52 protein-coding genes and 1 pseudogene (1 of these 53 only partly in view) are annotated in these 55,386 nt (G+C 70.9%); 29 read left to right on the top strand and 24 right to left on the bottom strand.

Annotated features, from left to right (window positions below; translation table 11 throughout):
- Positions 1-52 precede the first annotated feature (52 nt).
- Positions 53-1,498 (bottom strand): xylulokinase, encoded by a 1,446-nt coding sequence (gene xylB, locus AB0E91_RS22325; RefSeq protein ID WP_361784509.1) that lies wholly within the window; start codon positions 1,496-1,498, stop codon positions 53-55.
- A gap of 208 nt (positions 1,499-1,706) precedes the next feature.
- Between xylB and xylA the strand changes: the two genes are divergently transcribed.
- Together xylA and AB0E91_RS22315 are read left to right on the top strand one after the other, a co-directional pair.
- Positions 1,707-2,873 carry a xylose isomerase gene (xylA, locus tag AB0E91_RS22320; protein ID WP_361784507.1) on the top strand — a complete coding sequence of 389 codons (1,167 nt, stop codon included), beginning with the start codon at positions 1,707-1,709 and terminating at the stop codon, positions 2,871-2,873.
- 188 nt (positions 2,874-3,061) lie between these two features.
- A complete protein-coding gene (locus AB0E91_RS22315) occupies positions 3,062-3,244 on the top strand; it encodes a hypothetical protein (RefSeq protein ID WP_018546467.1) in 183 nt (60 codons plus the stop codon).
- Between the two features lie 136 nt (positions 3,245-3,380).
- On the opposite strand, the gene AB0E91_RS22310 is transcribed toward AB0E91_RS22315, so the two are convergent.
- A complete protein-coding gene (locus tag AB0E91_RS22310; protein WP_361784505.1) occupies positions 3,381-4,232 on the bottom strand; it encodes a hypothetical protein in 852 nt (283 codons plus the stop codon).
- Positions 4,233-4,372: 140 nt separating this feature from the next.
- Positions 4,373-4,672 (bottom strand): hypothetical protein, encoded by a 300-nt coding sequence (locus AB0E91_RS22305; RefSeq protein WP_361784502.1) that lies wholly within the window; start codon positions 4,670-4,672, stop codon positions 4,373-4,375.
- 97 nt (positions 4,673-4,769) lie between these two features.
- On the opposite strand from AB0E91_RS22305, the gene AB0E91_RS22300 reads away from it, so the two are divergent.
- On the top strand, positions 4,770-5,675 hold the full coding sequence (locus AB0E91_RS22300) for an oxygenase MpaB family protein (RefSeq protein ID WP_361784620.1): 906 nt from the start codon (positions 4,770-4,772) through the stop codon (positions 5,673-5,675).
- A gap of 79 nt (positions 5,676-5,754) precedes the next feature.
- Here AB0E91_RS22300 and AB0E91_RS22295 read toward each other — a convergent pair whose 3' ends face one another.
- Positions 5,755-6,354 carry a class I SAM-dependent methyltransferase gene (locus tag AB0E91_RS22295; protein ID WP_361784499.1) on the bottom strand — a complete coding sequence of 200 codons (600 nt, stop codon included), beginning with the start codon at positions 6,352-6,354 and terminating at the stop codon, positions 5,755-5,757.
- Between the two features lie 174 nt (positions 6,355-6,528).
- On the opposite strand from AB0E91_RS22295, the gene AB0E91_RS22290 reads away from it, so the two are divergent.
- The 5 genes from AB0E91_RS22290 to AB0E91_RS22270 all read left to right on the top strand — a co-directional run bounded on the left by AB0E91_RS22290 (position 6,529) and on the right by AB0E91_RS22270 (position 11,532).
- Positions 6,529-7,302 carry an MHYT domain-containing protein gene (locus tag AB0E91_RS22290; RefSeq protein ID WP_361784496.1) on the top strand — a complete coding sequence of 258 codons (774 nt, stop codon included), beginning with the start codon at positions 6,529-6,531 and terminating at the stop codon, positions 7,300-7,302.
- Between the two features lie 49 nt (positions 7,303-7,351).
- Positions 7,352-9,871, top strand: coding sequence for a sensor histidine kinase (locus tag AB0E91_RS22285; RefSeq protein WP_361784493.1), 2,520 nt, complete (start codon positions 7,352-7,354; stop codon positions 9,869-9,871).
- Positions 9,868-10,305: a roadblock/LC7 domain-containing protein gene (locus AB0E91_RS22280; protein WP_361784490.1), complete on the top strand. Its 438-nt coding sequence runs from the start codon at positions 9,868-9,870 to the stop codon at positions 10,303-10,305. Before AB0E91_RS22285 ends, AB0E91_RS22280 begins: the two co-directional genes overlap by 4 nt.
- 19 nt (positions 10,306-10,324) lie before the next feature.
- The gene (locus AB0E91_RS22275) at positions 10,325-10,738 is read left to right on the top strand and encodes a DUF742 domain-containing protein (RefSeq protein ID WP_161182446.1); all 414 of its coding nucleotides are present in this window, start codon (positions 10,325-10,327) and stop codon (positions 10,736-10,738) included.
- Positions 10,739-10,929: 191 nt separating this feature from the next.
- Entirely contained in the window at positions 10,930-11,532 is a 603-nt protein-coding gene (locus AB0E91_RS22270) for an ATP/GTP-binding protein (protein ID WP_161182445.1), read from the top strand.
- A gap of 62 nt (positions 11,533-11,594) precedes the next feature.
- On the opposite strand, the pseudogene AB0E91_RS22265 reads toward AB0E91_RS22270, so the two are convergent.
- A pseudogene (locus AB0E91_RS22265) lies at positions 11,595-12,023 on the bottom strand (PPOX class F420-dependent oxidoreductase).
- Between the two features lie 92 nt (positions 12,024-12,115).
- On the opposite strand from AB0E91_RS22265, the gene AB0E91_RS22260 reads away from it, so the two are divergent.
- Both AB0E91_RS22260 and AB0E91_RS22255 read left to right on the top strand, forming a co-directional pair.
- Positions 12,116-12,529, top strand: a complete 414-nt coding sequence (locus AB0E91_RS22260) for a roadblock/LC7 domain-containing protein (RefSeq protein WP_161182443.1) — start codon at positions 12,116-12,118, stop codon at positions 12,527-12,529.
- A gap of 125 nt (positions 12,530-12,654) precedes the next feature.
- Positions 12,655-13,632 carry a DUF6397 family protein gene (locus AB0E91_RS22255; protein ID WP_361784486.1) on the top strand — a complete coding sequence of 326 codons (978 nt, stop codon included), beginning with the start codon at positions 12,655-12,657 and terminating at the stop codon, positions 13,630-13,632.
- Here AB0E91_RS22255 and AB0E91_RS22250 read toward each other — a convergent pair.
- A complete protein-coding gene (locus AB0E91_RS22250) occupies positions 13,619-14,485 on the bottom strand; it encodes an acyl-CoA thioesterase II (RefSeq protein ID WP_018546454.1) in 867 nt (288 codons plus the stop codon). The genes AB0E91_RS22255 and AB0E91_RS22250 overlap by 14 nt on opposite strands.
- 19 nt (positions 14,486-14,504) lie before the next feature.
- Complete coding sequence (locus AB0E91_RS22245) at positions 14,505-17,018, bottom strand: DUF3516 domain-containing protein (protein ID WP_361784483.1); 2,514 nt, start codon at positions 17,016-17,018, stop codon at positions 14,505-14,507.
- A 145-nt stretch (positions 17,019-17,163) separates the two neighbouring features.
- Here AB0E91_RS22245 and AB0E91_RS22240 point away from each other — a divergent pair, with 145 nt between their 5' ends.
- Positions 17,164-17,958 (top strand): metal-dependent hydrolase, encoded by a 795-nt coding sequence (locus AB0E91_RS22240; RefSeq protein ID WP_361784480.1) that lies wholly within the window; start codon positions 17,164-17,166, stop codon positions 17,956-17,958.
- Between the two features lie 14 nt (positions 17,959-17,972).
- Here the strand turns inward: AB0E91_RS22240 and AB0E91_RS22235 are convergent, their stop codons facing one another.
- The 5 genes from AB0E91_RS22235 to AB0E91_RS22215 all read right to left on the bottom strand — a co-directional run bounded on the left by AB0E91_RS22235 (position 17,973) and on the right by AB0E91_RS22215 (position 23,264).
- A complete protein-coding gene (locus tag AB0E91_RS22235) occupies positions 17,973-18,236 on the bottom strand; it encodes a type B 50S ribosomal protein L31 (protein ID WP_361784477.1) in 264 nt (87 codons plus the stop codon).
- 42 nt (positions 18,237-18,278) lie between these two features.
- Complete coding sequence (locus tag AB0E91_RS22230) at positions 18,279-18,749, bottom strand: DUF5709 domain-containing protein (RefSeq protein ID WP_361784474.1); 471 nt, start codon at positions 18,747-18,749, stop codon at positions 18,279-18,281.
- A 258-nt stretch (positions 18,750-19,007) separates the two neighbouring features.
- Positions 19,008-20,789, bottom strand: coding sequence for an ABC transporter ATP-binding protein (locus AB0E91_RS22225; protein ID WP_361784471.1), 1,782 nt, complete (start codon positions 20,787-20,789; stop codon positions 19,008-19,010).
- The gene (locus tag AB0E91_RS22220; RefSeq protein ID WP_361784468.1) at positions 20,786-22,651 is read right to left on the bottom strand and encodes an ABC transporter ATP-binding protein; all 1,866 of its coding nucleotides are present in this window, start codon (positions 22,649-22,651) and stop codon (positions 20,786-20,788) included. Before AB0E91_RS22220 ends, AB0E91_RS22225 begins: the two co-directional genes overlap by 4 nt.
- Before the next feature lie 163 nt (positions 22,652-22,814).
- Positions 22,815-23,264 (bottom strand): MarR family transcriptional regulator, encoded by a 450-nt coding sequence (locus tag AB0E91_RS22215; protein WP_361110558.1) that lies wholly within the window; start codon positions 23,262-23,264, stop codon positions 22,815-22,817.
- A gap of 117 nt (positions 23,265-23,381) precedes the next feature.
- Between AB0E91_RS22215 and AB0E91_RS22210 the strand changes: the two genes are divergently transcribed.
- Together AB0E91_RS22210 and mltG are read left to right on the top strand one after the other, a co-directional pair.
- Positions 23,382-25,184, top strand: a complete 1,803-nt coding sequence (locus AB0E91_RS22210; protein WP_361784464.1) for an ABC transporter ATP-binding protein — start codon at positions 23,382-23,384, stop codon at positions 25,182-25,184.
- Positions 25,185-25,252: 68 nt separating this feature from the next.
- On the top strand, positions 25,253-26,137 hold the full coding sequence (gene mltG, locus AB0E91_RS22205) for an endolytic transglycosylase MltG (RefSeq protein ID WP_361784461.1): 885 nt from the start codon (positions 25,253-25,255) through the stop codon (positions 26,135-26,137).
- A gap of 159 nt (positions 26,138-26,296) precedes the next feature.
- Here the strand turns inward: mltG and AB0E91_RS22200 are convergent, their stop codons facing one another.
- From AB0E91_RS22200 to AB0E91_RS22180, 5 genes are all read right to left on the bottom strand, one after another.
- Positions 26,297-27,457, bottom strand: coding sequence for an LLM class flavin-dependent oxidoreductase (locus AB0E91_RS22200; protein WP_361784459.1), 1,161 nt, complete (start codon positions 27,455-27,457; stop codon positions 26,297-26,299).
- 17 nt (positions 27,458-27,474) lie between these two features.
- Positions 27,475-28,491: an ABC transporter substrate-binding protein gene (locus tag AB0E91_RS22195; protein ID WP_361784456.1), complete on the bottom strand. Its 1,017-nt coding sequence runs from the start codon at positions 28,489-28,491 to the stop codon at positions 27,475-27,477.
- A gap of 129 nt (positions 28,492-28,620) precedes the next feature.
- A complete protein-coding gene (locus tag AB0E91_RS22190) occupies positions 28,621-29,376 on the bottom strand; it encodes an ABC transporter ATP-binding protein (protein ID WP_361784453.1) in 756 nt (251 codons plus the stop codon).
- Entirely contained in the window at positions 29,349-30,224 is an 876-nt protein-coding gene (locus AB0E91_RS22185) for an ABC transporter permease (RefSeq protein ID WP_361784450.1), read from the bottom strand. The genes AB0E91_RS22190 and AB0E91_RS22185 overlap by 28 nt, the downstream gene beginning before the upstream one ends.
- Positions 30,225-30,445: 221 nt before the next feature.
- The gene (locus tag AB0E91_RS22180) at positions 30,446-30,529 is read right to left on the bottom strand and encodes a putative leader peptide (RefSeq protein WP_313884353.1); all 84 of its coding nucleotides are present in this window, start codon (positions 30,527-30,529) and stop codon (positions 30,446-30,448) included.
- Between the two features lie 148 nt (positions 30,530-30,677).
- Between AB0E91_RS22180 and AB0E91_RS22175 the strand changes: the two genes are divergently transcribed.
- The 3 genes from AB0E91_RS22175 (at position 30,678) to AB0E91_RS22165 (ending at position 34,294) form a co-directional block, all read left to right on the top strand.
- Positions 30,678-31,100, top strand: a complete 423-nt coding sequence (locus AB0E91_RS22175; RefSeq protein WP_361784447.1) for a secondary thiamine-phosphate synthase enzyme YjbQ — start codon at positions 30,678-30,680, stop codon at positions 31,098-31,100.
- Positions 31,101-31,464: 364 nt separating this feature from the next.
- The gene (locus AB0E91_RS22170) at positions 31,465-32,919 is read left to right on the top strand and encodes an SMI1/KNR4 family protein (RefSeq protein WP_361784444.1); all 1,455 of its coding nucleotides are present in this window, start codon (positions 31,465-31,467) and stop codon (positions 32,917-32,919) included.
- Between the two features lie 346 nt (positions 32,920-33,265).
- A complete protein-coding gene (locus tag AB0E91_RS22165) occupies positions 33,266-34,294 on the top strand; it encodes a hypothetical protein (RefSeq protein ID WP_361784441.1) in 1,029 nt (342 codons plus the stop codon).
- Here the strand turns inward: AB0E91_RS22165 and AB0E91_RS22160 are convergent.
- A complete protein-coding gene (locus AB0E91_RS22160; RefSeq protein ID WP_361784438.1) occupies positions 34,270-34,539 on the bottom strand; it encodes a hypothetical protein in 270 nt (89 codons plus the stop codon). The genes AB0E91_RS22165 and AB0E91_RS22160 overlap by 25 nt on opposite strands.
- Positions 34,540-35,107: 568 nt before the next feature.
- Between AB0E91_RS22160 and AB0E91_RS22155 the strand changes: the two genes are divergently transcribed.
- From AB0E91_RS22155 to AB0E91_RS22145, 3 genes are read left to right on the top strand one after another with little or no spacing between them, the layout of a single operon-like run.
- A complete protein-coding gene (locus AB0E91_RS22155) occupies positions 35,108-36,073 on the top strand; it encodes a hypothetical protein (RefSeq protein ID WP_361784435.1) in 966 nt (321 codons plus the stop codon).
- Positions 36,037-36,129 carry a hypothetical protein gene (locus AB0E91_RS22150; RefSeq protein ID WP_361784432.1) on the top strand — a complete coding sequence of 31 codons (93 nt, stop codon included), beginning with the start codon at positions 36,037-36,039 and terminating at the stop codon, positions 36,127-36,129. The genes AB0E91_RS22155 and AB0E91_RS22150 overlap by 37 nt, the downstream gene beginning before the upstream one ends.
- Entirely contained in the window at positions 36,126-37,070 is a 945-nt protein-coding gene (locus AB0E91_RS22145; protein ID WP_361784429.1) for a hypothetical protein, read from the top strand. Before AB0E91_RS22150 ends, AB0E91_RS22145 begins: the two co-directional genes overlap by 4 nt.
- A 256-nt stretch (positions 37,071-37,326) precedes the next feature.
- Here AB0E91_RS22145 and AB0E91_RS22140 read toward each other — a convergent pair whose 3' ends face one another.
- Together AB0E91_RS22140 and AB0E91_RS22135 are read right to left on the bottom strand one after the other, a co-directional pair.
- On the bottom strand, positions 37,327-37,809 hold the full coding sequence (locus AB0E91_RS22140; RefSeq protein WP_361784426.1) for a hypothetical protein: 483 nt from the start codon (positions 37,807-37,809) through the stop codon (positions 37,327-37,329).
- 307 nt (positions 37,810-38,116) lie between these two features.
- Positions 38,117-38,974: a UbiA family prenyltransferase gene (locus AB0E91_RS22135; protein ID WP_361784423.1), complete on the bottom strand. Its 858-nt coding sequence runs from the start codon at positions 38,972-38,974 to the stop codon at positions 38,117-38,119.
- Positions 38,975-39,105: 131 nt separating this feature from the next.
- Here AB0E91_RS22135 and AB0E91_RS22130 point away from each other — a divergent pair, with 131 nt between their 5' ends.
- The 5 genes from AB0E91_RS22130 (at position 39,106) to AB0E91_RS22110 (ending at position 44,062) form a co-directional block, all read left to right on the top strand.
- Positions 39,106-40,164, top strand: coding sequence for a 3-oxoacyl-[acyl-carrier-protein] synthase III C-terminal domain-containing protein (locus tag AB0E91_RS22130; protein WP_361784420.1), 1,059 nt, complete (start codon positions 39,106-39,108; stop codon positions 40,162-40,164).
- A gap of 59 nt (positions 40,165-40,223) precedes the next feature.
- On the top strand, positions 40,224-40,748 hold the full coding sequence (locus AB0E91_RS22125) for an isoprenylcysteine carboxyl methyltransferase family protein (protein ID WP_361784417.1): 525 nt from the start codon (positions 40,224-40,226) through the stop codon (positions 40,746-40,748).
- A complete protein-coding gene (locus AB0E91_RS22120; RefSeq protein WP_361784414.1) occupies positions 40,745-41,761 on the top strand; it encodes an FAD-dependent monooxygenase in 1,017 nt (338 codons plus the stop codon). Before AB0E91_RS22125 ends, AB0E91_RS22120 begins: the two co-directional genes overlap by 4 nt.
- Positions 41,762-41,931: 170 nt before the next feature.
- A complete protein-coding gene (locus AB0E91_RS22115; protein ID WP_361784411.1) occupies positions 41,932-43,440 on the top strand; it encodes an FAD-binding oxidoreductase in 1,509 nt (502 codons plus the stop codon).
- A 136-nt stretch (positions 43,441-43,576) separates the two neighbouring features.
- Entirely contained in the window at positions 43,577-44,062 is a 486-nt protein-coding gene (locus tag AB0E91_RS22110; protein WP_361784408.1) for a GNAT family N-acetyltransferase, read from the top strand.
- 124 nt (positions 44,063-44,186) lie between these two features.
- Here the strand turns inward: AB0E91_RS22110 and AB0E91_RS22105 are convergent, their stop codons facing one another.
- The gene (locus AB0E91_RS22105; RefSeq protein WP_361784405.1) at positions 44,187-44,717 is read right to left on the bottom strand and encodes a MarR family transcriptional regulator; all 531 of its coding nucleotides are present in this window, start codon (positions 44,715-44,717) and stop codon (positions 44,187-44,189) included.
- A gap of 58 nt (positions 44,718-44,775) precedes the next feature.
- On the opposite strand from AB0E91_RS22105, the gene AB0E91_RS22100 reads away from it, so the two are divergent.
- Entirely contained in the window at positions 44,776-45,720 is a 945-nt protein-coding gene (locus AB0E91_RS22100) for an amidohydrolase family protein (RefSeq protein WP_361784402.1), read from the top strand.
- 92 nt (positions 45,721-45,812) lie between these two features.
- On the opposite strand, the gene AB0E91_RS22095 is transcribed toward AB0E91_RS22100, so the two are convergent.
- On the bottom strand, positions 45,813-46,754 hold the full coding sequence (locus AB0E91_RS22095; protein ID WP_361784399.1) for an amidohydrolase family protein: 942 nt from the start codon (positions 46,752-46,754) through the stop codon (positions 45,813-45,815).
- 1,136 nt (positions 46,755-47,890) lie between these two features.
- Here AB0E91_RS22095 and AB0E91_RS22090 point away from each other — a divergent pair.
- The 4 genes from AB0E91_RS22090 (at position 47,891) to AB0E91_RS22075 (ending at position 53,267) form a co-directional block, all read left to right on the top strand.
- On the top strand, positions 47,891-49,714 hold the full coding sequence (locus AB0E91_RS22090) for a glycoside hydrolase family 15 protein (RefSeq protein ID WP_361784396.1): 1,824 nt from the start codon (positions 47,891-47,893) through the stop codon (positions 49,712-49,714).
- Between the two features lie 186 nt (positions 49,715-49,900).
- Entirely contained in the window at positions 49,901-50,740 is an 840-nt protein-coding gene (locus AB0E91_RS22085; RefSeq protein ID WP_361784393.1) for an SDR family oxidoreductase, read from the top strand.
- Positions 50,741-50,775: 35 nt separating this feature from the next.
- Positions 50,776-52,230 carry a cytochrome ubiquinol oxidase subunit I gene (locus AB0E91_RS22080; RefSeq protein WP_361784390.1) on the top strand — a complete coding sequence of 485 codons (1,455 nt, stop codon included), beginning with the start codon at positions 50,776-50,778 and terminating at the stop codon, positions 52,228-52,230.
- On the top strand, positions 52,227-53,267 hold the full coding sequence (locus AB0E91_RS22075; RefSeq protein WP_361784387.1) for a cytochrome d ubiquinol oxidase subunit II: 1,041 nt from the start codon (positions 52,227-52,229) through the stop codon (positions 53,265-53,267). Before AB0E91_RS22080 ends, AB0E91_RS22075 begins: the two co-directional genes overlap by 4 nt.
- A gap of 24 nt (positions 53,268-53,291) precedes the next feature.
- Here AB0E91_RS22075 and AB0E91_RS22070 read toward each other — a convergent pair whose 3' ends face one another.
- Both AB0E91_RS22070 and AB0E91_RS22065 read right to left on the bottom strand, forming a co-directional pair.
- Complete coding sequence (locus tag AB0E91_RS22070; RefSeq protein ID WP_361784385.1) at positions 53,292-54,512, bottom strand: cytochrome P450; 1,221 nt, start codon at positions 54,510-54,512, stop codon at positions 53,292-53,294.
- Positions 54,513-54,524: 12 nt separating this feature from the next.
- Positions 54,525-55,386 carry the 3' portion of an FAD/NAD(P)-binding oxidoreductase gene (locus AB0E91_RS22065; RefSeq protein ID WP_361784382.1) on the bottom strand. The gene runs 530 nt beyond the window's last position, so the window shows 862 of its 1,392 coding nt (coding positions 531-1,392); its start codon lies off the right edge, out of view; the stop codon is at positions 54,525-54,527.

The following is a 55,386-nucleotide window of genomic DNA, read 5'->3' as shown; positions in this document are numbered from 1 at the left end:
CGGCGTCCATGATGTGCCGCCGGTACGTGAGTTCGTGGCCGAGCCGCTTTGCTCAGCCGCCTTCCGTACCCCGTTCCAGCAGCGGGGCCGCGTCGGAGAGTACCCCGGAGATCCGGGCGAGGGCGGCCTCGTCCCGCTCCATGGGGTCCAGTACCGGCCCCGCCGCCGTGTTCCAGCGGCGGGCCACCGCCGCCGGGTCCTCGCCGGTCAGCAGGCCCGCCGCCTGGGCGGCGGCGCCGAGCGCGACCAGCTCCCTGGCCTCGGGGATCTGGACCGGGCGGCCCGACAGCCTGCGTACCGTCTGCCGCCAGGCCGTGCCGCGCGCGCCGCCGCCGATCAGCAGCAGGGGAGTGGTGCGGTCGGCGTCCTGGTCGAGCACCAGGTCGAGGGCGCCGAGCAGGGAGTGGACCGCGCCGTCGTAGGCGGCCTGGAGAAGTTGACCGGCGGTCGTGTCGTGGCGCAGTCCGTGCAGCAGGCCGGAGGCGTGCGGCAGGTTCGGCGTGCGCTCACCGTCCAGGTACGGGAGCAGGGTGACCGACGTGTCGGGCTCGACAGCCTCGCGGTCCAGGCCCAGCAGGGCGGCGATCCGGTCCACCGCGAGCGTGCAGTTGAGGGTGCAGGCCAGCGGCAGCCAGTCCCCATGGGCGTCGGCGAAACCGGCGACCGTACCGGTCGGATCGGCGGGCCGGTGCCGGGAGACGGCGTACACGGTGCCCGAGGTGCCGAGGCTGAGCACGGGGGTGCCCGGACGCAGTCCCAGACCGAGTGCGGCGGCGGCGTTGTCGCCCGTGCCCGGCGCGACCAGCGTTCCCCTGGAGAACGGCAGATCATGGCTGTCACGAACGGTTCCGGCCACCTCGCCGGGACGCACCACGCGCGGCAGCAGCGCCGGGTCGAGACCCACGTGAGCCAGGGTCTCCTCGTCGTACGTCTCCGTCCCGGACGCCCACCAGCCGGTGCCGGAGGCATCGCCCCGGTCGGTGGTGCCCTGACCGGTGAGGCGTTCGGTGAGGTAGTCGTGGGGGAGCCGCACTGCCCTGGTGGCGCGGACCGACTCGGGCTCGTGCTCGGCCAGCCACGCCCACTTCGTCACCGTGAACGACGGGCCCGGCACGCTTCCCGTGCGCTCCGCCCAGGCCTTCGGGCCGCTCAGTTCGTCCACGAGACGGCGCGCCTGCGGTGCCGAGCGGACGTCGTTCCACAGCAGCGCGGGGCGTACCGGCTCACCCTGTCCGTCCAGCGTGACCAGGCCGTGCTGCTGGCCGCCGATCGACACGGCCGCCGCCTCGCGCGCCGCGTCGCCGCACTGGTGCAGCGCCTCGCACAGGGCCTCCCACCACTGGCGGGGATCGCTCTCCCGGCCCTCGCCGGAGGACACCGTATGGGGCGCCTGACCACTCGCCACGACCTCCCCGGTGGCCACGTCGACGACCAGCGCCTTCGTGGACTGCGTGGACGTGTCCACGCCGACGACGAGCGGACCCTCGGCTGCTGACATCGGGCTCTCCTCTTCCGCGGCTCTGCGGGGCGGACGGTGAGCGGCCCCGGCACCGGCATGGTTCGCGTAGTCCGTCGAACCCCGCACGGCACCTGTCGAAGGCCCGCCTCACTGTCCAAGACACCTTGTCTCTTCCCAGAGATGTGTTCGCATACTAATTTGTAAACGGCCATGACGAAATAGCCGTGCGCAGCGAAGGAGCCGCGACATGAGTTACCAGCCCACCCCCGAGGACAGGTTCACCTTCGGTCTGTGGACCGTCGGCTGGCAGGGCAAGGACCCCTTCGGCGACGCCACCCGCCGTGCCCTCGACCCGGTCGAGACGGTCCAGCGCCTGGCCGAACTGGGCGCCTACGGGGTCACCTTCCACGACGACGACCTCATTCCGTTCGGCGCCTCGGAGACCGAGCGCGAGTCGCACGTCAAGCGCTTCCGGCAGGCCCTGGACGCCACCGGCATGACCGTGCCGATGGCCACCACCAACCTCTTCACGCACCCGGTCTTCAAGGACGGCGGGTTCACCGCCAACGACCGCGACGTGCGTCGCTACGCCCTGCGCAAGACCATCCGCAACATCGACCTCGCCGTGGAACTCGGCGCCCGGACCTACGTCGCCTGGGGCGGCCGCGAGGGCGCCGAGTCCGGCGGGGCCAAGGACGTGCGCGACGCGCTGGACCGGATGAAGGAGGCGTTCGACCTCCTCGGTGAGTACGTCACCGCGCAGGGGTACGACATCCGCTTCGCCATCGAGCCCAAGCCGAACGAGCCGCGCGGGGACATCCTGCTCCCGACCGTCGGCCACGCCCTCGCGTTCATCGAGCGCCTGGAGCGGCCCGAGCTGTACGGCGTCAACCCCGAGGTCGGGCACGAGCAGATGGCGGGTCTCAATTTCCCGCACGGCATCGCCCAGGCCCTGTGGGCGGGCAAGCTCTTCCACATCGACCTCAACGGCCAGTCGGGCATCAAGTACGACCAGGACCTGCGCTTCGGCGCGGGGGACCTCCGGTCCGCCTTCTGGCTCGTCGATCTGCTGGAGAGCGCCGGTTACGACGGGCCCCGGCACTTCGACTTCAAGCCGCCGCGGACCGAGGACCTCGACGGGGTGTGGGCGTCGGCGGCCGGCTGCATGCGCAACTACCTCATCCTGAAGGACCGCGCCGCCGCCTTCCGGGCCGACCCGGAGGTCCAGGAGGCCCTGCGTGCCTCGCGCCTCGACCAGCTCGCCCAGCCGACGGCGGCGGACGGCCTGGACGCGCTGCTCGCCGACCGCACCGCGTTCGAGGACTTCGACGTCGAGTCCGCCGGTGCGCGGGGCATGGCCTTCGAGCGGCTGGACCAGCTGGCGATGGACCACCTGCTCGGTGCGCGGGGCTGAAGCGCATCCGCTGGGTTGAAGTGCGGGGTGTACCCGGTCTCCCGTCTTCGTAGTCCCTGAGGAGCCCCCGAGATGCGTCTCAGGGGTTCCTCAGGGGCGTCTCAGGGGTGGAGGCCGGAACCGCGGGGCGCGCGAGGCCGTTTCCATTGCAGAGAGCGGCAGTGGCTGCGATGAAGGAGGCGACGCTCATGTCCAGGAACGCGAAGATCGCGGTGGGTGGTCTGGCCGTCGGGCTGATCTTGCTGATATGGCTGCCCTGGTGGGTGGCGCTTCTGGTCATCGTGGGAGTCCCGACCGCCGCCTATCTGGCGCTGGATCCCTCGCAGCGGCGCAGGCTGCGCCGGGTCACGCGGAAGGAGCTGGGCCGCTGACGCGAGCCGGGCCGGTCCTCCCGCCGAGCCGGCCGTGGGCAGACCGCGCGCCGGAGGTCGCGCTCGCTCGGGTGGCGCGGTTCCTCCGGTGCCGTCGGGAGCGCCCGCCGTCGGACCAGGTCGGCCGTACGTCGGATCAGTTGGGTCGTACGGCCATCTTGTCCAGCGCCTCCAGCAGGCCGGGAAGCTCCGGGCCACGGCCCACCGGCAGCACCTCACCGGGATTCTCGTCGAGGAGGACGAAGGCGACGTCGTCGGTGCGGGCCACGATCGACCAGCCGGGTCCATCGGCGCGCAGGGTCCGGGCGTCTCCGGAGGCGAACGTCGAGCGGACCCGGCCGAGCGGCGGCGGCGAGTCGAGATACGCGCGAGCCTCCGCCAGCACCCGCCGGATTCCGGGATGCCCGTCCTTCGGCTTGCGCTCCTCGGCAGGGGGCGCGGCGTCCTCCGCCGCTTCCTTCCCGTCCTCCGGGTCGTCCGGCGTGGCGAAGGCGCTGCCGCGCAGCTGGTTCCGCCATGTCGCCCACTGGAGTGCGATCTCGTCGGCTCCGAGCCGCCGCTGCGCCGGTCCCCAGACCGTCGCGTCGGGCGGGACGAGCGATTCCATGCCCCCGTCCTCCGGCGACGGGTCGTGTGGTGCGGGCACATCGGGTGCCGCGACGGCGACGGCGAGAGGCCAGCCGGGCAGCGCCGCCACGATCGTCCGCTCGTCCGGCGACAGGTCGTACTCCATACCGCAGTCCCAGGACGCGATGGCCACGGCGACCAGCGACACGTCGTCGATCACGGCCGTCCAGCGGGCTCCCTCGCCGTCCTGGCCGAGGACCAGTCCGTACCCGTCGGCGCGGGGCGCCAGTCCCAGCGCCGCACACGCCTCCGGGTAGTCGTCACCCAGCACGCTGGGGAACTGCGCCGGTGTCAGCAGCACCGCCGTGAGTACGAACAACGCGTCGCTGGAGGCGACGGCCTCCTCGTCCGTCCCGGCCATCTCAGCCTCCCCAGTGGTTCGTCCGTGGCGCGCACCCTAGTGGGCGGGGGAGAGGCTTGTCACGACTCCGCGCACCACGCGGAGCTGGGGCCTTCCGCCTGTACGGGGGCGAATCGCCCCCCTGTTCTCAGCGCCCTCTTTCACACCGCCGGCAGGCCGAGGAGATCATGGGCAACCGCACGAGGAGACATGGACCGTTCCCGGGCGAGGGTGACGACCGCACGGCACGCCAACTCGCTGACCCCGAAGGACAGCGCCTCCGGCGACACCCACGCGGACGCCTCGTCGATCCCGTCCTGATCGTCCTCGGCGCGCGCCGTCACATAGGCGGCCGCCGCTTCGAACAAGTTGGGGGTACGCCGTGCCGGGCTCCCCACGGGCTTCACCTGTGAGGAGGTGCTGTGAAACCTGGTCGCGTACCTGCGAATCGCGTCGAACATGCGGACCGCCTTTCCCCTGACCGGGGTAGTCGCCGATCGAGCATCTGCCGTTGTTCACCGTAGAGTTGGAAATTCAACGGCAGAAGGGGACATGTCAGTGAAGCGGTTCGCGCGGCTGCGGGAGATCCGGCGGCTGGACCCGGTGGCCGACGCCCACGAGATCTATCGGCTCAGTGCGGCGTTCGAATTCCCGTGGGACTACACGAGGGCGCTGGAACTGGCTCTGTTCCGCACCTACGCCGTCCCGAGCATCGGACGTCTGCTGGCGGAGACGGCGGAGCTGACCGAACGCACGCAGAAGCGGTACGACGACACCTCACTGCTCCTCGACGCCGTCATGGAGCACGGCTTCGCCGCCGAGCAGGCCCGCACCGCGATCCGCCGTGTCAACCAGATGCACCGCGCCTACGACATCAGCGACGAGGACATGCGCTACGTGCTCTCCACCTTCGTCGTGATGCCCCGACGCTGGATCGACGCCTACGGCTGGCGGCGCCTGTCCCGGCACGAGGTCGTCGCCACCACCGAGTACTACCGCGCCTTCGGCCGCCACCTGGGCATCCCCGGCATTCCGGAGACCTACGAGGAGTTCGAGGCCCTGCTCGACGCCTACGAAGAGACCCACTTCGCCTGGGACGAGCGTTCCCGGCAGGTCTCCGACGCCACCCTCGACCTGATGGCGTCCTGGTACCCGCGCCCCCTCGCGCCCTTGCTGCGCACGACCACGCTCGCGCTGATCGACGAGCCCCTGCTGCGCGCCTTCCGGTACGAGCCGCCCGGCGCGGCGGCAACCGCACTCGTACGCCGCGTCGTGCGGACGCGTGGCCGTCTGGTCCGGCTGCTGCCACCGCGCCGCGCCCCGCACTTCGCCCGTCAGAACTGGGAGGTCAGAAGCTACCCGGACGGCTACCGGACCGCCGACCTGGGCACACGGCCCGTGCCCGGACTGGGCGGCTGCCCGGTTCGGCACACGCACACCCCGGCGGCCGACACACAGGAGTGAACGGAAGCCGGGAAGCGGCCGGTTGAGGCGGGCACGGCCGGACACGCGCCGGTGTCCACGCGCGCGCCCGCAGCCCGTCTCAGGGCTCGCGCACCGCCAGGGCCATGAAGTGGTCGTCCTGGTCGACGTACGACGTCATGCGCCAGCCCGAACCCGCGAGGAGCGGCGTCAGATTGGCCTCGGCGCGCAGGTCGGCCGGGGTGAGCTCCCGTCCCTGGCGTGCCGCCAGCGTCGCCCGGCCGATGGGATGGAACAGCGCGAGCACCCCGCCGGGCCGCACCACACGGGCCAGCTCACGCAGGTTCTCGGCGGGGTCCGGCAAGTGTGCGATCAGCCCCGCCGCGAAGACGGCGTCCAGGGACTCCGCGCGCAGCGGCAGCGCGACGACGTCGGCGAGCAGCAGTGCCGCGTCGCGGTCCCGGCCCGCGTCCACCGCGGCCTGGAGCATCGCCGGGGTCAGGTCGGCCCCGATCACCGTCCCCCCGGGCCCGACGGCGGACCGGAGGAACGGCAGCGCGCGTCCCGTGCCGCAGCCGGCGTCCAGCACGCGGTCGCCCTCGTTCAGCCCGAGATCGGCGACGCCGGCCTGGTAGGCCGGGCCGTCGTCGGGGAACTTGCTGTCCCAGCCGGCCGCCCGGGCGCCGAAGAACTCCTGGACGTGTGTGTGGTCGTCACTCATGTTCCGCATGATCTCTCACCGGACCCGATGACGCCGCCGCGCGCATGATCGAGCACGATACGACTCGTTCGTCGCAACTCTGCGTCATGCTGTGACAGCGTTTGTGTCATGTTGTGACACCTTTCGAAACGCGCCCCCTGCGTACGCCCCTGCCCCGGCTAGCGTCCGTGAGCCATGGGACACATGGACCACGCCGCCTTCGGCTGGCTGACCCCCGCACTGTCGTACGCGATGGCCTGCACAGGTGCCGCGCTCGGCCTGCGCTGCACCGTGCGCGCGCTCACCACCACCGGACGCGCGCGCCGCAACTGGCTCGTCACGGCCGCCTCCGCGATCGGCACCGGCATCTGGACCATGCACTTCGTGGCCATGCTCGGCTTCCGGGTGAGCGGCACCGACATCCGTTACGACGTGCCCCTGACCATTCTCAGCCTCGTCGTCGCCATGGTCGTCGTCTGCGCCGGTGTCTTCGCCGTCGGCTACGGCAAGGACCGCAACCGGGCCCTCCTGATCGGCGGCCTCACCACCGGTCTCGGCGTCGCCGCCATGCACTACCTCGGCATGGCCGCGGTGAGGCTGCACGGGCACGTGAGCTACGACCCCGCCCTGGTCGGCCTCTCGGTGGTGATCGCCGTCGTGGCCGCGACGGCGGCGCTGTGGGCCGGCCTCAACATCAGGTCGCCCCTCGCGGTGACCCTCGCCTCCCTGGTCATGGGCGCGGCCGTCAGCAGCATGCACTACAGCGGGATGTTCGCCGTGAGCGTGCGGGTCGACCCCTCGGGCACGCCACTGCCCGGAGCCACGGCGATGCAGTTCATCTTCCCGCTCGCCGTCGGCCTCGGCTCCTACCTGTTCATCACCTCGGCCTTCGTGGCCCTCTCACCCACGGCCGACGAGCGCGCGGCGTCCGCCACCGCCCAACGGCCCGTCGAGAGGGCCGCCCGCTAGCGGGAACCAGGACCCGGCAGTACCGAACCACGTACCGAGCGAGGAGGCCATGCGCCCACCCCGAAGCACCCCACAGGCCGCTGAGTCGACGCAGGCGCCGACCCCGCGACGCGGCCGCCGCGCGCACGCCGGACCGCCGGCCGACGAGCCCCTGGACGCGCTCCTCGACCTCCCGCCGGACTACGCGCCCCCGCGTGCGGGCCGCTGGCACATGCGCCCGCGCACCGTGCGCGCCAAGGTGGTCTGCCTGCTGATGGTGCCCGTGGTCTCCCTCCTCGCCCTGTGGGCGTACGCCACCGTCACCACCGCCCAGGACGTCACACGGCTGCGCCAGTCCCAGCGCGTGGACGACGAACTGCGCAGCCCCGTGGCAACGGCCGTCGCCGCCCTCCAGAACGAACGGACCGCCGCCGTCCGGTACGCGAACGACCCGGGCAAGGCCCACGCCGACGACCTCCGGAAGCTCGTGTCCCGCACCGACCGGGCGGTGGCCGCGCTGCGCCTCGGCGACGACAGCACCGTCGCCTCCGGCCAGGAACTGCCCGCCGTGGTGGGCAGCCGCCTGACGGCCTTCGTGACGGGCGCGGAACAACTGCGCACCCTGCGGACGGCCGTACTCGACCGCACGACCGGCTGGGACCGGGCGTACGCCCAGTACACGAAGACCATCGGCAGCGCCTTCGCCGTGGACGGTGCCCTCACCGGAATCCAGCGGTCCGACACCGGCTCCGACGCGCGCGTACTCCTGGAGTTCTCCCGCGCCGCCGAGGCACTGGCTCAGGAGAACGCCGTCGTCGCCGGTACCCGGCCGGCCACGGCGCTGAGCGGCGAACGGCTGCGGCTGTTCGAAGCCGCGGTCACCACCCGCCGTGCCCTGACCGACACGGCCGTCGCGGACCTGCCCGGCGCCCAGCGCGCGGCCTGGAACGGTGTCGCGAGCGACAGCGCCTACATGTCGCTCACGGCGAGCGAGAACGACGTTCTCGCCGCGGGCGGCGACGCGAGGACGGTCGACTCGTCGTCCGGGTCGGCCTGGACCGTCGCGTACACGCGCGTGCAGGACGGCATGTCCGCCGTGGCGGCGGACACGAGCCGGGAGGTCGCGGGCCGCACCGACCCGTTCACCGGGGGACTGCTCAGCCCCGCGGGCGCCGCCGTGCTCTTCGGACTCGCCGCGGTCGTCGCCTCACTGGTGATCTCCGTCCGCATCGGACGCGGCCTGGTGGTCGAGCTGGTGAGTCTGCGCAACGACGCTCTGGAGATCGCCCGGCGCAAACTCCCCGCGGCGATGCGGAAACTGCGCGCCGGTGAGGAGATCGACATCCGGGCGGAGGCCCCCGCCGGACCCCCGGCCGAGGACGAGACCGGCCAGGTCGCCGAGGCCCTGACGACCGTGCACCGTGCTGCCCTCCGCGCCGCCATGGAGCGCGCCGAACTGGCCAGCGGCATCTCGGGCGTCTTCGTCAACCTCGCCCGGCGCAGCCAGGTTCTGGTGCACCGCCAGCTCAGCCTGCTCGACAGCATGGAGCGGCGCTCCGACGACCCGGACGAGCTGAGCGACCTCTTCCGTCTGGACCACCTCACCACACGGATGCGGCGCCACGCCGAGAGCCTGATCATCCTCTCCGGAGCGGCACCCGGCCGGGCCTGGCGCATGCCGGTCTCCCTCACCAATGTGGTCCGCGCCGCCGTGTCCGAGGTCGAGGACTACGCGCGCGTGGAGGTCCGCCAGCTCCCGGCCGCCTCCGTCGTCGGCGCGGCCGTCGCCGACCTCACCCATCTGCTCGCCGAACTGGTGGAGAACGCCGCCCAGTTCTCGCCGCCCCACACCCGCGTGCGCGTCTCCGGCGAACCCGTCGGCAACGGCTACGTCCTCGAGGTCGAGGACCGGGGGCTCGGCATGGGCCCCGACGTCCTCGCCGACGCCAACCGGCGCATCGAGCAGTCCGAGGCCCTCGACCTCTTCGACACCGACCGCCTCGGACTCTTCGTGGTCAGCAGACTCGCCTCCCGGCACGGGATCAAGGTGCATCTGCGCACCTCGCCGTACGGCGGTACCACCGCCGTCGTCCTGCTGCCCACCGCCCTCGTGCACAACGGCCCCGAGGAACCGGAAACCGAGGGGCCCCCGGCGCTCCAGGAGCCGCGCCCCGAGTACGCGCGCGTGCCCGAGGCACCGTCCCACCCGCAGGCGGTCACCGCCCCGGCCGACCGCCCCGTGCTGGCCGTCACCGCCCCACCGGCGCCCACTCCGGCGCCCGAACCACCGCTTTCCGGAGTCAGCACCTTGAGGCCGCACCACCCACCGAACGACTCCGAGCCCACGGACGACCTCCCGCGCCGCGTGCGCCAGGCGAACCTCGTCCCCCAGCTCAGGCACCAGCGCCCCGAGGAGGCGGCGCCGGAACCCGAACCCGACGCGGACGACGCGCGCACCCCCGAACTCGTACGGCAGCGCATGGCGGCCTACCGCGACGGTTGGGCGCGCGGCGGCGGCAGGCGGCCCGGCCGCGCCGCCGTTCACGAGGCCCGAACGGGCAGCGACAGCACCGAAGGAGACCCGGCATGATCCAGAACTCCAACAGAACGGGCACGCAGCGGTCCGGCGAACTCGACTGGCTGCTGGACGACCTGGTGACGCGGGTGCACGAGGTGCGCCACGCGGTCGTCCTCTCCAACGACGGCCTGGCCGTCGGTGCCTCCAGCGGCCTCGGCCGGGACGACGCGGAACATCTGGCGGCCGTGGCCTCCGGCTTCAACAGCCTCGCCAAGGGCGCGGGACGGCACTTCGGCGCGGGCGGCGTGCGCCAGACCATGGTGGAGATGGACGACGCGTTCCTCTTCGTGGCGGCCGCCGGCGACGGCTCCTGCCTGGCGGTCCTCACGGCCGTCACCGCCGACATCGGCCTGGTCGCCTACGAGATGGCGCGCCTGGTCAAGCGAGTGGGCGAACACCTCTCCTCGGCTCCGCGCATCGTGGCGCGGCCGCCCGCCGCAGGATGAACCGGAAGGGTCGGCACGGATGACCGAGAACCCGCCAGGCGCCCTGGGGGAGCAGGGCAGCCAGTGGTACGACGGCGAGGCCGGGCCCCTGGTGCGCCCCTACGCCATGACCGGCGGGCGCACCCAACCCGGCCCGACGGGGGTGGCCTTCGACCTGATCGCGCTCGTCACGCTCGACCCCGCCGCACCCGGCATGGACGACGGGACCGCGCTCGGCCCCGAGCACCGGACCCTGATCGAGCTGTGCCGTACCGAGACGCAGTCGGTCGCCGAACTCGCGGCGGACGCGGATCTCCCGGTCGGCGTGGTCCGGGTGCTCCTCGGCGACCTCCTGGAGCTGGGCTGCGTCACCGTCAGCCGCCCGGTTCCCCCGGCCCATCTGCCGGACGAACGGATTCTGCGCGAGGTCATCGAGGGGTTGCGGGCGCTGTAGATGAACGTTCACGACCAGCCTGAGCCTCGTCCCTACGCCGTTCCGTACTCATTCGGCAAGCATTCGGCAGGGAATCAGTCACTTCGAGTGCTTTTCAGTCCGAACGCCCGCAGTGGTACCGGAGTTGTCATGATGCTGACCCCACGCTCCGAGCACGTCGACCGCAGCCGGCCCTCCCGAGAGAAGTGATCATGGCCTCTGAGCACTCCGACGCCGCCGACGACAGCTCCGCCCTGGCGCTGAAGATACTTGTCGCGGGCGGATTCGGCGTCGGCAAGACCACCCTGGTCGGCTCCGTCAGCGAGATCCGGCCGCTGCGAACCGAGGAGATGCTCAGTGAGGCGGGGCGGCTGGTGGACGACACCGGCGGCGTGGACCAGAAGGTCACCACGACCGTGGCCATGGACTTCGGCCGCATCACCATCCGCTCCGGCCTCGCCCTCTACCTCTTCGGAACACCCGGACAGGACCGGTTCTGGTTCCTGTGGGACGAACTGTCGCAGGGCGCCTTGGGCGCTGTGGTCCTCGCCGACACCCGCCGCCTCGAGGACTGCTTCCCGGCGGTCGACTACTTCGAGCACCGGCGCATCCCGTTCGTGGTCGCCGTCAACTGCTTCCCCGGTGCCCGTTCCTACGGCGCCCACGACGTCTCCCGCGCCCTCGACCTGGACTCGGGCACGCCCGTGGTCCTGTGCGACGCGCGGGACCGGGACTCCGGCAAGGAGGTCCTGATCCGTCTCGTCGAGTACGCCGGGCGGATGCACACCGCCCGGCTGCTGGACTCGGTGAGCTGAGACGCCGGTGGGTTGAGGCGCCGCGAGATGCTGGGTTGCGGCGCCCGTGAGGCGAGGGCCTCTCAGTCCGTCATGTCCTTCATCGCGACCACATGGCCGATGGGAACCCGGACCAGCAGTTCGCCCGGAACGCCGTTGCGGGCGCCGAACTCCTCGGCGCGCTCCTCGCCCATCTACCGTGCGGCGATCCGGGTGGCCCAGTGCCGGACCTGGTCCAGATCCTCCGTCAGGCGCGCGTCACCGTTGAGCACCACGAAGGAGTAGGGCGGCCGGTCGTCGTCCACGCACAGGGCGACGCGGCTGTCACGGGCGAGATTTCGCCCCTTCACCGTCTCCTTGCCGGTGTTGAAAACCAGCTCGTCACCGTCGAGCAGGAACCAGATCGGGGCGATATGAGGGCTCCCATCCGCCCTGACCGTCGCCAGCTTGCCGGTTCGGGTGCCGTACGAGACGAACGCCCGCCATTCCTCGTCGGTCATCTTCTGTGCCATACGCCCATCCTGCTTGCCCGGACGCCGGAGGTGGGGAAGGCTGGCCAATAGATCCTCCGGCCAGGGGGAGAGGTCGCACGGGGAGACGGAACATGGGGCATAACCAAGGACTTGGCTGGCTTCTTGACGATCTGACCGAGCGCGTGGACCACGTCCGCCATGCACTGGTCCTGTCGAACGACGGACTGGTCACCGGAGCCAGTACGGGACTGCGGCGGGAGGATGCGGAGCACCTCGCCGCCGTTGCCTCCGGTCTGCACAGCCTTGCCAAGGGATCGGGTCGGCACTTCGGGGCCGGCCGGGTCCGCCAGACGATGATCGAATTCGACGACGCCGTGCTGTTCGTCACCGCCGCGGGCTCGGGCAGCTGCCTGTGCGTGCTCAGCGGGGCGGAGGCGGACATCGGACAGATCGCCTACGAGATGACGGTGCTCGTCAACCGGGTCGGCGAACATCTCCAAGTGGACGTCCGACGACCCGAGCACACTCCCGTGGCAGACCTCTGACCTGGGGTTTGTCGCGTCCGCTGGAGTTATCCACAGGGCTGCCACGCTTCGCACGGAACCGGCTACGGTGTGTGCACGGCTGACGCACAGGGCGTGAGCCACACACTCCACGGGGGAGTCCGACCATGCCGGGAACCACCCTGACCGCACCGAGCCCCACCACCTGCACACCGAGCCGTGCCGCACGAGAACTGGGGCTGAACCGAGCCGAGTTCGAACTCGCCGTGCAGCTCGGCCGCATCCGCACCGTACGTGACGAGGTCGGCAGCGGCCGCCGCGTCGAACGCGCGGAGCTCGACCGCATCCGTGCCGACGACGGCTTCCCGGAGACTCTCCGGGCGCGCGTACGGCTCGTGACCACGACCGGGGCCGCAGCGCTCATGAACATCTCTCCGGGCCGCTTCGCCCGGCTTGCCCGCCTGGGACTGCTGGTACCGGTGCGCTTCTATCTCAACCGCTACCGGGTCGTGGTCTGGCAGTATCTCGCCGAAGAAGTGGAGGAGTTCGCGGCACGCGACATGAACGCCCATCTGCTGGAGGGCCGGACACCCGAGACCCTGAGGAGCCAGGTGGCGGCGGGCGTGGACCTGCGCGCCCGCAACTGGCGCGGCCGCCATCTCGGATTCCTGCTGAGGGATGCGGAAGGCGACCCCTGGGCGCGCGCCGGAGCGCTGGCGGCCCTGCTCCCGCCCGACGAGGTCGAAGCCGCCACCGAGAGTCCCGCCGAGCAGGCACGTCTGAACCGGCTCCGCCCGGTGCCACCCCGCCACGGCGCCCCGGGCACACCGTCCGCGGACATCGCCGAGGAACTGATGACGGCACAGGACCCGGACGAGATCATGTGGCTGCGCGCGGACCTGGAGCAGGCACTGGCGGAAGCCCGGGCGGCCTCCCCCGGGGAGGCGCGAGCCCGCTCGGGCCGACCGAGCCCCGCCTCGATGCCACGGCGGCCCGGCCCGCCGGTCCGTCCGCAGACTCCGGAAGCCGCGCGCGAACGCCGCAGGCTCCTGGCGTGGCTGCGCGGCCGACGCTCCCGGAACACCGTGGTGCCGACCGGCGCCGGACGTTCCGACGGGTCCCGAACCTGCCTCAGAGGGACCTGAACAGGCCTTCCTGGACGACCGACACCAGCAGATTCCCCTGCTGGTCGTAGATACGGCCGCGTGCCAGACCCCGGCCGCCGATCGCGATCGGGGACTCCTGGTCGTACAGGAACCACTCGTCGGCGCGGAACGGCCGGTGGAACCACATGGCGTGGTCCAGCGAGGCCATGTCGAAGTTCCGCTGCCCCCACAGGGGTTCGACCGGGATACGGACCGCGTCCAGGAGGGTCATGTCACTCGCGTAGGTCAGCGCGCAGGTGTGCACCAGCGGATCGTCGCCGAGCGGTCCGACCGCGCGCATCCACACCGCGCTGCGGGGATCGGCGCCGTCGATCTCCTCCGGGTTCCAACGCAGCCGGTCGACATAGCGGATGTCGAACGGCTGGCGGCGGGCCATCCGCTCCAGGGCCTCCGGCAGTGCGCCGAGATGCTTGCGGATCTCCTCGGCGACCGGCGGCAGGGATTCCGGGTCCGGCAGCTCACGGGCCGGCGGCAGCTGATGCTCGAACGGTCCTTCCTCGGGCTTGTGAAAGGAGGCGGTCAGATTGAAGATCGTGCGGCCCTGCTGCACGGCCGTGACGCGCCGGGTGGTGAACGAGCGTCCGTCGCGGACCCGCTCCACCTGGTACACGATCGGCACGCCGGGGCGACCCGGCCGCAGGAAGTACGCGTGCAGCGAATGTACGGGACGGTCGCCGTCGGTGGTGCGTCCGGCGGCGACCAGCGCCTGGCCGGCCACCTGGCCGCCGAAGACCCGCTGGAGGGATTCCTGCGGGCTTCGGCCACGGAAGATGTTGACCTCGATCTGCTCCAGGTCGAGCAGGTCTACCAGGCTCTCGGCCGGGTTCGTCATCGGTGGGTTCTCCTGTTGTTCACAACTGGCCGACATCGGTGACACGGACGACCGCACGGCCCTCCGCGTCGGAGGCGGCGAGGTCGACTTCCGCGCTGATGCCCCAGTCGTGGTCATCATTCGGGTCGTCGAAGATCTGGCGGACGCGCCACAGCTTGTTCTGCGGCTCCTCCTCGATCACCAGCAGCTTGGGGCCGCGGGCGTCGGGTCCGGTCCCGAGGTCGTCGTACTCGTCCCAGTACTTGTCCATGGCCTCGCCCCACGCCTCGGCGTCCCAGCCGGAGTCGGCGTCCATCTCGCCCAGCTCCTCGACCTGGTCCAGGGCGGCCAGCTCCACACGGCGGAAGAGGGCGTTGCGGACCAGCACGCGGAAGGCCCGCGCGTTGGCGGTGACCGGCTTCACCTGGTCGGCCTTCTCCTGGGCCTCCTCGGCGGTCATCTCCGCCGGGTTGGCCAGCTGCTCCCACTCGTCGAGCAGGCTGGAGTCCACCTGGCGGACCATCTCGCCGAGCCACTCGATGAGGTCCTGGAGGTCCTCGGACTTCAGGTCGTCGGGGATGGTGTGGTCGAGGGTCTTGTAGGCACTGGCGAGGTAGCGCAGCACGATGCCCTCGGTGCGGGCGAGTTCGTAGAAGGACACCAACTCGGTGAAGGACATCGCCCGTTCGTACATGTCACGCACGACCGACTTCGGCGACAGCGGGTGGTCGCCGACCCACGGGTGGCTCTTGCGGTAGGTGTTGTACGCGTGGAAGAGCAGCTCTTCCATGGGCTTCGGGTACGTGACGTCCTGGAGGCGCTCCATGCGCTCCTCGTACTCGACGCCGTCCGCCTTCATGGCGGCCACGGCCTCACCGCGCGCCTTGTTCTGCTGGGCGACCAGGATCTGCCGCGGATCGTCCAGCGTGGACTCGACCACGGACAGCATGTCGAGGGCGTAGGACGGCGACTCGGGGTCGAGCAGCTCGAACGCGGCGAGCGCGAACGTGGACAGCGGCTGGTTGAGCGCGAAGTCCTGCTGGAGATCGACCGTGAGACGCACGATGCGGCCCTCGGCGTCCGGCTTGTCGAGCTTCTCGACGATGCCGCCGTCCAGCAGGGAGCGGTAGATCGCGATCGCGCGGCGGATGTGCCGGAGTTGCTGCTTGCGCGGCTCGTGGTTGTCCTCGAGGAGGTGGCGCATCGCCTCGAAGGCGTTGCCGGGCCGGGCGATCACCGAGAGCAGCATCGTGTGCGTCACCCGGAACCGCGAAATCAGCGGCTCGGGTTCGGAGGCGATCAGCTTCTCGAAGGTGTTGTCCGTCCAGCCGACGAAGCCCTCGGGAGCCTTCTTGCGCACCACCTTGCGGCGCTTCTTCGGGTCGTCGCCCGCCTTCGCGAGAGCCTTCTCGTTCTCGATGACGTGCTCGGGAGCCTGCGCGACGACGAGACCGGCGGTGTCGAAGCCCGCCCGCCCGGCCCGGCCCGCGATCTGGTGGAACTCCCGCGCCCGCAGTGTGCGCACCCGGTTGCCGTCGTACTTGGTCAGCGCCGTGAACAGCACCGTGCGGATGGGCACGTTGACACCCACGCCGAGGGTGTCGGTGCCGCAGATGACCTTCAGCAGACCGGCCTGGGCCAGCTTCTCCACCAGGCGCCGGTACTTGGGCAGCATGCCGGCGTGATGCACGCCGATGCCGTGCCGTACGTAACGGGACAGGTTGCGGCCGAACTTGGTGGTGAAGCGGAAGTTGCCGATCAGCTCGGCGATCCGCTCCTTCTCCTCGCGCGTGCACATGTTGATGCTCATCAGCGCCTGCGCCCGCTCCACGGCCTGCGCCTGGGTGAAGTGCACGATGTACACCGGGGCCTGCTTGGTCTCCAGCAGGTCGGTGAGGGTCTCGGTGAGCGGGGTGAGCCGGTACTCGTAGGAGAGCGGCACGGGCCGCGTGGCCGAGCGGACCACCGAAGTGGGGCGGCCGGTGCGACGGGTGAGGTCCTTCTCGAAGAAGGAGACGTCACCGAGGGTGGCCGACATCAGGATGAACTGCGCCTGGGGCAGTTCGAGGAGCGGGATCTGCCAGGCCCAGCCGCGGTCGCCCTCCGAGTAGTAGTGGAACTCGTCCATCACGACCTGGCCGACGTCGGCGTTCTTGCCGTCGCGCAGGGCGATGGACGCCAGGATCTCGGCGGTGCAGCAGATCACGGGCGCGTCGGCGTTCACCGAGGCGTCGCCGGTGAGCATGCCGACGTTCTCGGTGCCGAAGAGCTTGCACAGCTCGAAGAACTTCTCCGAGACCAGGGCCTTGATCGGAGCGGTGTAGAAGGTGACCTCGTCACGGGCCAGCGCGGCGAAGTGCGCGCCCGCGGCGATCATGCTCTTGCCCGAGCCGGTGGGCGTCGAGACGATCACGTTCGCCCCGGAGACCACCTCGATCAGCGCCTCCTCCTGGTGGGGATAGAGCGTGAGACCGCGCTCGTCGGCCCACGACTCGAAGGCTTCGTACAGGGCGTCGGGGTCGGCGGTCGGCGGCAGCTGATCGATGAGGGTCACGCCCCCATCTTGCCTGGCCTCGGCGCCAACCGGGGAATCGGCTGTTGCCCCCATGATCATGGCAGCTACGCTGTGTCGCCGACGGAGCGTCAACGCTCCGGCTCAACTGCACAGTGGTACACGAGGAATGGGGCGGAAAGCGGCCATGATGGGACCAGCACATTCACTGTCGGGAGCCGCTGCCTGGCTCGGTGTGGGGGCCGCCGCCGCGGCCGCCGGCCATCCGATGCCCTGGCCGGTCCTGCTGGTGGGCGCCTTGATCTGCGCGGGTGCCGCGCTCGCCCCGGACCTCGATCACAAGGCGGCCACCATCTCGCGGTCGTTCGGGCCGGTGTCGCGCAGGGTCTGCGAAGTCGTCGACAAGCTGTCGTACGCCGTCTACAAGGCGACCCGGAAGCCGGGCGACCCGCGCCGCTCGGGCGGTCACCGCACGCTCACCCACACCTGGCTGTGGGCGGTCCTGATCGGAGCCGCCTGCTCGGCGGTGGCGGTCACCTGCGGTCGCTGGGGGGTCCTGGTGATCCTCTTCGCGCACATGGTGCTGGCCATCGAGGGTCTGCTGTGGCGGGCGGCCCGTGGCTCCAGCAGCGATGTCCTGGTCTGGCTGCTCGCCGGGACCAGCGCCTGGATTCTGGCGGGCATGCTGGACAAGGACGGAAGCGGCGCCCACTGGCTGTTCGACCAGGCAGGCCAGGACTACCTGTGGCTGGGCCTGCCGATCGTGCTGGGTGCGCTGGTCCACTGCCTCGGGGACGCGCTGACGGTCTCCGGCTGCCCGGTCCTGTGGCCCATTCCGATCGGCCGCAAGCGCTGGTACCCCGTGGGACCGCCGAAGGCGATGCGGTTCCGGGCCGGCAGCTGGGTCGAGGTCAAGGTGTTGATGCCCGTCTTCATGGTGCTCGGCGGCATCGGCTGCGCGGCGGCCCTCAACGTGATCTGACGCGCGGCTTTCCCTCAGGTCGCTTCGCCGGAGTCCGCCCCGCCGTACCGGCGCTCGAAGCGGGCGACGCGGCCCTCGGTGTCCACGGTGCGGGCCTTGCCCGTGTAGAAGGGGTGGCTCTCCGAGGAGATCTCCACGTCGATCACGGGGTAGGTCTCTCCGTCGTCCCACTCGATGGTCTGCTCACTGACCGCGGTCGACCGGGTGAGGAAGGCGTACCCGGCGGCCCGGTCGCGGAAGACCACGGGGCGGTACTCGGGGTGCTTGTCCTGCTGCATGGCGGCTCCTCGCGCGGGGCGGTGAGGCAGGGGGCGTGCGGATCAGCCGGGGAGGGAGTCCTCGTCGACGATGTGCATCGCCGCCTCCTCGGCGCTGGCGGCGGCACCGTCGATGCCGACGTCCGTGGCCACCAGCGCGCTCTCGTCGTCCTCGTGCGCTCCTTCGTCGGGCGCGACCAGCCGCCCGGAGCGAAGGCGGCCGACCTCGTTGTCCAGCAGTTCGCCGTCACCGCCGTCGTAGTCGCCGAGGCCGTCGCCGTCGGGCGCGGCGGAATCGGGCAGTTCCTCGGCGAGCCGCTGGTCCAGGGTCTCCCCGGCCTGACGCTCCGCCGCCGTCACCCCGTCGTGCTCCACCGCCCAGGGGCGCTCCGGCGGGGACCAGCCCCGGTCGAGCGGATCGGCGACGCCGTCGGAGATCAGGGTGTCGTCGGCGTCGAGCGGCCCGGCGTCCTCCGGGATGTCGGAAGGATCGGGCTGGTAGACGTCGTCCCCCCAGCCGTCGGCGCTGTCCACGGGAACCTCCAGGTCGTGAGCGCGCCCGGGCGCCATCGCGTGGCGCGGTGGCCCGTCGGCGCGGGTGTCACACGGCGAGGACCGGACCGTCCCCCGGCGTCCCCCGAACCGGTCTCCCCGTCCAGCCTTCCATCCCTGTTCGGGACCGCGCAACGGCACACCGTCCGGCGCGGGGCCGGGCGGCATGCCGTCGCGGGTGTCGGCGGGCACCGACGGCCGCCCGGTCACCGGGGCGGGCCGAGCCCTGCGGCCGCGACATCAGCCGTGCCAGGACCGCCACAGGGCCGCGTAGGCCCCGTCCGCCGCGACCAGGTCCTCGTGGCTGCCGAGCTCGCTGATGCGGCCGTTCTCCACGACGGCGATCACGTCGGCGTCGTGGGCGGTGTGCAGCCGGTGCGCGATGGCGACCACGGTGCGGCCGTCGAGGACACGGGCCAGCGAGCGTTCCAGATGGCGGGCGGCGCGCGGGTCCAGGAGCGAGGTCGCCTCGTCCAGGACCAGCGTGTGCGGGTCCGCCAGCACCAGCCGGGCCAGCGCGATCTGCTGGGCCTGCGCCGGGGTCAGCGCCAGCCCGCCGGAGCCCACCTCGGTGTCGAGTCCGTCGTCCAGCGCGCGGGCCCAGCCGTCCGCGTCGACCGCGCCGAGCGCCGCCCACAGCGCCGCGTCCTCCGCCCCGGCACGGGCCAGCAGCAGGTTGTCGCGCAGGGAACCGACGAAGACGTGGTGCTCCTGGTTGACGAGGGCGACGTGCGAGCGGACCCGCTCGGCCGGCATCCGGGACAGTTCGGCACCGCCCAGTGTGATGTGTCCGTCGCGGGGCGCGTAGATACCGGCGAGCAGCCTGCCCAGCGTGGACTTGCCCGCGCCGGATGGGCCGACCAGGGCCAGCCGGGTGCCCGGTGCGACCTCCAGGGACACCTGGCGCAGCACGTCGACGCCCTCGCGGTAGCCGAAGTGGACGCGGTCCGCGTGGACGTCGCGGCCGTCGGGGGTGAGTGTGGCCTCGCCGGCCTCCGGCTCGATGTCCCGCACCCCGACCAGGCGGGCCAGGGACACCTGGGCGACCTGCACCTCGTCGTACCAGCGCAGGATCAGGTTCACCGGGTCGACCAGCATCTGGGCGATCAGGGCGCCCGTCGTCAGCTGCCCCACGTCGATCCAGCCCCGCAGGACGAAGAAGCCACCGACCATGAGCACCGAGCCGAGCACGATGATGTGCACGGCGTTGATCACCGGGAAGAGCACCGAGCGCAGCCAGAGCGTGTACCGCTCCCACGCGGTCCACTCCTTGATCCGCCGGTCCGACAGGGCGACCCGGCGGGCGCCCAGGCGGTGCGCCTCGATGGTGTGGCCCGCGTCCACGCTCTCCGCGAGGGCGGCGGCGACGGCGGCGTATCCGGCCGACTCCGAGCGGTAGCCCGAGGGGGCGCGCTTGAAGTACCAGCGGCACCCGACGACCAGTACCGGCACCGCGAGCAGGACGGCGGCCGCCAGTGGGGGAGCCGTCACGACGAGGCCGCCGAGCAGCAGCAGCGCCCAGACGACGCCGATGGCCAACTGGGGTACGGCCTCCCGCATGGCGTTGGCCAGGCGGTCGATGTCGGTGGTGATCCGGGAGAGCAGGTCGCCGGTCCCCGCCCGCTCCAGCACGCCCGGCGGCAGCCCCACCGAGCGGACGAGGAAGTCCTCGCGCAGGTCGGCGAGCATGCGCTCGCCGAGCATCGCGCCCCGCAGCCGCACCTGGCGGACGAACAGGGCCTGCACGGCCAGCGCGATCACGAACAGGCCGACCGTCGGCCCCAGACGCAGGTCGCGGGCGTCGTCCGACACCCGCTCCACGAGGCTGCCGAGCAGATACGGGCCGACCATGGAGGCGATGACGGCGATCGTGTTGACGCCGATGAGGATCAGGAAGGCCCGGCGGTGCCTGTGGAACAACTCGGCGACGTAGGCGCGCACCGTCGAGGCCGCGCCGACGGGGAGGGTGGTCGTGGTCTTCGGGGCCGCCGGGTCGTACGCCGGTGGCGCGACGCCGATCATGCGCTCTCCTCGATCTCTTCGAGCCGGTCGAGTTCGCCCAGCAGGGCGTCGCCGTCGGCCCGTTCCAGCGGGCCGGTCGGATCAGTGGTGCCGTCGCGGGCGCTTCCGTCCTTTTCGTCCTCGGTCTCGCGCGTCACCACGGCCCGGTATCGCGGGTCGGTGGCGATCAGCTCGCGGTGCGGAGCGGTCGCGGCGACGGTGCCCTCGTGGAGGAAGACCACGCTGTCCGCGCGGTCCAGCAGGAGCGGCGAGGAGGTGAACACCACAGTGGTGCGGCCGGAGCGGAGTCCGCGCAGCCCATCGGCGATCCGCGCCTCGGTGTGCGAGTCCACGGCCGAGGTCGGTTCGTCCAGGACCAGTACCTCCGGGTCCGTGACGAGCGACCTGGCCAGGGCCAGCCGCTGGCGCTGGCCGCCCGACAGGGAGCGCCCGCGTTCGGTGATGCGGGTGTCCATGGGGTCCGAGGCGTCGAGTGAGGCCTGGGCCAGGGCGTCCAGGACGTCGTCGCACTGGGCGGCGGCGAGCGCGTCCTCGGCCCGGACGGTGCCGGAGGCGGGCACGTCGAGCAGCTCCCGCAGCGAGCCGGACAGCAGCACCGGGTCCTTGTCCTGGACGAGGACCGCGGTGCGGGCCCGGTCGAGAGGGAGGTCGTTCAGCGCGACACCGCCGAGCAGTACCGACGGCCCCGGTTCGGCGGGATGGCCGCCCAGACGGGCCGCGAGTTCGCCCGCCGCGTCCGGGTCGCCGCACACCACCGCCGTGAACCGGCGGGCGGGGGCGAGAAGCCCGGTGAGGGGGTCGTGCAGGTCGCCTCCCGGCACCTCGCCGGTGTCCGTGCCGCCGGCACCCGTGCCCTCCGCGTCCGTCGGACGCCGGAGGGACAGGACGCGTGCCGCACGCGTCGCGGAGGGGCGGGAGAAGGAGAAGGCCATCGCGATCTCCTCGAAGTGGCGCATCGGATAGTTGAGGATCATGACCGCGCTGTAGACGGTGACCAGTTCACCGACCGTCACCCGGCCCTCGTGGGCCAGCTGGACGCCGTACCAGACCACCGCGATCAGCAGCAGGCCCGGCACCACCACCTGGATCGCGGAGATGAGCGACCACATGCGGGCGCTGCGCACCGCGGCGTGCCGCACCTCCTGCGAGGCGCTGCGGTAGCGGGTGAGGAACAGTTCCTCGCCGCCGATGCCGCGCAGCACGCGCAGCCCGGCGACGGTGTCCGAGGCGAGTTCGGTGGCCCGGCCCGCCTTCTCGCGCTGAATGTCGGCGCGGCGCGTGGCGCGGGGGAGCAGTGGCAGCACCGCGAGAGCCACGAGGGGAAGACCCACGGCAACGACCACACCGAGAGCGGGCTGATAGGCGATGAGGGCGACAGAGACGAGGACGACCGTCAGCGCGGCGGCGGTGAAACGGGAGACGGCCTCCACGAACCAGCCGATCTTCTCCACGTCGCCGGTGGAGACGGCCACGACTTCGCCCGCCGCGACGCGGCGGGTCAGCGCGGATCCCAGATGTGCGGCCTTGCGCGCCAGCAGTTGCTGGAGCCTGGCGGCCGCCGTGATCCAGTTGGTGACGGCGGCCCGGTGCAGGAAGGTGTCGCCGACGGCGACGCACGTGCCGCAGAGGAGCAGTAGGCCGCCCGTCCGGAGGAGCCCGGCGGCCGAGCCCTTCACGGCCGCCTCGACGGCCAGTCCGACGCAGAAGGGCAGGGCGCAGACGGCGGAGAAGTGCAGCATGCCCCAGAGCAACGCCTTGAGCTGGCCGCCCCGTTGGTTCCGGAAGAGCCACCACAGCAGGTGCGGACCCGAGCGTGCGTCGGCCATGCCCGGATCGGAGTACGGAAGGTCTTGGATCTGCATGGCGTCCCAGTGGCTCGTGTCCGGAGGAGGGCAACAGACGGCGGCAAGCCGTGAAAGGGTCGCCTCGCTCGGGGGTGAATTTCAACCGGTTTTCCCGGTCCTCCGTGAGATTCCACGGAGCCGCACCGCCCGCCGTTCCGATACCTGTCGGGACGCCCGCTGTTCAGCAGGGTTTGGGAAGATCCCCGTCCATCAGCGTGTCCAGCAGCAGGCCGAGCAGCTGTCGCTCCTTGTCGGTGAGCGGGGCGAGGATCTCCTCGGCCGCGGAGCGGCGTGCGCCGCGCAGTTCGCGCAGGGTCGCGCGGCCCTCGTCCGTCAACTCGATGCGGGTCACTCTGCGGTTCGCCGGGTCCGGCATCCGGCGTACCTTGCCGCTCGCCTCCAGCCCGTCGACCAGGGTCGTCACCGCGCGGGGCACCACCTCCAGACGCTCGGCCAGATCGGCCATACGCGGGGGCGAGTCGTAGTGAGTGAGGACGCGCAGCAGTCGGGACTGGGCCGGAGTGACGCCCAGATCGCGCTGCTCCAGGTGGCGCTTCTGGATGCGGTGCACCCGGCGGGTGAGCCGCAGCAACTGCTCCGCGAGAGCGCTTTCGGGGTCGGGGGTGTTCATGCCGGGAACAATATCAGGACCCTGTTCATTGTGAATATAGGTAACAATGAGCTATGCTCTTCGAGTCATCGTCGGCCGGTCCGCGTGGCCGGCCCTTTCCCATCCTCGTAGGAGCCCATGAAGCCCGAACGTGAAGTCACCTGGAACCCACCTGCCGATTCAGGGCAGCAGCCCCGGCAGGTGCGTCGCATCCTGAAACTCTTCCGCCCCTATCGCGGGCGGCTGGCGATCGTCGCCCTGCTGGTCGGGGCGGCCTCGCTGGTCTCCGTGGCCACGCCGTTCCTCCTCAGGGAGATCCTCGACGTCGCCATCCCGCAGCGCCGCACCGGGCTGCTGAGCCTCCTCGCGCTCGGCATGATCCTCAGCGCGGTCCTCTCCAGCGTCTTCGGTGTCCTGCAGACCCTGATCTCGACCACCGTCGGCCAGCGCGTCATGCACGATCTGCGCACCGCCGTCTACGGCCGCCTTCAGCGGATGTCGCTCGCCTTCTTCACCCGCACCCGCACCGGCGAAGTGCAGTCCCGCATCGCCAACGACATCGGCGGAATGCAGGCCACGGTCACCTCCACGGCGACCTCGCTGGTGTCCAACGCCACCAGCGTCATCGCCACCGTCGTCGCCATGGTCGCGCTCGACTGGCGCCTCACCGTCGTCTCCCTGGTCCTGCTGCCGGTCTTCGTCTGGATCAGCCGCCGCGTCGGCGAGGAACGCAAGAGAATCACCACCCGGCGACAGAAACAGATGGCCGCGATGGCCGCCACCGTCACCGAATCGCTGTCCGTCAGCGGCATCCTGCTCGGCCGCACCATGGGCCGCTCGGAATCCCTCACGGCAAGCTTCGCGGCGGAGTCCGAGGGCCTGGTCGATCTCGAGGTCAGATCGAGCATGGCCGGACGCTGGCGCATGGCCGTGATCACGATCGTGATGGCCGCGATGCCCGCCGTCATCTACTGGGCCGCCGGTCTGGCGCTCCGGTTCGGCGGACCCGAGGTCTCGCTCGGCACGCTCGTCGCCTTCGTCTCCCTCCAGCAGGGCCTGTTCCGTCCTGCCGTGAGCCTGCTGGCGACCGGCGTCCAGATTCAGACCTCGCTGGCCCTCTTCCAGCGCATCTTCGAGTACCTGGACCTGCCGATCGACATCACCGAACGCGCCCGGCCCGTCCACCTCGACAAGATCAGAGGCGAGGTCCGCTTCGAGAACGTCGAGTTCCGCTACGACGGCAAGGGCGGCGCCGTCCTCGACGGCATCGACCTCATCGTGCCCGCCGGGAGCGGCCTCGCCGTCGTCGGACCCACCGGTGCCGGCAAGTCCACGCTCGGCTATCTGGTCCCTCGGCTGTACGACGTCACCGGCGGCCGCGTCACCCTGGACGGGGTGGATGTCCGTGACCTCGACTTCGACACCCTCGCCCGCGCGGTCGGCGTCGTATCCCAGGAGACGTACCTCTTCCACGCCTCGGTCGCCGACAACCTCCGCTTCGCCAAACCGGACGCCACCGACGAGGAACTGCACGAAGCCGCCCGGGCCGCCCAGATCCACGACCACATCGCGGCACTGCCCGACGGGTACGACACGGTCGTCGGAGAGCGCGGACACCGTTTCTCCGGTGGCGAGAAGCAGCGTCTGGCGATCGCCCGCACCATCCTGCGCAATCCGCCGGTCCTGATCCTCGACGAAGCGACCAGCGCCCTGGACACCCGCACCGAGGCCGCCGTCCAGGAGGCCATCGACGTCCTGTCGGCCGACCGGACGACCATCACGATCGCCCACCGCCTGTCCACGGTCCGCGACGCCGACCAGATCGTCGTCCTCGACTCCGGCCGCATAGCCGAGCGTGGCACGCACGAGGAGCTGCTCGACCAGGACGGACGCTACGCGGCCCTCGTGCGGAGGGATGCCCAGCTGGCCCCCGTCACCTGACGCGCGACGGGAGCATGCGATCAGGCGATATGCGGAGAATGAGGTGATACGCGTATTACCTTGCCCGCATGAACATCAACACTCCGTCACGGAGCACGATGCGACTGACGCGCCGGGGCAGACTCGCCCTCGCCGGGGTCGGCACCGTTCTGGCCGGCACCGCCGTGGCGGTGTCGCTGATCGGCCTCCTCAGCGGGGCGTCGAAAACGGCGACCCTGCTCATCCCCGAGGGCTGGCGTGCGAGCCAGATCTACGACGCCGTCGACAAGGCCCTCGAACTGAAACCGGGCACCACCCGCAAGGCCGCACCCCACGCCGGGCTGAAGCTGTCGAACGACGCCGAGGGCAACCCCGAGGGCTATCTCTTCCCCGCCACCTACCCCCTCCGGAAGGGCACCACGGCGGAATCGCTGTTGCGGATGATGGTCGACACCGCCAACGAGAGGTTCAACGCCGCGCCCGTCGCCGCCGGGGCCCAGCGCAACGCGCTGAACGTCTACCAGGCCGTCACCATCGCGAGCATCGTCCAGGCCGAGGCCGGGAACAAGGCCGACATGGGCAAGGTGGCCCGGGTCGTGTTCAACCGGCTGGAGCGCGGGATGCCGCTCCAGATGGACGCCACCCTCAACTACGCGCTCGACCGCCACGTCCTGCGCACCAGCACCGACGACACCCGCATCGACAGTCCGTACAACTCCTACCAGCGCATGGGGCTGCCGCCCACCCCGATCGGGAACCCCGGCGAGGACGCGATGCGGGCCGTGCTCAGTCCGCCGAGGGGCGACTGGCTGTACTTCGTCACGGTCAAGCCCGGGGACACCCGCTTCACCTCCGACTACATCGAGCACATGCGCAATGTGACCGAGTTCAACGAACAGCGGACGGCCACCGCACACCCGGGCACGCCGAGCGGCAGCCCGCACGGGGCACCGGCGGCGCAGACGCCCCACTGAGGCTGAGCGGACGGTGCGGCGGGCGGGCCGGTTCAGCAGGGCGATGCCCCCGGACCCGCCAGTCGCCAGTCGACCGACTCCGGCCGCCCGCCGCCAGTCGACCGACTCCGGCCGCCCGCCGCCCGTTGACCGACTCCGGCCGCCCGCCGCCCGCAGGTGTCAGCGGCCGCCCGCCACCAGCAGCGGGGCGCCACCGCCGGAGCCCTCGGCCGCCGTACCGTCCAGCAGGCCGCGCGCGGCGAGTTCGGGGATGACGCCCTCGCCGAACCAGTACGCCTCCTCCAGATGGGGATAGCCGGAGAGGACGAAGTGCTCGATGCCGAGGGCGTGGTATTCCTCGATGAGGTCGGCCACCTCCGCGTGGCTGCCGACCAGCGCGGTCCCCGCGCCGCCGCGCACCAGGCCGACACCGGCCCACAGATTCGGGTGGATCTCCAGCTGGTCGCGGGAGCCGCCGTGCAGCTCCAGCATCCGGCGCTGCCCCACCGACTCGCTGCGCCCGAGCGCCGCCTGTGCGGCGGCGACGGTGTCGGCGTCGAGGTCGTCGAGCAGCCGGTTGGCCGTGGCCCACGCCTCGGCGGAGGAGTCCCGGGAGATGGTGTGCAGCCGGACGCCGAAGCGGACGGTGCGGCCCTCGCGTTCGGCCAGCGAGCGAATCCAGTCGATCTTCTCCTTCACCTGGGCGGGAGGCTCCCCCCAGGTCAGATACACATCGGCGTGCCGGGCGGCCACGGGACCGGCGGCCTGCGAGGAGCCGCCGAAGAACACCTCCGGCACCGGGTCGGGCGGGAGCGCGGTGAGGCCGCCGTCCACCTGGTAGTGGGTGCCATGGAAGTCGTACGGCTCACCCCGCCAGACGCCGCGCACGATGGACAGGAATTCGTCCGTGCGCTCGTAGCGGCGGTCGTGGTCGAGGTGGTCGCCGAAGCGGCGTTGTTCGGAGGAGTCGCCGCCGGTCACCACGTTGAGCAGCAGGCGGCCCCGCGTCACCCGCTGATAGGTGGCGGCCATCTGCGCGGCCAGGGTCGGGGAGAGCAGCCCGGGGCGGAAGGCCACCAGGAACTTGAGCCGTTCGGTGTGCTGGGAGAGGGCGGCCGTGATCAGCCACGCGTCCTCGCACCAGGTGCCGGTCGGCGTCAGTACCGCCTCGAAGCCCAGCCGTTCGGCGGCCTTGGCGATCTGCGCCAGGTACTCGATGTCGGGCGGGCGCAGTCCGGGCGTCTTGCGGCCGGCCTGGCCGTTCGGGCCGTAGGCGTGGCGGTCCACCAGAGTCCGGCCGTCGCCGCCCGTGGGCAGGAACCAGTGCAGTCGTACGGTCATCTCGGATTCCTCCTGTGTCAGTTCCGGGCCGGGGCGGTGGTCGACGGGGGCAGATCGCCGTTGAAGCGCGTGTCCACGAAGTCGCCGAAGTCGACCTTCTTCGGGATGAGCCCCAGGGCGGTGAAGGTGTCGGCGATCTGCTGCTCGGAGGCGACGAGGGGCTTGTCGACGGCGACCGAGACGCGGGTGGAGTTGGTACGCCGTACGGAGGCGAGCGCCACCTCGTAGGGCAGTCCGGTGTCCTTCGCCCACACCTTGGCCCACTCCTGCTGGTGGTCGTGGACCCAGACCTGCGCGCGCCGCAGCCGGGCCAGGTAGTCCTTGATGGCGGCCGCCTTCTTCGGGTCGCGCAGCGCGCCGGGCGCGGCCACCTGGAAGGCCAGCCCGTTGGTGACGCCCTCGCCGGTGGTGAGCACCCGCCCCTGCTTGGCCTGGAGTACCTGGGAGGTGTACGGGTCCCAGACCGCCCAGGCGTCGACCTTGCCGGAGTTGAACGCGGCGAGCGCGTCGGCCGGCTGGAGGTACTTGACCTCGACGTCCTTGAGGGTCAGCCCGGCCGCCTTGAGGGAGGCGACCAGCTGGTAGTGCGCGGACGAGCCCTGTGCGACGGCCACCGACCGGCCCTTGAGCTGCTTCGGAGCGGTGAGTTTCGAGCCCTTCGGCACGAGGATGGCGTCGCCGAGCGAGGTGCCGTGCTGGGCGGCCACCACCGCGATCTTGGAACCGGCACCGGCCGCGAAGACGGGTGGCGTGTTGCCGACACCGCCGATGTCGACGGCCTTGGCGTTGACGGCTTCGAGCAGGGGCGGCCCGGAGGTGAAGGTCGACCACTTGATGCGGTACTTCAGGTTCTTCAGCTCTCCGGCGGCCCGCAGGACGGCCTCGGAGCCGCCCTTCTGGTCACCGACGGCGAGGGTGACGGACCCCGAACCGTCGGTGCCGTCCCCCGTCCCGGCGGTCGCGTCGCCACCGCAGGAGGTGACCAGGAGGGAGAGGGGGAGGAGCAGCGCGGCGGGGAGCAGGCGTCGTCGCATGGCGGTTCCGTTCGTGTACGGAGGTGGGTACGAAGGCGTGGGTACGAGGGTGTGGGTACGGGGTGTGCGCGAGGCGTTTTCACGCCGTGGCCGGTCGGGTCCGGTCGGGGCGGCCCGGGACAGTGGCAGTCAGGCGGCTTCGGCGGCCGTGTCGACGCCGAGCCGTTCCAGCAGGCCCGCGCGGATCTCCGCGAACCGGGGGTCGGTGATGTCGCGCGGCCGGTCGAGCGCGACCCGCTGTTCGTGGGCGACGCGGCCGCCGTCCATCACCAGCACGCGGTCGGCGAGCAGGACGGCCTCCTCGACGTCGTGGGTGACGAGCAGCACCGCGCAGCCCCGGCGCCGCCACACCTCGCCGACCAGCCGCTGGGCCTTGATCCTGGTCAGCGCGTCGAGCGCGCCGAAGGGCTCGTCGAGGAGCAGAAGATCGGGTTCGCGCACCAGGGCGCGGGCGAGGGAGGCCCGTTGGGCCTCGCCGCCGGAGAGCGTCTTCGGCCAGGCGTCGGCGCGGTGCCCGAGACCCACCTCCTCCAGGACGCGTTCCGCGAGGGCGCGTTCGGGCCTGCCCGGCAGACCCAGGACGACGTTGCGCCACACCTTCTTCCAGGGCATGAGCCGGGGCGCCTGGAAGGCGACGGCCCGGCGGCGCGGCACGAGGACGGTCCCCTCGATGTCCCGGTCCAGTCCGGCCAGGACGCGCAGCAGCGTCGACTTGCCGCAGCCGCTGCGGCCGAGCAGCGCGACGAACTCGCCGGGCGCGATGTCCAGCGCGAGGTCGACGACGACGGCGCGGCCGTCGAAGGAGCGGGTCAGTCCCTCGACACGTACGACCTGGGAGAGCCCGGTCTTCGCGGGACTCACCGGCCCGTGAATGTCGGTCGCCATTGCAGCAGCAGCCTTTCGAGGGAGCGGACGACGAAATCGGTGAGCAGGCCGAGGAAGGCGTAGACGATGAGGCAGACCACGATCACGTCGGTCCGCAGGAAGTCCCGCGCCTGGACCATCAGGAAGCCGATGCCGGAGTCGGCGTTGACCTGTTCGGCGAAGACCAGGGCGAGCCAGGAGACGCCGAGCGCGTAACGCAGTCCGGTGAGGGCGCCGGGCAGCGCGCCCGGAAGGACGACATGGCGTACCAGCCCCCAGCGGGACAGGCCCAACGACTCGCCCGCCTCGATGAGTTGGGAGTCGACACCGCGTATGCCGGCGTAGACGTTGAGGTAGAGCGGGAAGGTCACGCCGAGCGTGATGATGGCGATCTTCGGGGTCTCGCCGATGCCGAACCAGATGATGAACAAGGGGATGAGACCGACGAACGGCACCGTCCGCAGCATCTGCACCGGGGCGTCCACCAGGTCCTCCCCGATCCGGAACAGCCCCGAGCCCAGGGCGAGTCCGACGCCGATCACGGTGCCGAAGACCAGCCCCGCCGCCACCCGGCCCAGCGAGGTCGCGACGGCCGAGGGCAGCGAACCGTCCCCGACGAGGTCGGCGCCGACCCGCGCGATCCGTCCCGGCGAGGCGAGCACATCGGGCGTCAACACCCCAGTCGAACTGAGGAGTTGCCACAGAAGAAGCAGCAGAAGGGGGCCGGTGGTGCGGCGCAGCCAGCGCGGGACGCGGGCACGGCGGGACGAGTCGGGGACGAGACGTTGGAGGGCGTCGGGCGCGAGCGGAGCGGATATGCCGGACGTATCCGGATCATGGGCGCTGGGTGGGGCATGGCTGATGCTCATGGGTGCTCCACGGAGGTGAGGTGGGGCGCGGGACGCGGTTCCGTGCCGGTCCGGATCAGGCGTCACCGGACCGGACGACGACGCCGGGCACGTGGTCACGAGGGGTACGCGAGCACGGCGTACGGGTACCGCGTGGGCACCGCCTGCGGATGCCGCAGGGGCCGCCCTGGCGAAGCGGGGCGGTGCGGTGCGGCGGTGCGGGAAAAGGAGCGGGAAGGGCGTCAGCGGCCGCGACGACACGCGGCGGAGGCCACCCGCAGCAGGTCGATGTGACCGCGCGTGGTGAGCAGGGCTGAACGCAACATGCCGGTGAAAGTAGCCAGATGGCCGGTCGCGGGTCAATGGTGTCTCGCCTGATGGACCGTACGTACCGGAGAACGGGCACGCCTCGCCCGTGACGGAGTCGGTCGCGTCGGGGCGCGTGAAGTCCCGTGTCCGGGTGAGGATGAGGGAATGTCAGATGCCTTCACCACGCGCGTGCTCAACATCGCCACCGGTTCCCGCGAGCGGGTCGTCGATCTCACCGGCGAGTGCGAGGACTTCCTGCGCGAGGCGGCGCACGGCCGCGACGGACTGCTCAACGTCTTCGTCCCGCACGCGACCTGCGGAATCGCCGTCCTCGAGACCGGAGCCGGCAGCGACGACGACCTCCTCGCCACCCTCCACACCCTGCTCCCCGCCGACGACCGCTGGCAGCACCGCCACGGCAGCCCCGGCCACGGCCGCGACCACGTCCTCCCCGCCCTCGTCCCACCCCACGCGACCCTCCCGGTGATCGACGGCCGACTGGCGCTGGGGACGTGGCAGTCCGTGTGTCTGGTGGACACGAATCGCGACAATGCAAACCGTCAGGTCCGCCTGTCGTTCCTCGGGTAGGGCTACGTCTGCCGACACTGTAGGAGTGATGTCCGGCCGCACCAAGTGAGAGAGACCCAGCTCTGGGCAGGGTTGGGCGGCACCGGTCTTCTCCTGCTCGACCGGGTCGTTCGCCGCCACCGTGCCGCACTGACCGAAGCTCACTCGGTCCGAGAAGCCGTTGAACGCCTTTTGGACGGCAGGGCGCTGACCGCCGTGATGTCAGTGGTGCCTGCCAGGATGGCCGATGTCGTCGACAGAACGGGAGCGGCAGCACATGGTTGAGCAGGCGGCCCGCCGCATGGCCGAACAGATCGTCGCGAACGCGCCGAAGGGTTGGACGCGGGCCGTGCTCTCGGGTCGTGCAGGCCGTGGCGGAAGCGGAATGACGGGGGGCTACACCGTCCCCGGCGCGCGCGCCGCCATGGGACTGCCCGAGATCCACCCCCTGCTGATGCAGCTTGCGGAGTTGATACGCAAGGACCGCGGCTGGGAACCCGTCAGCTGGGAGATGGACTGCCGGCCCTCCGGCGAGTACCAGCTCGTCACGTTCACGGATGCCATCGGTCGCGTGACCGAACAGCATGGCGGGTACGAGGTCGTCCTGGACCGCGACTACCGCCTTCCGCAGCCAGGCCTCCGACAGGAGGCGGGTACCGCCGCCCCGGCCGGGGACCCGGAGCTGGCCGCGACGAGGTTCCGCAACTACCTGGAGCGGCGTGCCGCCATCCTCGGGCACGCCGAGGAACTGCCGCCGCCCGTCACCGTGGCCGCGCTCGACGACGCCGAACGCCGCATCGGCCGTCGGCTGCCGGCCGACCTGCGGGCGCTGTACCTGATCGCCGACGGGGACGGCATCGGGTACCGGCACCGCTACCTTCTCGAGAACAACGGCTGGCTGTCCCTGGAGAGCCTGGTCGCCGAATACACCGATTGGCGCGAGTGGCAGGACCGTCCCTGGTTCGGCTGGGACCTGGAGTGGGACGCCGTCGTCTTCGACACCACCCCCGCCGGTACCGTCCGACGGTGCGGCGGTCACCCCGACTGGATCCGATTCGCCACGGGCGAGGACGGCAACTACCTCGCCGTCGACATGGCCCCGGCCCGGGAAGGGCGGCCGGGCCAGGTCATCGCCACCGGCCGCGACTACGACGACGGCCCCGTGTACGTCGCCGACTCCATCACCTCCCTGCTCCAACAGCACCTGGAACTGCTGGAGCAGTGCTCCTACGAGAAGTGCGACGAACACATCTCCCTACGCCTGCCTGCCTGCGACCTCGGCCCCCAGCAGAACATCGGCGGCCCCATCCCGGACGAGGTCCCGCCCACCCTCCAGGCCATCCACATCAACGACGTCGACGGCATCGTCGACCTGAGCCCGCTCCTCGCCGCGCCCGGTCTCCGCCGTCTGCACCTCAACCGTGCGACCACCGTCGATCTGATGCCGATGCGGGGCCTGCCCGTCGAGTCCCTCCGTGTCGTCCTCGACGGCGGCGACCTCACCCCGCTCGCAGGCCACCCCCACCTTGCGTCACTCGACCTGAGCACCACCGCCCCGGCGGACCTCACTCCGCTGTGTACCGCCCCCAACCTGCACGGCCTCGATCTCTCCCGCGCCGACATCCCCGACCTGGCCGTCCTGGGCGGCCTTCCGAACCTGCGCTACCTCGCCCTCACTCAGCAGCAGTGGGCCGCGCTGATCGACTCCGGCAACGTACCGCCCGCCCTGGCCGCCGCCCGTCTGACCGGAGCCGGCGTCACCTTCGACGACGCCCTCGCCCTGGCCTCGCGACTCTGCCTGGACACCGACGACGCGCTCCGCATTGTCGGCAGCCTCTGAGCGCGCAGGAGGCAGACCGGCGAGCGCCAAGACGACGGTGCCAACCTGTGCGACGCGAACCTCGGGGATGCGACGCGTGGTCGGAGTGGACGCATTGGCCTGATGCCGTGGCCGCGGTGATGCGGCGACGATCCGTGCCCATCAGTACTCCAGCCGTAGATCGTGATCTTCGTGGCTGTTGGGCTGCCTGTTGTTGGTCCCTCGGTGCCGCCTCAACCGGTCGGTAGTTGAGGCGCGGACTCGCTGCGCACCAGCCTGCCCTTGACCTTCCAGCCGCTGGAGGGAACAGAGTCGAGGTGGCGGCCTGCGACATCAGCCGGGCCCATGAATTGGCGGAGGAGTCGCGATGCGGGGCAAGGGCGTGCAGTACGACACGGGGACGTTCCCGAGTGGGGACACGACCCGTAAGACATTCGAGTCTGGCGTTGTGGCACGTGACATGCGCGTCATCGCGCACGACCTGGGCTGCAACACGGTGCGCATCACCGGCGGTGATCCCGAGCGGCTGAGCACGGCGGCCGGGCACGCGGCCGCGGCCGGGTTGGAGGTGTGGTTCTCGCCGTTCCCCTGTGAGATGACGAACGAGGAGATGCTGCCGTACTTCGTCGATTGCGCCGACCGGGCCGAGGCGCTGCGCCGTGCCGGGGCGGAGGTCGTCTTGGTCACTGGTTGCGAGATCAGTCTGTTCGCCGTCGGCTACCTTCCCGGGGAGACCTTCAACGACCGCATGCACACCCTTCGTGCGGCGCCGATGGAGCGGGAAGCGGCGCTCAAGGAGATTCCCGGCAGGGTCAATGCCTTTCTGAAAGAGGTGGTCGAGGCCGTCCGGCCGCGGTTTGGTGGCCAGGTCTCGTACGCGTCCATTCCCATCGAGCACATCGACTGGACGCCGTTCGACATCGTCGGTGTGGATGCGTACCGCAACAGCCGGAACGCGGCCAACTACCGTGATCAGATCCGGCAGTACTTCGCTCACGGAAAGCCGGTCGCGGTCACCGAGGCGGGCTGCTGCGCCTACCGGGGCGCGGCCGACTTCGGTGCCGGTGGATGGACCGTGATCGAGGCGGACGGGCTCGTCCGGGCGGGCACCGTGCGCGACGAAGGCGAGCAGGTCCGGTACATGCGCGATCTCCTTCCGCTGTTCCAGGAGGAGGGCATCGACACCACCTTCTGGTTCAGCTTCGCCGGCTTCGAACTGCCGCACCGGGCCGACCCGCGCACGGATCTGGATCTCGGCTCGTACGGCATCGTGAAGATGCTGGACGGTACGACGCCGGACGGGGAGTCCGTCCGGGCCTATCCCGGTATGCCTTGGGAGCCGAAGGAAGCCTTCTACACTCTCGCCGAGTTCTACTCGGGCGCTGCCCACCGGTAGTACTCCAGTTGTAGACCGCGAGCTTCGTAGTGCGCGGTCTGCCGGGCGGTGTCAGCGGCCAGTTCGGGCTTGGTGGCTGAGGCGGGCTCGCGCGTAGGGTGCCGGGTGGTCGCGATGCCAGAGGAGTTCGCGCGGAGCACCGTCGACCGCGAGGGGGAGGCCGGGGTGGCATGGCTCGCCGAGTTGCCCAGGATCGTGGTGGAGCTGCTGGGACGTTGGGGGCGCGTGCCGGACGGTGAGGTCATGTACGGGGGCGTCGGGGTCATCGCTCCGGTGCTGCGGCGGGCTGAGGAGAGCGCCGTAGGTCAAGACCCGACGCGACATCGTCCGATGCCTCAAACGCTACGCTGCCCGCGAGGCCTTCCGCCTGGTCGGACTCGTCCAGTCATGCCCCCGTCATAGGGGCAGTGCGGGCACAGTGCCGAGCGGCAGGGAGTCAACTCATAGGCCCGTGACGGGCTGCCCGGTAGGTGCTTGGGCGACCGTGCTCAGGTCGTGGGTCGACCGCCTCCCCATTGGCAGCGGGCGGAACTCCGGCGCAGCTACCATCAGGGTTGTCTTAACGGAGATTGGTGGACACGAATGTCGATAATGCGGACCGTCAGGTGCGGTTGAGTTTCCTGGGCTGATGTGGATGGCGCAATTGTGCCGCCCTGGGTCAACCGTCGCAGGGTTGCCCGTGATGCGACGTCCACACCTGCGCGGTCCTCGTCGCGGTCGGACCGTGGAGCTCGATGGGCGGCCAATCGCCGACGCATTGCCTATGCGTGTCCTCGACGGCCCCTGGAATGGGACGGCGAACCCGATAGCGCGATGACGGTCACCGACCCGGCGACGGGCGTGGTCCGCACCTCCGCCGCCCCCGTCCCCTCACCCACCTTCGGCGTCTTCCACCTGGCCCTCGACTCCTGGACCGACCGCAACGGCAACCGCGTCGACATCGAACGCGACGACGACGGCATCCCCTTCGGCATCCGCCACTCCGGCGGCTACTACCTCGCCGTCGACACCCAGGGCCCCCGCATCACCGCCCTGCGCCTCCTGGACGAACCCCCATCCCGCTACCACCGGGACACCACGCCCGACCAGGGCACCCTCGTCATGCGCTACGCCTACGACACCGCCGGCAACCTCACCGAGGTCATCAACTCCAGCGACAAGCCCCTGCGCTTCACCTACGACACCGATGGTCGCGTCACCCGCTGGACCGACCGCAACGGCACCTGTTTCTCCTACATCTACGACGACCGCGGCCGGGTGATCCGCACCGACGGCGTCGACGGCATCCTCTCCGGCACGCTGACCTACGACGACACCACCCGCACGACGACGTACACAGACTCCCAGGGCCACACCTCGGGCCACCGCTACAACGACAACGGGCTGGTGGTGGAGGAGACGGACGCGCTCGGGCACGTCACCCGCACGGAGTGGGACGAACAGGGGGACAAGCCACTGACGGTCACCGACGCTCTCGGCCACATCACCAGGTACGTCTACGACGGCGCAGGAAATCCGGCTGAACTCGTTCTGCCCGACGGGTCGGTGACGCGGGCCGCCTATGACGCCCTCGGCCTGCCGACCGAGGTGGTCGAGCCGGGCGGGGCGGTCTGGCGGCACACGTATGACGATCGGGGCAATCTGCTTGGCACCGTGGACCCGACTGGGCCGAGAGCCGGTACACGAATGGGAGGGAGGGTCGCCCGACCACGATCACAAACGCCCTGGGTCGCACCCGCACAATGGCCTTCAACGCTGCGGGTTTGCCGAATTCCGTGACGGACGAACTCGGTCATGTACGGTCACATACACATACGACGCGTTGGGCAGGGTGAAAGCGCGGACCAACGGTGCCAGGCAGACGCTGCACCTCACACGGGATGCGCTGGGCCGGCTTGTGGAGCAACGCTCAGAGACGGATGGCGTCACGACATTCGCCTATGCCGCGGACGGGCGGCTGGCCCGGGCGGTGAACGCGGACGCCGACGTCGTTCTCACCCGAGATGCCATGGGCTGTGTGCTGAGCGAGACTCTCAACGGCCGCGCCATTACGTACACCTACGATGTCCTTGGCCGGCGGATTCTCCGTGTGACCCCAGTGGGGTCGGCGTCCCACTGGACTTATGACCCCGCGGGCAGGCCGACAGAGATGCGTTCCGACGCAGGAGTGCTGGCCTTCACTCACGATGCGGCAGGGCGCGAGACGCAACGTCAGACAGGCAGTGACGTCACCCTGACCCAGCACTGGGACCCGGTCGATCGCCTCACCGGCCAGTCGCTCACCACAGGTGCGCGCAATCTGTTGCAGCACCGCACATACGCCCATGACGCCGACGGCCATCTGGCCGAGATCCGAGAGCTCACGATGGGCACGCGCCGCTTCGATCTCGACTCCACGGGGCGAGTGACGGGTGTACGAGCCCACGGCTGGAACGAGACCTACGTATACGACAGCGTGGGCAACCTCACCGAAGTAGCCGCAGGCGCCCACGCCGCCGCCGGTGATCGTGACGTCGACGGCATGCGTGTCCGACGGGCGGGTGGCACCACGTACACCTGCGACTCCCAAGGCCGTCGAACCTGCAAGATCCGCAAGCTGTTGAGCGGGCAGACGAAAACATGGGCGTACGCCTGGAACGCGGAGGACCGGCTCGTCGAGGTTGTCATGCCCGAGGAGGGCCGGTGGCGGTATGCCTACGATCCGCTGGGCCGACGCATCGCCAAATCCCGTCGCCTGTCAGATGGTTCAGATGTCGACCGAGCAGACTTCAGGTGAAAAAATCGCTCCTCGCCGAGCGTTTCCTCACAGACGGCAGGATCACGACCTGGGACTACGCGCCGTCAAGGGTGTCCTCGGCGTCTCCGCCCTAGGGGGTGTCTCCCCGATCTTCGCGGGCCCGCGACGCCTGGCACGGCACCTCGCCGCACGGCCGAATCGCCCAAGTACGTCCAGTACGAGGACGACTCGACCGCACACCGAGGCACCGCACCAGACGCCGCGGGCTGATCCACGAAGATCGGGGAGACACCCCCTAGTGCCAGGCGTAGACCCGGACGGGATCGAGGTGGAGTTCATTGGGGCCCAGGCAATCGGCGGCCCAGGTGGCCAGGCGTGAGCCGCAGGCGCAGGCCAGGTTGGGGCCGTGCGCGCCGGTGGGGCCACAGCATCCGGTCCAGTTGTTCCCGCAGGTGAAGGGGGTGAGGCGGGGCAGGACGTCGTCGGGGTGGATGACGACGCTGTCGCGCCGGCCCGCGGAGATGGTGGTCCCGGTGTCGGTCCGCAGCAGTTCGCGGCCCGAGCTGCGGGGGTGTTGGCGGGGTGTGGCGGCAGGGGCGAAGGGCGCGCCCCACGGGTCGGGGTCGATGGCGTAGTGCCCGTGCGGGACGGTGGAGCGGGCCCGCCCGGTCTTCCTGTCCCGGCCGTCGTCCGGGTCGTCGACGTCCGGGACCGTGGGCAGAGCCATCAGGTCGCCGGTGAGCGCGGTCCCGCACTTGGTGCAGTAGAAGATAGTCACGCGTCGGGTTCTACCGGCTGGCGGTCCGGCCCGTCACGCGGGAAATCGCCTGGCTGACGGGAGCGAGTCGGGGGAGCCGCCCGCCGTGCCTCAGCTCAGCGTCCTGCAGGCCGGGAAGCCAGGCGAGCAGCCGCCGCCCCCCGCCGTCACTGCCATCGGCATCGCTGCCGTGCGACCACCGCTCAGGAGATCACGCTGCAAACGCGCCAGCCGTCTCTGCCCGTTGCGGAGCACCACGGCACAGGCCGTGACAACACGTCGCGTACTTCGGTCCCGGGGCGCCGCTACGAATGCGGTTCCGACGGTCTCAGGATGTCCCGGTCCTGAGGCCGCCGCCCAGCAGCAGCGCCACGTCCAGCGCCGCCACGGCGACCGCCGTCGTGAACGCGGCCCGCTCCCTGCGGCGGCCCAGTACCGCCCCGGCCACCGCGATCAGCCCGGCACCCGCCAGCGCGGCCACCTGCCGGGCGCCGGGCGGGCCGGCGGGCCCGAGCGCCAGCAGGGCCGACGCGGTGACGAGGGGCACCGGCAGCAGCAGCCGTACCCGGCCGGGGCCCAGCCGCTGCGGCCAGCCCCGTACGCCGGTCGCCACGTCGCCCCGGATGTCCGGCAGCACATTCCCGAGGTGGGCGCCGACACCCAGCAGCGCACCGGCGGCGAGGACCCACCAGGCGGGCCACGGCCGCTCCGGCAGACCCAGCGTGACGAAGGCAGGGAGCGCGGCGAAGGCCACCGCGTACGGCGCCCAGGACCAGCGGGTCGCCTTGAGCCGCAGGTCGTACGCCCACGCGGCCGCGACGGCGGTCAGATGCACGGCGCCCGCCGACCACCCGCAGGCAAAGGAGAGCGGCACGCACACGGCCAGCGCGGCACAGGCAGCCGTCCACACCTGCCCGGCCTCGATCGCGCCGTCCGCGACGGGCTTGCCCCGGCGGCCCGTGGCGCTGTCCCGGCGCGCGTCGACGGCGTCGTTGCACCAGCCGATGGAGAGCTGCCCGGTGAGCACGGCGCCGGTGGTGAGCAGGCACAAGCCCGGCTCCTGCCCTGCCGTCACGGCAAGCGCCGCCGTCAGCGCGGTGACCGCCACCAAGGGGCCGGGGTGGCACGCCCCGGCCAGGGCGGAGGTCGTACGAACCAGGATCGTCGACTGCTCGGGAGTCACCATCCGGCGATCCTAGGAGCCCCGCCGAGCACGCCACGATCGGGAACGGCCGGACGGGCGATCTCTGGTGCCGGGCCGGCCGCCCCGGGAAGGGCTGCTGAGTCCACCCGGATCGGTCGACGTACGGGAGCGTCATGACGCGGATCGCAGCCGTGCGCGGTGCCCTCGCTCCGTACCGCTTCGCCCAGGCCGAGATCACCGACATGGTGGCCGGCGCCTGTCTGCCGCAGGGCGCCGACCGCCAGGTGCTGGACCGCCTGCACCGCAATGCCGGGGTCCGCGCCCGCCACATGACGCTGCCGCTCGACCGGTACGAGACGCTGGACGGCTTCGGCGCCGCCAATGACCTCTACATCGCCGCCGCCACGGACCTCGGTGCCCGTGTGACCCGGGACGCGTTGCGTGCCGCCCGGCTGTCGGCGGCCGACGTGGACCTGTTGGTCTTCACGTCGGTCACCGGGGTCGCCGTCCCGTCCGTCGACGCGCGGGTGGCGGGCCGGCTCGGGCTGCGGCCGGACGTGCGGCGGGTACCGCTGTTCGGTCTTGGCTGTGCCGGGGGAGCGGCCGGCCTGGCGCGCGTGCACGACTTCCTGCTGGGGCGCCCCGAGCAGGTGGCGGTGCTGCTGTCGGTCGAGCTGTGTTCGCTCACCTTCCAACGCGGGGACGTCTCCACGGCCAACCTGGTCGCCACCGGCCTCTTCGGTGACGGCGCCGCCGCCGTGGTGGCCTGCGGGGCCGACCGCGCGGACGCGTTCACGGGCCCCACGGTCGTGGACGCCCGCAGCCGTCTGTACCCGGACGCGGTCGGTGCGCTGGGCTGGGACATCGGGGACTCCGGCTTCAAGGTCGTCCTCGATCCGGACATCCCGCAGGCGCTCCGTCACCATCTGGCCGACGACGTACGGGAGTTCCTCGGCGACCACGGCCTGAAGCCACAGCACGTGACGGCCTGGGTGTGCCACCCCGGCGGCCCCCGCATCCTGGAGGCCGCCACCGAGGCGCTCGACCTCCCCGCCGAGGAACTCCACTTCAGCTGGCGCCACTTGGCCGAAGTCGGCAACCTCTCCTCGTCCTCCGTGCTCCACGTACTCCGCGACACCCTCACCGAACGCCGCCCGCCGCCCGGCACTCCGGGACTGCTGCTGGCCGTCGGGCCGGGGCTGGCCTGCGAATTGGTGCTGCTGAGCTGGTGAGCACGGGCATGGGCATGGGCATGGGCACGGGCACGGGCACGGGCACGACAGGAGGACACATGATCTGGTACGCGCTGCTGGTGGCCGCCGTCGCGGGTGAGCGGGTCGCCGAACTGGTCGTGGCCCGCCGTAATGAGCAGTGGAGCAGGTCACGCGGGGCGATCGTGGCGGGTGACGGGCACTATCCGGCGATGGTCGCCCTGCACGTGGGTCTCCTGGCGGGCTGTCCGCTCGAAGTGTGGCTCGGCGGGCGGCCGTTCGTGCCCGCGCTCGGCTGGTCGATGCTGGCCGTGCTGGTGGCCGCGCAGGCATTGCGGTGGTGGTGCGTCGGGACGCTCGGACCGCGCTGGAACACCCGCGTGATCGTCGTACCGGGCCTGCCGCTGGTGACCCGGGGGCCGTACCGGCTGCTGCGGCACCCGAACTACGTGGCCGTGGTGGCCGAGGGGATCGCACTGCCCCTGGTGCACACGGCCTGGGTGACCGCCGTCGTCTTCACGATGCTGAACGCCGCCGTGCTGACCGTGCGCATCCGCTGCGAGAACCAGGCGCTCGCCGCCGCCGGCACACCGGTTCCGGCGTGATCGACGTACTGGTGGCCGGTGGTGGTCCGGCCGGGCTGGCGGCGGCCGTGCACGCCACGCTGGCCGGGCTCACCGCGGTGGTGGTCGAGCCGCGCACGGCGCCCGTGGACAAGGCGTGCGGCGAGGGCGTCATGCCCGGCGGTGTCGCCGCCCTCCGGGCGCTGGGCGTGGAGCCGGCGGGCCGGGAACTGCGCGGCATCCGCTACGTGGACGGCCCCCGCCGCGCCGAAGCGCCCTTCCGCGACCGGCCGGGGCTGGGCGTCCGCCGTACGACCCTGCACCACGCCCTGCACGAGCGCGCCCTCGGCCTCGGCGTACGGATCGTCCCCGGCAAGGTCGGCGAAGTGCGCCAGACGCGGGACGGCGTCACCGCCGCCGGGATCGCGGCGCGTTGGCTGATCGCCGCCGACGGCCTGCACTCGCTCGTCCGCCGCCGCCTCGGCCTGGAGCTGCCCCACAGCACGTGGGGCGGCCGGTACGGACTGCGCCGCCACTACCACGTCGCCCCGTGGACGGACTTCGTGGAGGTCCACTGGTCCGGCCAGGGCGAGGCATACGTGACCCCGGTCGCCGACGGTCTGGTGGGGGTCGCGGTACTGAGCCGCGTCCGCCGCGGGTACGACGAGCATCTGGCCGGTTTCCCGGCACTCACCGCCGCGCTGCACGGGGCCCCCGCCACGGAGGTGCGAGGTGCGGGGCCGCTGCGCCAGCGGGTGCGGCGCAGGGTCGAGGGCCGGGTACTGCTCGTCGGGGACGCGGCGGGCTATGTGGACGCGCTCACCGGTGAGGGCATCGCACTCGCCCTGGCGACGGCCGAGGCCGCCGTACGGTGTGTCGCGGCCGGGCGGCCGGAGCGGTACGAGCGGGAGTGGGCCCGGGCCACGCGCCGCCACCGACTGCTGACCGGGGCGTTGCTGGCCGCAAGCGGCCATCCGGTCGGCGCCCGGCTCATCGTGCCCGTGGCGTCCCGGTTGCCGCCGGTCTTCGCGGCGGCGGTGCACGCGCTCCGTTGACGGACTTCGTCCGGCGGCGCTGAGGTGCGAGGCCGGGGGCAGGCGTCGTGGCTGTGGTTGCGAGCGTGTCGAGACGGTCCACCGTCTTTGCCGTTGTTACTGTGCGCTTCGCTCGAATAAGTCCATAAAGCACCGATTCGCGCCTGCTGGTGGTCGAGAGGACACGGACCATGAACGAATTTTCTCGTCGCGGACTGCTCAAGGCGACGGCGGTCGCCGGTGCCGGCGCGGTTGTCGTGCCCGGCGTCGCGGCCGCCGCGGCCCCCGACGCGAGCGCGGCGACCGAGGAAGCCGTGAGCGGGGCACACGGGGCGAAGTGCCCGCCGGCCAAGCTGACCGGCCGAATCGTCCGCCCCGACGACCCCGGGTACACGGACGCGCGCCTCGGCTGGGACCAGCTCTTCTCCCACTATCCGCTGGTGATCGTCTTCGCTCAGAACACCCAGGACGTGGTCAACGCCCTGACGTGGGCGCGGCAGAACGACGTCGCGCTGCGCATCCGGAGCGGCCGCCACAGCCTCGAGGGCTGGTCGAACGTCGACAGCGGCCTCGTGATCGACATCAGCGAGCTGAAGTCGGTCCACATCGACAGAGCCGCTCGCGTCGCGACGGTCGGCTCCGGACTCAATCAGGTGGAAGCGGTGACCACACTCGCGAAGCAGAACTTCGCGGTGACGACAGGGACCGAAGGCAGCGTGGGCCTGTCCGGAGCCACGCTCGGCGGCGGGTTCGGCTTCCTCACGCGCTGGCTCGGCATGGCCTGCGACAGCCTGATCGGAGCCGAGATCGTCGTCGCGGAAGGCGACGAGTGCGGCAAGGTGATCAAGACCGATCCGAACCACGACGCGGACCTGCTCTGGGCGCTGCGCGGAGCGGGCAACGGCAACTTCGGCATCGTCACCTCCCTCACCTACAAGCTGGCCCCGTTGAAGAGCGTCACGTACCTCCAGGCCACGTGGGACGGAACCGGCGACCTGAGCAGGATCTTCAAGGCCTACCAGCGCACCGCGCCGTACACCGACGACCGCCTCGGCACCCAGCTCGAAATCCACCGGAACCAGATCCTGCTGTTCGCGGTCCTCGCCGAAGGAACACCCGCGGAGGCGAAACGGCTGCTGGCCCCGATCCTGTCGATCGACAGCCCTCAGGTCTCGACGCAGGTGGGGAACTGGGGCGACGTGTACGCGGGATTCCAGATCCCGATCGAGGACGAACCCGCGAACTGGAAGTTCTACTCGCAGTTCACCAGGAAGCCGTTCCCGACCAAGGCGATCGACGTGATCTCCTCGTTCATCAGGGACGCCCCCACGGACGACAGCAACTTCTTCGTCCAGGCGTTCGGCGGGGCGGTCAAGAGGAGCCCCCGCGGCGGTACGGCGTTCCCGCACCGCGACGCGCTCTTCTACTCCGAGCCCGGCGTCGGCTGGGGCAAGCGCAGTGACCAGCCGGGCATCTGCGACCCGCTCACCCCTCAGGCGCAGGCATGGATCGCCGAATTCAGCCAGGAGCTGCGTCCTTACGTGGACGGCGCCTACGTCAACGTGCCGAACATCGGAATGCAGGACTGGGAGACCGCCTACTGGCGATCCAACGTCGACCGACTGCGCAAGATCAAGGCGAAGTACGACCCGCGCAACGTCTTCCAGTACGACCAGAGCATCCCGCCCGCCTCCCGCTGACCGAGCACGGCCCGAGCCCCCTCCCGGCCGGTGAGGGGGCTCAGTCACGCCCCCAGCAGCATCGACGCCTCGATCGGAACCGTCGGGCCGACCCGCCGCAGGAAGGCACCTCCCCCCAGTGCGAAATACTCTCCAGATGAGCTCACGCACTTCCCCGATCAGCCAGATCGCGATACGGCGGGCCGTCGCGCGGGATGCCAAACGGCTCACGCGGCTCGTGCGTGGCTCGGGCGCCTACGAGGGTAAGTACGCAGCCATGGTCGCGGGCTACCGGGTCGGTCCCGATTACATCGAGGCCCATCGCGTCTTCGTAGCCGTCGACGCCGACGAACACGGGGGCCGGGTCCTCGGGTTCTACTCGCTCGTCCTCGCTCCGCCGGAGCTCGACCTGCTGTTCGTCGCCGACGAAGCGCAAGGACGGGGTATAGGACGGCTGCTCGTCGCGCACATGCGGTCCGAGGCCCGTGCCGCCGGGCTCGACCGCGTCAAGGTCGTGTCGCATCCTCCCGCCGAGAACTTCTACCACCGTGTCGGTGCGGTACGGATCGGGACCGCGCTCGCGAACCCGCCCGCCGTGCTGTGGGACCGTCCCGAGTTCGAGTTCCGCATTCCTTCGGAATGACGCGGTGTGCCGGTTCGCGGGGCACCGGCTTCGCCCGCATGGTGGCCGGCCCGCGGGAGCTGCTGGACGCCGCGCGCTCCGTGTATGCCGTCGCCTCTGCCTCTGGGGGTGGAATCAGGGTGCGTCACTCCCGTGTGCTCTCTCCCTCGCCGGCCTGGGGAACCGTGTCGCCGATGACGGCGGCGAGGCGTTGGAGCTGAGCGGCGAGTTCGTGGCGTTCGCGGGCGGTGAAGTGTGACAGCGCCTCGGACTGGCGGGCCCGTAGCTCCGCCTGCATCGCCGCGAGGCGGTCGGCGCCGTCGCCGGTGAGGCGGATGAGGACCTGGCGCTCGTCGTGCGGGGAACGCTGTCGCGTGACCACGCCCGCTGCTTCGAGCTGCTTGAGCATGCGGGTGGCGGTCGGGACGCTGACCTCGGCGGTGGCGGCGAGTTTGCCGACCGGGAGGCCGTCGCCCTTGGTGTCGGCGGAGAGGGGTTCCAGCAGGGTCAGCTGCGCCATGGACAGCCCGGCCCCCGCGTGCCGCATGGTTGCCGCCCGCGAGCGGCGCATCGCATAAAACAGCCGGTCAGCGGCCTGTGCCAGCTCCCGCACGCCCGCCTCGTCACCGGTCGGGCCCTGGAGATCGTCCTCGTCGTGCTTGCTCAGCTCTCGCATGACTGTTAGCTTACTAAATGAAGTCGTTAGCAAGCTAAGCTTTAGGAGGCTTTGAGTCATGGACTTCCCCGCACGCATCGACGTCCACCACCACATCGTCCCGCCCGTCTGGGCCGAGACCCTGGCCGCGCGCGGCCTGACCTCCGGCGGCTGGGCCATCCCCGCCTGGAGCCCGAAGAGCGCGATCGCGATGATGGACGAGCAGGGCATCGCCACCGGCGTCATGTCCGTCACCTCGCCCGGCGTCCACCTCGGCGACGACGCCGACGCCCGCGACCTGGCCCGCGCCGTCAACGAGTACGGCGCCGAGGTCGTCAAGGACAACCCCGACCGCTTCGGCCACTTCGCGAGCATCCCGCTGCCCGACGTCGACGCCGCTGTCGCGGAGGCCGCGTACGCGCTCGACGTCCTCGGCGCCGACGGCGTGGTCCTGATGTCCAACGCCCATGGCAAGTACCTCGGCGACCCGGACTTCGAGCCGCTGTGGGCCGAGCTGGACCGCCGCTCGGCGAACGTCTTCGTCCACCCCGCGCAGCCCCCGATGACGCTGCTGCCCGGCACCCCCGCCCCGCTCGCGGACTACGTCTTCGACACCACCCGCACCGCCCTGAACATGGTGCTCAACGGCGTCATGGACCGCTACCGCAACGTCCGCGTGATCCTCTCCCACGGCGGCGGCTTCCTGCCCTACGCCGCCTACCGCTTCTCCGGCCTGACCTCCACCGTCGTGGACCGGGAGCGCAAGGCCGACGACATCCTGCGCGACCTGAAGCGGTTCTACTTCGACACCGCCCTGTCCGCCAGCCCCTCCGCCCTCCCCGCCCTGCTCGCCTTCGCCGAGCCCGGCCACGTCCTCTACGGCAGCGACTGGCCCTTCGCCCCGCAGGAAGCCGGCTCCTACTACAACCACTTCCTGGAGACCTACCCCGACTTCACCCCGGGCCAGGCCGCGGCCGTCAACCGCGGCAACGCCGAGGCGCTCTTCCCCCGCCTCGCCCGCTGACCCCGCCCGTTCACACACGCTCCGCGTCAGCGCCATGCCGCGATGCCCCGCACCGACAGTGCGGGGCATCGGCACGTCGTGCGTCGGACCTCTCAGGTGAGGCGCGCGAAGATCTTCTTGGCGTTGCCGTGGTTGAAGGCCGTCATCTGCTCGTCCGTGAGGCCGCTGTGCGTGTCCAGGAGATGGTTGAACGCTGCCGCTACGGGCGCGGGCGCGTAGGGGAAGTCGCTGCCGAAGAGGATGCGTTCGTGGTCCGCGAAGGCCAGGAAGCTGGGGAAGGCGTCCGGCCCGGAGGACAGGGCGGTGTCCCAGTAGAACAGCTTGAACTTCGCCAACAGCTCCTCGATGGTGGGCCCGTCGGGGTGGAGGGCCGGCTGCAGCTCGCAGAACCTCATCACCGCGTAGGGGACGAACCCGCCCGCGTGCGCGAGGATGATCTTCGCGTCGGGGTTGCGGTCCAGTACCCCGGCGAAGACCATCTGCACGGCGTTCCGGGTGGTGTCGAAGGGATAGTCCACGAGCGGGCCCGGCACGTCCGGCAGGAGCGGGATGAGGGGGTGGCCGGGATGGACGAACACGACGGCCGACCGCCGGTTCAGTGCCTCCCAGAGTGGCGTGTACTTCGGGTCGCCCAGGTAGACGCCCTCGTAGTTGCTCAGGAGTACGACGCCGTCGGCGCCCAGCTCGTCCAGCGCGTACTCGGCCTCCGCCACGGCGCCCTCGACGTCCGGCAGCGGGACGGTGGCGAAGTTGCCGAACCGGTCCGGATGCCGGGCGACCAGCTCCGCGACGTACTCGTTGACCCTGCGCGCCATGTCCCGGCGCTTCTGACCCTCCCAGCCGACCACGCTCGGCGCGGTCAGTGACAGGACGCTGGTGGCGATCCGCTGCTCGTCCATGTACGCCAGGTGCGCCTCCGGACTCCACCCCGGGGTGGCCCAGCCCGACGGGTCGCCTCCGTGACTCGGCAGCGCCTCGCCCCAGAACGGGGGCACCACGTGCGTGTGCACATCGATACGATCCGCGTTCGCCATCCGGTGTCTCCCTCTTCCGCCCCCTTCGACAGATCATCTGGAACGTAGCCCGCTGACATCACGCCCGCCATCCGGCCCGCTCGGGACGCCCCGAGGGGCCCACGGGTCCAGGGTGTCTGCCACACCGGCCGTGCGGAACGCCGGTCGGATTCGGTGACGCGGTCGACACCGTTCTGGCCGCCGGTCCGCAGCGTGGTGACCGAGGAAACCCATGTCCCTCCGGGATCACGCGCGTTGGGGGAGCCGACGAGGACCAACCTCCTCCAGACCGCCTGGCCGCAAGAGGTGGTGTCCCTCCACGAACGTGCGCTGTCCATGGGCCAGGACGCGGTGGATCGCGGAGCGCGCTCCGTGAAGGGCGATCCCGGAATGGGGATCGACGTCGATGTCCGTGATGACGCACAGTTCGAGGTGCTCTTTGCCTTGGCGCCGTACACCATCCATGCCGAAGGCATGTTGGCCGCCTGGTCGGCGCTCGGGGATCGTGGCGGCGAGGCCGTCGGCCGAAGTCGGACACCGCCTGCGAGGCGAGGAACCCCGCCCCCTGGGATGTGTCCGGTGCCCGACGGCCCCGTGCGGTCGCCCCGGCTCACCCGAACGGCCCGACTCGCCGGGTACACCGCCCGGCGATACGTTGGTGGACGGGCCGGATGACGGCCGGGTGGATGCCTCTGTCGGCCCGGCGGAATCGGACAAGGCTCCAAGGGCGGTGGGCGGCGTGACCGAAGCGCAGCACTACGACGTCATGGTGATCGGCACAGGTGCGGGTGCGGGTGGTGGCGGCATCGCCCGACGGGCGGCGCGTCGGAGTTCCGGATCGGCGGGAACGGCGACCGTTTTCCGCCCGGGGCCGGGTACCGGGTCGACGGCGACACCGAGTTCCGGCGGTCACCCCGCCGGTTCCGCCCCGGACGCCCACTGAAAGGTCCACCACCTGGACAACCTCCGCGCCGTCGACACGAGCTCCGTCCCGAGGATTCCCGGCCGACGACGGCCCAACGGCGCCCCAGCGGCGGCCCGCCGTGGGCACCCGGCACCGTACGTCACCCGAACGATCACCAGGCACTCGTCGATGCCGTACGCACGGGCGGGGTACGGCGCGGCGGTGTCGGCAGAGGACCGGCAAGGAGACCGTCATGGACCGTTACCCGCCCATCGCCGACCACGGGCTCATCGGGGATCTGCAGACCGCGGCGCTGGTGTCGTCGCACGGTGTGATCGACTGGTTCGCGGCACCCCGCTTCGACTCGCCCAGCGTCTTCGCCGCCCTGCTCGACCACGACGGCGGCGGCTACTTCCTGCTCGCGCCGGAGCGCCCCGAAGGGACCTGGAGACAGCTCTACTACCCGGACACCGCCGTCCTGGTGACCCGCTTCATGTCACCGGACGGGGTCGGCGAGATCGTCGACTACATGCCGGTGCAGCCCGGCCCGACGGCGTCCGACCGGCACCAACTGGTCCGTGTCGCCCGCACGGTTCGCGGCACTGTGCGATTCGAGCTCGCGTGCCGGCCGCGGTTCGACTACGGGCGGGCCGGTCACCGGCTCGATCTGACGCCCGAGGGAGCGGCATTCCACGCCCCGGGGGCCACCGCGTATCTGCAGGGCGACTTCCCGCTCGAACAGGACGGGCACGACGTCCGGGGTGCTCTCACGCTGAAGGCCGGTGAGGCGGCCGCCGTGGTGTTCACCATGTGCCCGCCGGACGCGGCGCCGCCCCCGCCGCCCACCACCGAGGGAATCACCGAAGAGATCTGGGAGAACATCAACTACTGGCAGTTGTGGGTGCGTACCTCGCGCTACCGCGGCCGCTGGACGGACATGGTGTACCGGTCCGCCATCACCCTCAAGCTCCTGACCTACGCTCCCTCCGGCGCACCGGTCGCCGCGGCCACCATGGGGCTGCCCGAGCAGATCGGCGGTGAGCGCAACTGGGACTACCGCTACACCTGGGTGCGGGACGGCTCCCTGTCGATCCGGGCCCTGCTCGATCTCGGCTTCGCGGACGAGGCGACCCGGTTCATCCACTGGCTCGGCGACCGCCTCCAGGCCCATGAGGGAATGGACGGCGAACCCCTGCAGATCATGTACCGGGTCGACGGTGATCCCCACCTCACGGAGGAGATTCTGGAGCACTTCGAGGGGTACCGCGGCTCCTACCCCGTCCGGGCCGGCAACGCCGCCGCGGACCAACTGCAGCTCGACATCTACGGCGAGGCCCTCTACGGCCTGGCCGAGGGCCGTGAGGTCGGGGAACACGCGGGCTATCACGGGTGGAAGAGCCTGGCGGCCACACTGGACTGGCTCGCCGACTCCTGGGACCGGCCCGACGAGGGGATATGGGAGACCCGGGGCGGGCGCAGGGACTTCACCTACAGCCGGGTGATGTGCTGGACCGCCTTCGACCGCGGTCTGAAGCTGGCGGCCGAGTTCAGCAGGCCTGCCGACACCGCGCGCTGGACCCGCGCCAGGGACGAGATCCTGGAACAGGTCATGCAGCGGGGCTGGAGCGAGAAGGAACAGGCCCTCGTGCAGTACTACGGAGGCGACGTCATGGACGCGTCCCTCCTGCTCGCCCCCCGGGTCGGATTCCTCTCCCCCCGGAGCCCCGCGTGGCTCACCACCCTGGACGCGATGGACCGCGTCCTCGTCTCCGACAGCCTGGTCTACCGCTACGACCCCCAGGCGTCCCCCGACGGACTGCAGGGGTCCGAGGGGACGTTCAGCCTCTGCACGTTCCTGTACGTCGACGCCCTCGCCCGTGCCGGGCGGCTGGCCGAGGCCCGCTACGCCTTCGAGAAGATGCAGACGTACGCGAACCACGTCGGCCTCTTCGCCGAGGAGATAGGTCCGAGCGGAGAACAGCTCGGGAACTTCCCGCAGGCGTTCACCCACCTGTCCCTCATCATGGCCGCCACGACACTCAACGACGCGCTCGACCGGTTCTGGCAGCGCGTCTGACAGCAGATCCGCGAGGACGGTCCCGGTCCCGGCCGGCGCACCTCTGGGCGGGTGAACATCCGCGGGACGCGGCGCGACACGAGCCCCCTCGCGGTGCGGTTCCGCGTCCACGGTGTTCTGTTGGTGCCCGAGCCTTCGGGTCACGGCCCCGCTGATCCGGGTCACGGAGTGGAGGAGACAGACATCGTGAGTGCGACCGAGGGCGCGGCACAGAACGTCATCCCCGGCCATCTGCTGAAGGGGCAGAAGGCGCTCGTCACCGGCGCCAACTCCGGGATCGGCCGGGCCACGGCCATCGCCCTGGGCCGTGCCGGAGCCGATGTGGTCGTGAACTACGTGGCCGGGCGCGAGGACGCCGAGCAGGTGGTCGAGGAGATCACCGCCCACGGAGTACGGGCGGCGGCCTACGAGGCGGATGTGTCCGACGAGGACCAGGTCGTCGCGATGATGGACCGGATGGTCCGGGAGTTCGGCACGATCGACATCCTGGTCGCCAACGCCGGACTCCAACGCGACGCCCCGTTCACCGAGATGACCGTCGCCCAGTGGCAGAAAGTGCTGGACGTCAACCTCACCGGGCAGTTCCTGTGCGCGCGCGAGGCGACGAGGGAGTTTCTCCGGCGCGGCGTCGTGCCCGAGGTCTCACGCGCCGCCGGAAAGATCATCTGCATGAGCTCGGTGCACCAGATCATCCCGTGGGCCGGCCATGTGAACTACGCCTCCTCCAAGGGAGGCGTCCAGATGATGATGCAGACCCTCGCCCAGGAACTCGCCCCTCAGAAGATCCGGGTCAACGCGGTGGCCCCCGGGGCCATCAGAACCCCCATCAACCGCGACGCCTGGGAGACCCCGGAAGCCCGTGAGGACCTTCTGCGGCTGATCCCCTACGACCGTATCGGCGACCCCGAGGACATCGGTTACGCGGTCGTCGGCCTTGCCTCGGATCTCATGGACTACGTCGTGGGCACCACCCTCTACGTGGACGGCGGGATGACCCTCTTCCCCGGCTTCGCCACCGGCGGTTGACACGCCCGTTCCCCGCCCGTCCAGCGAGAGGGCCCATGCACTTCACGGTCATGCTGTCGGCGGACGTGCCGGCACAGCTGCTCCCGGCCAGATCCCAGATGGCCTTCACCCTCGCCTCCCACATCATCCTGGTGCCGCTGGGCGTGGCGCTGCCGCTGATCACACTGATCATGCACGGCTACGGTCTGCGCCGCGGCGACGGGACCGCCCTGCTGCTGGCGCGACGCTGGTCGGCGGTGATGGCGGTCCAGTTCGCCATCGGCGTCGTCACCGGCACCGTGCTCTCCTTCGAGTTCGGGCTGCTGTGGCCCGGCATGATGGGCCGGTGGGGCGATGTCTTCGGCATCGGTTTCGGCGTCGAGGCATGGGCCTTCTTCCTGGAAGCCATCCTCATCGCCATCTACCTCTACGGCTGGCGACGGCTTCCCGCCCGCACCCACTTCCTGCTCGGGCTGCCCCTGCCCCTCGCGGCCCTGCTCGGCGCCTTCGGCATCCTGGCCGCCAACTCGTGGATGAACACCCCGCGGGGTTTCACCCTCGACCCCGACGGCAACCCCGTCGACGTGAAGATCTGGAAGGCGGTCTTCACCCCCATGTTCGGTCCGCAGTACTGGCATTTCGTCGTCGCGATGCTGGTGACGGCGGGCTACGTCGTGGCCGGGGTGTACGCCGTCGGATGGCTGCGCGGGCGCCGGGACCGCTACCACCGCCTCGGTTTCACGATCCCCTTCACGCTGGCCGCCGTGTGCACACCGGTGCAGTTCGTCCTCGGTGACTCGATCGCCCGGCAGGTCTTCCACAAGCAGCCGGTGAAGTTCGCGGCCATGGAGATCGTCTGGAAGACCGACACCCACGTCCCGGAGTATCTGTTCGGCCGACTGCAGCCGGACGGGACCGTCAAGGGCGGCATCAGGATTCCCCAACTCGACTCCATCCTCGCCGGTTTCCGCCCGGACACCAAGGTCACCGGCCTCACGTCCGTACCGGCCGCCGACCGGCCGACGCCCGCCGAGGCCACCATCACCCACTTCGCGTTCGACGCCATGGCCGTCCTCGGCTCGCTGCTGCTCCTGCTCGCGATCTGGTACGCCCTCGTGTGGCTGCGGCACCGTCGGCTGCCGGCCTCCCCGTGGTTCTACCGCGGCGCCGCGTGCGCGGGGGTGGCCTCCGTCGCCGCCGTCGAATGCGGCTGGATCACCACCGAGGTGGGACGCCAGCCGTGGATCGTGTACCAGAACATGCGTGTCGCGGAAGCGGTGACATCGACGCGTTCCACCAGCTTGTGGATCATGTTCGGGGTGGTGGTCGCGGTGTACGTCCTCGTCTTCGGGTCGCTCCTGGTGGTGCTGCTGAAAATGCGCGCACGCTGGCGGACCGCCGACGAGAACGGCGGTCCACAGGCTCCGGAGACGGACACGCCGTACGGTCCGCGCCCCATGGCCGGTTCCGGAGGCGACGAGAACGCTTCGTCGACGGGGGGCCGGAGGTGATCGCCGGAGTCATCGCGGTCGTCCTGCTGCTCGCGGTCGCCGCGTACGCCTGCGGTGGCGGCACCGACTACGGTGCCGGTTTCTGGGACCTGACCGCGGGCGGAGCGGAACGCGGCGAGCGCTCGCGGCGGCTGATCGACCACGCGATGGCCCCGGTCTGGGAAGTCAACAACGTCTGGCTGATCTTCGTGCTGGTCATCATGTGGACGGGCTTTCCCGTCTTCTTCCAGCGCGTCTTCACGGCGATGTGGCTGCCCCTGGCGCTCGCCGCCGTCGGCACGGTGCTCCGCGGGGCCGGCTTCGCCCTGCGCAAGCCCCTGACCCGACTGGCGGGCCGACGTCTGTACGGTGCGATGTTCGCGGTCTCGTCGCTGCTGACGCCGTTCTTCCTGGGCGCCGCGGCCGGGGGAGTGGCCTCGGGCCGGGTGACCGCGCGGGTGACGGCGTCGACGGACGCCTGGGCCAACCCCACCTCGCTGCTGTTCGGTTTCCTCGCCGTGGCGCTCACCGCGCTGCTCGGCGCAGTGTTCCTGGCCGCGGACGCCCGGCGCTTCGCCGTGCCGGACCTCGATGGCCACTTCCGGCGGCGGGCGCTCGCGGCACTGGCGGCCGTCGTCGTCCTCGCCGTGATCACACTGGTCGTCACACACGGGGACGCACCCCATGTGTGGCACGGGCTCACCCACGGCGTGGGGCTCGTCTTCGTGATCGTGTCGGCGCTGGCCACGCTCGCCACCGCATGGTCGCTGACACGCCCCTCCGGAGCGTGGTCCCGGGGCGCGGCGGTCACCGCGGTCGCCTCGGCGGTCATCGCCTGGGGCATGGCCCAGCGCCCCTACCTGATTCCGGTCTCCCTCACCGTCGCCGAGGGGGCCGGGGCTCACACCACGCTGCGCTGGCTCGGTCTCGTCACCCTCGTCGCGGTCGTGCTGGTCCTCCCCGCGGTGGTCCTGCTGTACTGGCTGGACACCCAGGGCGAGTTGGAGGGCCTGACGGACGCCGAACTGCGGCCCGGCCGCCCGGGTGACGAGGTGTGACCTCGTCGGGGCAGCGGACTGCTGTCAGGCGGCGTCCTGCTCGACGTACAGATGGACCGGGCCACGAAGTACGGGGCTGCGCCGGTACGGTGGCGGGTCGGCGACCAGCCGGGGCCGATCCAGCCGGCGTACCAGCTCGGCCAGCGCGATCTGGGTCTCCCGCCGGGCCAGCGGGCCGCCGAAGCACAGATGGATGCCGCTGCCGAAGCCGAGGTGCTGGTTGTTCGGCCGATCGGGATCGAAGTGGTCGGGGTCCTGGAAGCGGTTCGGATCCCGGCTGCCCGAGGCGAGCATCAGCATGATCTGCGAGCCCTTGGGGACGACGGTGTCACCGACGGTGATGTCGCTGTACGCCGCCCGCCAGGGAATGATGTGCACCGGGGGCTCGTAGCGCAGCAGTTCCTCGACCAGCGGCACGACCAGATCCGGGTCGTCGCGCAGGCGCCGCAGTACGTCGGGGTGGCGCAGCAGCGTCAGCATGCCGTTGGTGATGAGGTTGACGGTGGTCTCGTGACCGGCGATCAGGAGCAGGTTGGCGGTGGCGACGATCTCCTCGTCGGTCATCCGCCCGTCCGGGCCGTCGTCGTGGGCCAGTTGTGACAACAGGTCGTCGCCCGGCTTGCCATGGCGTTGCTCCAGCAGGCCGCCGAGGTACTCACGCAGGGCCTTGCGGGCCTGAACGCCGTTGTCCAGCTTTTCCTTCGGGTCGGTCTCGGGGTCGTAGTCGATCGAGTCGACCACGTCGTTCACCCACCGGCTGAACCTCGGTTCGTCCTCGCGGGGCACTCCGAGCAGGTGACAGATCACGGCGACGGGGAACGGATAGGCGAAGTCGTCGACGATGTCGATCCGGTCCCTGCCCGCGAAGCCGTCGATGAGACCGCCGACGGTCTCGGACAGGGCGGGGTCCAGGCTCGTCACCAGATCCGGGGTGTGCGGGGGGCCGAAATGCCGCATGGCCATGCGCCGCAGACGGTCGTGTGCGGGCGGGTCCATGTTGATGAAGGCGGGCGTGGCCTCCGACCCGGCCGCGGGCATCGGCCGCGACAGATTGCGGACATCGGAACTCAGATGCGGATCGTGCAGCAGATCCGCGATCTCGCGGTACGTACTGACGACATAGCTGCCGTCCGCCTGCTGGGCCACCGGTGTTCTGCGCAACTCCTCGTACAGCGGGTACGGGTCGGCCCGGGAGGAGTAGTCGAGGATGCGGCGCAGTATGTCGTGCGTCTCGGACGTGCTCATCTCGCTTCCCTCCTACCGGTATTGCTGCGCGGCCGTGACGCGCCGTTCACCCGGGTCGTGACCGGTGACGACCACGGTGGCTCCCTGGGCGAGCAGGGTGGGGCCGGGGAAGTCGACCGGCACCGGCTTCATGCCGGCGGGCTGGTCCGGTGTGGGGCAGGGCGGCGGGAAGGGGGCGGCCGTTTCGATCAACTGCCGGTAGTAGTCAAGCCATTTCGCGTTGTTGAAGCTCACCGCGGCGGTGACGCGGCCCCGGTAGCCGTACGCGGCGACGAAACGCTGCTCGGCCACCGACCCCTGGGTGACGGCCACTTCGTCGGCGAAGGTCGGCACACCGACGGACTTGATGTTGACGCCGAACTGGATGGACCAGAACAGCGGGAGGGTCAGATGGGGCCAGCGGTCCGCCTGGGAACTCACCATGTTGTGCGCCGCGACCTCGGCCTGCTCCACGGCGTTCGCCCAGTGCTCCAGCGAGATGAGCCGGTACTCGTATATCGGGTTGGGACAGCGTGCCACGTCCCCGGCGGCGAAGACGTCGTCGGTGATCAGTCCGTCGAGCGTCATGGCGCGGCACCCCGTGTCACAGGCGATTCCCCAGACACCGGCCGCCAGTCCCGAGTCGCGCAGCCATTCGGTGTTGCGGATGCCGCCGAGTGCCACCACCGCCACGTCGACGTCGATCGAGCTGCCGTCGTCGAAGTGGGCGCGGCGAAGGCGCCCTTGGGCGTCGCCCTCCAGCCCGGTCACCTTGACACCGCAGCGCAGGTCGACACCGTGAGCGCGCTGCATGTCCGCCGCGACGTCACCGATCATGGCGCCCAGCGCCCCGACCAGCGGGGCCGGTGCGAGTTCGGCGACGGTCACCGGGATG

It is taken from the genome of Streptomyces sp. NPDC026659 (assembly GCF_040638245.1).
Classification (GTDB): domain Bacteria; phylum Actinomycetota; class Actinomycetes; order Streptomycetales; family Streptomycetaceae; genus Streptomyces.
The sequence above is the reverse complement of the archived record's forward strand: the minus strand, read 5'-3'. Positions and strand labels throughout refer to the sequence as shown.

Bases quoted from the DNA above. Each gene is read 5' to 3' on its own strand.
- xylB (WP_361784509.1), bottom strand. From the start codon at position 1,498: ATGTCAGCAGCCGAGGGTCCGCTCGTCGTCGGCGTGGACACGTCCACG.
- xylA (WP_361784507.1), top strand. From the start codon at position 1,707: ATGAGTTACCAGCCCACCCCCGAGGACAGGTTCACCTTCGGTCTGTGG.
- AB0E91_RS22315 (WP_018546467.1), top strand. From the start codon at position 3,062: ATGTCCAGGAACGCGAAGATCGCGGTGGGTGGTCTGGCCGTCGGGCTG.
- AB0E91_RS22310 (WP_361784505.1), bottom strand. From the start codon at position 4,232: ATGGCCGGGACGGACGAGGAGGCCGTCGCCTCCAGCGACGCGTTGTTC.
- AB0E91_RS22305 (WP_361784502.1), bottom strand. From the start codon at position 4,672: ATGTTCGACGCGATTCGCAGGTACGCGACCAGGTTTCACAGCACCTCC.
- AB0E91_RS22295 (WP_361784499.1), bottom strand. From the start codon at position 6,354: ATGAGTGACGACCACACACACGTCCAGGAGTTCTTCGGCGCCCGGGCG.
- AB0E91_RS22290 (WP_361784496.1), top strand. From the start codon at position 6,529: ATGGGACACATGGACCACGCCGCCTTCGGCTGGCTGACCCCCGCACTG.
- AB0E91_RS22285 (WP_361784493.1), top strand. From the start codon at position 7,352: ATGCGCCCACCCCGAAGCACCCCACAGGCCGCTGAGTCGACGCAGGCG.
- AB0E91_RS22280 (WP_361784490.1), top strand. From the start codon at position 9,868: ATGATCCAGAACTCCAACAGAACGGGCACGCAGCGGTCCGGCGAACTC.
- AB0E91_RS22275 (WP_161182446.1), top strand. From the start codon at position 10,325: ATGACCGAGAACCCGCCAGGCGCCCTGGGGGAGCAGGGCAGCCAGTGG.
- AB0E91_RS22270 (WP_161182445.1), top strand. From the start codon at position 10,930: ATGGCCTCTGAGCACTCCGACGCCGCCGACGACAGCTCCGCCCTGGCG.
- AB0E91_RS22260 (WP_161182443.1), top strand. From the start codon at position 12,116: ATGGGGCATAACCAAGGACTTGGCTGGCTTCTTGACGATCTGACCGAG.
- AB0E91_RS22255 (WP_361784486.1), top strand. From the start codon at position 12,655: ATGCCGGGAACCACCCTGACCGCACCGAGCCCCACCACCTGCACACCG.
- AB0E91_RS22250 (WP_018546454.1), bottom strand. From the start codon at position 14,485: ATGACGAACCCGGCCGAGAGCCTGGTAGACCTGCTCGACCTGGAGCAG.
- AB0E91_RS22240 (WP_361784480.1), top strand. From the start codon at position 17,164: ATGATGGGACCAGCACATTCACTGTCGGGAGCCGCTGCCTGGCTCGGT.
- AB0E91_RS22235 (WP_361784477.1), bottom strand. From the start codon at position 18,236: ATGCAGCAGGACAAGCACCCCGAGTACCGCCCCGTGGTCTTCCGCGAC.
- AB0E91_RS22225 (WP_361784471.1), bottom strand. From the start codon at position 20,789: ATGATCGGCGTCGCGCCACCGGCGTACGACCCGGCGGCCCCGAAGACC.
- AB0E91_RS22220 (WP_361784468.1), bottom strand. From the start codon at position 22,651: ATGCAGATCCAAGACCTTCCGTACTCCGATCCGGGCATGGCCGACGCA.
- AB0E91_RS22215 (WP_361110558.1), bottom strand. From the start codon at position 23,264: ATGAACACCCCCGACCCCGAAAGCGCTCTCGCGGAGCAGTTGCTGCGG.
- AB0E91_RS22210 (WP_361784464.1), top strand. From the start codon at position 23,382: ATGAAGCCCGAACGTGAAGTCACCTGGAACCCACCTGCCGATTCAGGG.
- mltG (WP_361784461.1), top strand. From the start codon at position 25,253: ATGAACATCAACACTCCGTCACGGAGCACGATGCGACTGACGCGCCGG.
- AB0E91_RS22200 (WP_361784459.1), bottom strand. From the start codon at position 27,457: ATGACCGTACGACTGCACTGGTTCCTGCCCACGGGCGGCGACGGCCGG.
- AB0E91_RS22195 (WP_361784456.1), bottom strand. From the start codon at position 28,491: ATGCGACGACGCCTGCTCCCCGCCGCGCTGCTCCTCCCCCTCTCCCTC.
- AB0E91_RS22190 (WP_361784453.1), bottom strand. From the start codon at position 29,376: ATGGCGACCGACATTCACGGGCCGGTGAGTCCCGCGAAGACCGGGCTC.
- AB0E91_RS22185 (WP_361784450.1), bottom strand. From the start codon at position 30,224: ATGAGCATCAGCCATGCCCCACCCAGCGCCCATGATCCGGATACGTCC.
- AB0E91_RS22180 (WP_313884353.1), bottom strand. From the start codon at position 30,529: ATGTTGCGTTCAGCCCTGCTCACCACGCGCGGTCACATCGACCTGCTG.
- AB0E91_RS22175 (WP_361784447.1), top strand. From the start codon at position 30,678: ATGTCAGATGCCTTCACCACGCGCGTGCTCAACATCGCCACCGGTTCC.
- AB0E91_RS22170 (WP_361784444.1), top strand. From the start codon at position 31,465: ATGACGGGGGGCTACACCGTCCCCGGCGCGCGCGCCGCCATGGGACTG.
- AB0E91_RS22165 (WP_361784441.1), top strand. From the start codon at position 33,266: ATGCGGGGCAAGGGCGTGCAGTACGACACGGGGACGTTCCCGAGTGGG.
- AB0E91_RS22160 (WP_361784438.1), bottom strand. From the start codon at position 34,539: ATGACCTCACCGTCCGGCACGCGCCCCCAACGTCCCAGCAGCTCCACC.
- AB0E91_RS22155 (WP_361784435.1), top strand. From the start codon at position 35,108: ATGACGGTCACCGACCCGGCGACGGGCGTGGTCCGCACCTCCGCCGCC.
- AB0E91_RS22150 (WP_361784432.1), top strand. From the start codon at position 36,037: ATGGCCTTCAACGCTGCGGGTTTGCCGAATTCCGTGACGGACGAACTC.
- AB0E91_RS22135 (WP_361784423.1), bottom strand. From the start codon at position 38,974: ATGGTGACTCCCGAGCAGTCGACGATCCTGGTTCGTACGACCTCCGCC.
- AB0E91_RS22130 (WP_361784420.1), top strand. From the start codon at position 39,106: ATGACGCGGATCGCAGCCGTGCGCGGTGCCCTCGCTCCGTACCGCTTC.
- AB0E91_RS22125 (WP_361784417.1), top strand. From the start codon at position 40,224: ATGATCTGGTACGCGCTGCTGGTGGCCGCCGTCGCGGGTGAGCGGGTC.
- AB0E91_RS22115 (WP_361784411.1), top strand. From the start codon at position 41,932: ATGAACGAATTTTCTCGTCGCGGACTGCTCAAGGCGACGGCGGTCGCC.
- AB0E91_RS22110 (WP_361784408.1), top strand. From the start codon at position 43,577: ATGAGCTCACGCACTTCCCCGATCAGCCAGATCGCGATACGGCGGGCC.
- AB0E91_RS22105 (WP_361784405.1), bottom strand. From the start codon at position 44,717: ATGCGAGAGCTGAGCAAGCACGACGAGGACGATCTCCAGGGCCCGACC.
- AB0E91_RS22100 (WP_361784402.1), top strand. From the start codon at position 44,776: ATGGACTTCCCCGCACGCATCGACGTCCACCACCACATCGTCCCGCCC.
- AB0E91_RS22095 (WP_361784399.1), bottom strand. From the start codon at position 46,754: ATGGCGAACGCGGATCGTATCGATGTGCACACGCACGTGGTGCCCCCG.
- AB0E91_RS22090 (WP_361784396.1), top strand. From the start codon at position 47,891: ATGGACCGTTACCCGCCCATCGCCGACCACGGGCTCATCGGGGATCTG.
- AB0E91_RS22080 (WP_361784390.1), top strand. From the start codon at position 50,776: ATGCACTTCACGGTCATGCTGTCGGCGGACGTGCCGGCACAGCTGCTC.
- AB0E91_RS22070 (WP_361784385.1), bottom strand. From the start codon at position 54,512: ATGAGCACGTCCGAGACGCACGACATACTGCGCCGCATCCTCGACTAC.